Source organism: Billgrantia bachuensis (genome assembly GCF_011742165.1).
Lineage (GTDB): Bacteria > Pseudomonadota > Gammaproteobacteria > Pseudomonadales > Halomonadaceae > Halomonas > Halomonas bachuensis.
Window position 1 is genome coordinate 1 of sequence record NZ_JAAQTO010000033.1, and the last position, 54,921, is coordinate 54,921.

A 54,921-nucleotide genomic window follows, 5' to 3' on the forward strand; every position below is an offset into this window, starting at 1 on the left:
GCCACCGCGGCCGAGGATTTCCTGGCCGATCCCGAGCTGCAGGAGGAGGTGTTCGGCTCCACCTCGCTGGTGATCGAATGTCAGGACGAGCAGGAGATGCGTCGCGTAGCCGGCGAGCTCGAAGGCCAGCTCACCGCCACCCTGCAGATGGACGACGGCGACCTGGACGCCGCCAGACAGCTGCTGCCGATCCTCGAGCGCAAGGCGGGTCGCATTCTGGCCAACGGCTGGCCCACCGGGGTCGAGGTGTGCCACGCCATGGTTCACGGCGGCCCCTACCCGGCGACCTCCAACTCGCGCACCACCTCGGTGGGCAGCGCGGCGATCTTCCGCTTCCTGCGTCCGGTGTGCTACCAGGCGCTGCCGCAGGGGCTCTTGCCCGAGGCGCTGCGTGACGGCAACCCCTGGGGTGTGTCGCGGCTGGTCGACGGCAAGCGCGAGGTGTAGGAAACACTACACAAATGCCTACGCGAGCGAATCGCTGCGCTATAGCCGCCATCCCTGGCGGCTACCCTTCGGGCCAGCCTGAAGGCTGTTCAAATTCGTTCCAGACGAATTTGTGCGCGGTGCTGGTGCGCCAGCCCGGTCGGAATCCTCACATATACCCTATATGCTCCGGTTCTGTGCTCCGTGCGCCTTGCGCTTCATCTCGCTCGTCAATTTGTCCAGCGCTTCCCTCTGTCGCATTGACTCCCTGAAACCTTTGGCGGCCTTCGGGCCGCCTTTTCATTCCTTTTTTGCCATAATGGTTCCCCACCCATCGGCGGAGCTGTTCATGGCCTCTTCCCCTCACGACCGTCGCCAGGGCCGCCCGAACCCCTCCCGGCCCCCATCGGATCGCCAGCGCGAGCGACGGCCGCGCGCTCCCAAGGCCCGGGTGGGCGAGGTGGCTTACCTCGAAGTGGTCACGGTCAACGAGACCGGCGCCTTTCTCGACTGGGGCCATCCCAGCGACGTGCTGCTGCCCTTCGGCGAGCAGCGCTTCAGGCCCACCCCCGGCAAGCGGGTATTGGTGCGCCTCTACGAGGACCAGCAGGGGCGACCGGTGGCTTCGCAGAAGCTCGACCGCTTCGTCCAGGATGAGGCGATGGGGCTGGCGCCGGGCGACGAGGTGGAGCTGGTCATCGCCGACGCCACCGACCTCGGTTACAAGGCGGTGGTCGACCATCGCTTCTGGGGGCTGCTCTATCGCGACGACGTCACCCGGCCGCTGCGCCGCGGCCAGCGGGCCAAGGGCTACGTGAAGCGGGTACGCGACGACGGCCGGCTCGACCTCTCGCTGCTGCCGCCGGGGGCGGCGCGTCTCGACGTGGTGGGCGAGCAAGTGCTCAGGGCGCTGCGCGAGAGCGGCGGCTACCTGCCGCTCTCTGACAGCAGCGAGGCCAGCGCGATCAAGGCGCGGCTGGGAGTGAGCAAGAACGCCTTCAAGCAGGCCATCGGACGGCTCTACAAGCGCCGGCTGATCGTCATCGAGGCGCACGGAATCCGCCTGGTGCCCGGGGCCACGTCCGACCCGGCCTAGGCTCGCCGCTCCGTCGAGCGCCTTGAACTCCTCCTCGTGCAGCCAGGCGGCTGCTTGGGCGCCCGCTTGGTCTTCGACCACTCCTCGATCATGGCCGGTGCCACTGCCTTGAGCTGCTGCATCTATTCCGACGTACCCTGTCAAGCCGCCTTGGTGTTGCTCACGGCCCTGCGTCATACTGCGCTCATTTCCCCGTGCCACGATGGAAACGGTGCCGATGAGCCAACAGACGAGCGAACGACCCCTGCGGGTGGGTGTGGTGATGGACTCCATCGCCCACCTCACCTACAAGAAGGACACCACCCTGGCTATGCTGTGGGCGGCCCAGGAGCGTGGCTGGTCGCTGCACTACATGGAGCAGGAGGATCTGTTCCTGCGCGACGGACGCGCCCACGCCCGCATGCGCGTCCTCACCGCCTTTCGCAACCCCGACGACTGGTACGCGCTGGGCGCGCCGGAGCAGCGGCCGCTGGCCGAGCTCGACGTGATCCTGATGCGCAAGGACCCGCCGGTCGATGCGCACTTCCTCAATGCCGTGCATCTGCTGGGCTTCGCCGAACGCGAGGGCGTGCTGGTGGTCAACCCCACCCGGGCGCTGCTGGAGTGCAACGAGAAGCTCTTCGCCCAGCAGTTCCCGCAGTGCTGCGCGCCGACGGTGGTCTCCTGCAGCGAGGCGGTGCTGCGTGACTTCCACGCAGAGCACCGCGACGTGATTTTCAAGCCGCTGGACGGCATGGGCGGCAGCGGGATCTTCCACGTACAGCCTGAAGGCCGGAATCTGGGCGCCATCATCGAGACGCTGACCGAGCGCGGCCAGCGCCAGATCATGGCCCAGCGCTACATTCCCGAGATCAAGGATGGCGACACCCGCATCCTGCTGGTGGATGGCGAGCCGGTACCCTACGGCCTGGCACGGGTGCCCATGGCCGGCGAGACCCGCGGCAACCTGGCCGCCGGCGGCACCGGCACCAGCCGCGAGCTGACCGCCCGCGACCACTGGCTGATCGAGCAGGTCCAGCCGATGATCCGCGAGAAGGGGCTGATGTTCGTCGGGCTCGACGTGATCGGCGACTACATCACCGAGATCAACGTGACCAGCCCCACCTGCGTGCGCGAGATCGACGACCAGCGCGGCACCGACATCGCCGGCATGCTGATGGATGCCATCGAGCGGCGCCTGGCCCGGCGCGCCTAGGCATCGCGCAACCCGAGGAGGACGAGCCCGCTCATGGTGGCCTCTGACCTGATCCACTATGCCCCGGTCACGCGGCCCTACCGCCGCTGGCTGGCGCTGTCGGCCGCGCTGCTACTGCACCTTGCGCTGATCGGCGTGGTGGCGAGCTGGCAATTTTCCCCGGCGCCGGCCGAGCGCACGAGCCTGGACGTGGTGCTGGTGACCCGCCCGGCCGAGGCGCCGGATGATGCCGAAGCCATTGCCGAGGCGGATCAGCAGGCGGTCGGTGAGCAGGCCGAGGAGGCACCTGCCGAGCAGCGTGCCGCGCCGCTGGACGAGCTGCCGGTGCTCGAGGCGCCGGAGAGCACCGTGGACCCGGCCTCTTCCGCCGAGCCCGCGGAGCGCCCCGTCGCCGAGCCCGAGCCTGTCCCTGTCGAAGAAGCGCCTATCGAGGCCGAGCAGGACAGCGAAGCAACGCCGCCGGCCGAGCCGCGTGAAAGCGCCTCCCAGGCCTCCGAGTCGCCCTCCGCGCCGGCGGCAGCAGCGCCGTCGGCGTCGGGGCGCGACCTGCTGGCCCAGGCCACCAGCAGCATTCGCCAGCAGGGGCTCGACGCCAGCCTCGCCGGGCCGGATGACGACCAGCCTCGCACGGCGGCCAGCCGCGCCGCCGAGGCGCGCTATATCGACGACTGGACCCGCCACGTCGAGGACTACGGCAACCGCGTCCACCCCGCCCCGAGCCACCTGCACGGCCAGCTACGCATTCGCGTCGTGATCGGACGAGATGGTCAGCTTCGTCAGGCGGAGGTGGTACAATCGTCAGGACATACCGAACTCGATCAGGCGGCGTTGGAAACCGTGCACGGTGCCGGGCCCTACCGGCCCTTCGACAGCACCATGGGGGAACTGGACAGTCTCTCCATCACCCGCGTCTGGCGGTTCGGGGAAGGTAATCATTTTGGCGTGCGCTAGGGTCATTGGTTCGCCGCCCGGGAGTCCCATGCAATCCGTGCAAAACCTAGGCTTGAGACATCATTTTCTGCTGGCGATGCCGCATCTGGAAGATCCCAACTTTGCCGGCACCCTCAGCTATCTCTGCGACCATGACGAAAACGGCACCATGGGCGTGATCGTCAACCGGCCGCTGGAAATCACCTTGGATGCGTTGTTCGAACAGCTCGAACTCGACGGCGAGGAGAGCCCGCATCGCAGTGCGCCGGTCTACTACGGCGGCCCGACCCACAAGGATCGCGGCTTCATCTTGCATCGCGGCTCCAGCGAGCGCTGGGATTCGAGCATCCAGGTGGACGACGACATTGCCCTGACCACCTCCATGGACATCCTGCTGGCGCTGGCCGCCGGGAACGGGCCGGAGGAGTTCCTGGTATGCCTGGGCTGTGCCGGCTGGGAAGCGGGCCAGCTCGAACAGGAGCTCAAGGACAACGCCTGGCTCACCGTCGAGGCGCAGGGCGACATCCTGTTCAAGGTGCCGCCCGAGCAGCGCCTCGGCGCCGCCGCCGGCATCCTCGGTATCGACCTCAACCTGATGTCGCGGGAGGCCGGGCACAGCTGATGAGCAAGGCTGGGCAGCGTCTGGTATTGGCCTTCGATTTCGGTGTACGGCGCATTGGCGTGGCGGTGGGTAACGAGCTGCTCGCCAGCGCGCGCCAGCTCGAGCCATTGCCGGCCCGCGACGGCATTCCCGACTGGAGCCTCGTCACGCGGCTGGTGGAGGAGTGGCAGCCGGACCTGTTCGTGGTGGGGCTGCCGCTCAACATGGACGGCACCGAATCGGAGATGAGTACGCGGGCGCGCAAGTTCGGCAAGCGTCTTTACGGCCGCTATGGCAAGCCCTGCGAGATGGTCGACGAGCGCGGCTCCACCCGCGAGGCCAAGGCCATCGCCCGCGAGAAGGGCTTGCTGCGCCCCGACCGGAGCTACCGCGACGAGGGCGTCGACGGCATCGCGGCGGTGCTGATCCTGGAGAGCTGGTTCGCCCGCCGCGAGGGCTTGCCGTCGCGGTGATGACAAAGCCTGGTCTCATTCAGCAGGCATCGACTCTCCACGCACCAGCGCATGGAACTCGGCGATGGCAGCAGCGGCGAACTCTGGGTCGTTGATATGCCAGGGGCAGCGGATCAAACGCCGGTCAGAGGTTTGCCGTACCGTGGCTTCCAGCGCTGCGAATAGTGCGGCGTCGGCTTCTGGATCATGAAAGGGCTGGTCGGGGGCATCGAGGGCCGAGACCCCACCCTCGGGCAGCAGAAAGCGCAGCGGCCCTCGGCTGCGGTTGAGCTTCTCGCCGATCCAGCGGCCTAACTGGGTATTTTCGTCGGCAGTCGTGCGCATCAGCGTAATCTGGGGATTGTGCTCGTAGAGCAGACGTTGCCGATAGCGTTCAGGGAGCGTCTCGGGGCCGGCGAAGTTGACCATGTCGAGCGCCCCGCAGGAGCCCACGTAAGGCAAGTCGACCTGCGCCAACACGTCCAGCCGCGTTTCACCGGCGCTGAAGATGCCGCCCATCAGCAGGTCGCAGACCTCGGTGGTGGTGATGTCCAGCAGTCCCTTCAGCATGCCGCTCGCTGCCAGCTTCTCCATCGAGCGACCGCCGGTGCCGGTGGCATGGAAGACCAGGCTATCGTATTCCGGCGACAAAGCATCGGTGATCCGGTTTACACATTCCGTGGTGACGCCGAACATGCTCAGGCCGATTGCCGGCTTGTCCTCGGCGACCTCGGGTATCCTCCCCTTCAGCATGCCGAGCAGGGCATGGGCCGCATTGCCCAGGACCCGACGCGAGATTCGGTTGAGCCCAGCCACGTCAGTGACGGAGTAGATCATGGCGATATCGCTGGGCCCGACGTAGGGAGCGACGTTGCCCGAGGCGATAGTCGAGACCATCACCTTGGGCACGCCGATGTCCAGGTCGCGCATGGCCGGCGTGATCAGCGCGGTGCCACCGGAGCCACCGATACCGATGACGCCGGCCACGTCGTCGCGTTTCGCGAGTAGTCGGCGCAATGCCTCGGCCATCTGCGCCACCGCGCGGCCGCGGTCGTTGACGAAAACCGCCTCGGCCCCCAGAGGGTGGCAGGCGGCCACCTGGCTGGCGGGAATGTCGGCTTCGGTTGTCGCCTTGCCGCCAGTGCCGACGTCGACGATCAGTGCCTCGACCCCTGCGGCCCGCAGCAGGTCGCGCAGGTAGCACAGCTCCGCGGCCTTGGTGTCACAGGTGCCAATGACGAAGGCTTTGTGTTCCATGGTGCCTCCTGGCCGACATGCATCGCGCCGGCCTGATTGTTATCGGTCTGGGGTGTTAGCCTTGGCAGCGTTCGACAGCCCCTTCGAAGGCGAGCCGGAAGGTATCGGTGACGCGCTGCACCACGTCGTGGTGATCGCCATCGTCCACCACGAATTCCGCCCACCATTCGCCGAAGCATTGATCGGTGGTGGTGACGGGCTTGAGGCGCATCTCGGCCACGTAGTCCCGCACCGGAAGTGCCGGTGCCTCGAGAATGCGATAGCAGCAGCGGTGCTCGCGGTCCGAGAGCGTGAGCAGTTCCTCGCGGATGAAGTTGCCGTCGTGGTCGTGGAAGTGGCGCACGCAGCCGACCTGGTCGGAGAGTTTGCCCTCCTCGATTTCGCTCTTGGCGAAGAAGGGATGGTAGTTCGGCAAGCCGTTGAAATCGCGCAGCACGCCCCAGGCCTGCTCGAGGGTAGTGGGCATGACGGCGCTGACGTAGACCCTGGTCATGATGATGTCTCCTTGATGCTGTCAGGCAATGGCCTTGAAACGGCGAATCTGTTCGGTTAGCGCGATCTCCGTGGGCAGACGCTCCATGCTCGAGGCGCCATAAAAACCGTTGCAGTGCTCGCTTTGTTTCATGACATAAGTGGCGTCGTCGGGCGTGGCGATGGGGCCGCCATGGCAGAGGATGATCACGTCCCGGCGAACACGCCGGGCCGCCTCGGCCCAGTTGTCTATCAGGCGCACCGATTCGTCGAGCGTCTTGGCTGACTCGGCGCCGATGGTGCCGCCCACGGTGACGCCCATGTGCGCCACGATGATGTCGGCGCCCGCCTCTGCCATCGCCACGGCCTCGTCGGCGGAGAAGACGTAGGGCGTAGTGAGCATGTCCATCTCGTGAGCCTGGCGAATCATGTCCACTTCGCTGCCGTAGGTGATGCCGGTCTCCTCCAGGCTGGTGCGGAAAGTGCCGTCGATCAGGCCCACGGTGGGGAAGTTCTGCACCCCCGAGAAACCCAGGTCCCTCAGCTCGCGCAACAGCTTGGGCATGATCACGAAGGGATCCGTGCCGTTGACGCCGGCCAGCACCGGGGTGCGTTTGACCACCGGCAGCACCTCCAACGCCATCTCCTGCACGATCTGGTTGGCATTGCCGTAGGCCAGCAGACCGGCGGAGGACGCCCGTCCCGCCATGCGGTAGCGTCCCGAGTTGTAGATCACGATAAGGTCGATGCCGCCGGCTTCCTCGCACTTGGCCGAGATGCCGGTGCCGGCGCCTCCGCCGATGATCGGTTGGCCGCGAGCGACCATGTCTCGAAAGCGGGACATCAGTTCTTGTCTGTCGAAGGCAGGCATGGGGTGACTCCTAGTCTTTGTTGATGGAGGTAGTGACGTGACTCGATCTGGCTGCGTGAGTCGAGGAGCGTCGTGTACGAAGCGCTTGGCTGAGCTGCCCCACCACGCCCTGGCGGAAAGTGAGTACACAGGCCATGAAGATCAGGCCGGTGATCACCGTGACCCAGGCGCCGAAGGGGTCCAGGTAGTGGTTGAGCGTGGAGACGAGGGCGGCACCCACGGCGGGGCCGAAGACCGTGCCCATGCCGCCGAGCAGGGTCATCAGGATGACGTCGCCGGAGGTGTGCCAGTGAACATCGTTGAGGGCCGCCAACTGGAAGACGATCGCCTTGAGCGAGCCGGCGATACCCGACAGGCCGGCCGAGAGGGCAAACACCAGTATCTTGTAACGGGCCACGGGATAGCCCAGCGAGATGGCACGCGGCTCGTGTTCACGAATGGCGCGCAGTACGTGGCCGAAGGGGGAGTTGACGGTACGCCATACCAGCCACAGGCCGGCACCGACGATGCCCAGCACCACGTAGTAGAGCGCCGTGTTGCTGCGCAGATCGACAATCCCCAGGAAGGTGCCGCGGGGAATCCGCTGCAGGCCGTCCTCGGCCCCGGTAAAGGGTGCCTGGAGGAAGAAGAAATAAACCAGTTGTGACAGAGCCAGGGTGATCATGGCCAGGTAGATGCCGCTGCGGCGAATGGCCAAGGCGCCGACGATAGCACCCAGCACGGCTGCCCCAAGGCCACCGATGAGGATCCCCAACTCTGTGGGAACGCCGTAGGTCTTGACCAGCAGGCCAGTCGCATAGGCGCCGGTACCGAAGAAGGCGGCATGGCCGAAGGAGAGGGTTCCGGTGTGTCCCAGCAGCAGATTGAAGGCGCAGGCGAACAGCACGAAACACAGCGTCTCCATTACGAACACGGAATAGATCAGTTGCGGGAAGAAGGGAACCGCCAGCAGCGCCAGCAGACCCAGGGCGATCAGGGTGGAGGGCAAGGGTCGCATGGTCAGCCCTCCTCGCGGCCGAACAGCCCGGCCGGGCGCAGTAGCAGCACCAGGACCATGACCAGGAACACGATGGTCGACGAGAATTCGGAGTAGAACACCCGCGTGAAGCCTTCCACCACGCCGAGTCCCAGGCCGGTGACGATGGCGCCCATGATCGACCCCAGCCCGCCGATCACCACCACGGCAAAGATGATGATGACCAGGCTGGAGCCCATGGAGGGATTGACGTGGAAAATGGGGGCGGCAAGCACCCCGGCGAAGGCCGCCAGGCCAACGCCCACGCCATAGGTCAGCGTGATCAGGCGCGGTACGTTGATGCCGAAGGCCTGGGTCAGTTCGGCGCGTTCAGTGGCGGCACGCAGGCTGGCGCCCAGCGAGGTGCGCTCGATGATGAACCATGTCGCCAGGCACAGCAGCAGCGCCGAGACGATTACGAAGCCGCGATAGAGCGGCAGGACCATGAAGCCCAGGTTGAGCGTGCCGCGCAGCAGATCGGGGGTGGCGAAGGGCTGGCCGGAGGAGCCGAAGGCGATGCGAAAGCCTCCCTCCAGCACTAGTACCAGGCTGAAGGTTAGCAACAGGCCGTAGATCGGGTCGAGCCCGTACAAGCGCCGCAGGAACAGGAACTCGAATGCCATGCCGAACAGCGCCACGGCCAGCGGGGCGACGGCCAGGGTCACCCAGTAATTGGCGCCCATATACTGGGCCAGCAGGAAGGCGGTGAAGGCGCCCAGCATGAAGAAGGCACCATGGGCGAAATTGACGATCTTGAGCACGCCGAAGATGATCGCCAGGCCAAGGCTGAGCACGGCATAGAAGGAGCCGTTGACGATGCCCAGCATGAGTTGCCCCAGCAGGGCCTGGATGGGAATACCGAATATATCCATGGTCACTTGCTCGCGAAGCTAACGGTGAGAAAGGCCCGATGCCCGGCCGCAGCCGGGCACAGAAAGGGCATCAATCGTTGTCGAGCAGGTGGCAGGTACTCTCTTCCAGTGGCTGGAAGGCCTCTTCACCCGGAATGGTGTTCACCAGGCGGAGGAAATCGTAGTCATACTGCGATTCGTCGGGGGACTTTACTTCCCACAGGTACTGGTCGTGCACCATACGGCCGTTGGGCCGGATGTAACCGCCCGAGGCGAAGAAATCGTTGATCTCCAGCTCGCGCATCTTCTCGGAAACCGCAGCGGCATCGTCGGTACCCGCGGCCTCTATGGCGTTCAAGTAGTGCATGGTCGAGGAGTAGTTACCGGCTTGGGCCATGTTGGGCATGCGTCCGGTGCGCTCGTAGAAGCGCTGAGAGAACTCACGTGTCTCGTCGTTGGCATCCCAATAGAAGGCATTGGTCAGCATCAGGCCTTGGGCAGTCTCAAGCCCCAGGCTGACGATGTCGTCGTACCACAGCAACAGGGCGGCCGGCCGCTGGTTGGGTGTGACGCCGAACTCGGCCAGGGCGTTGATCGCGTTGATGGCGTCGGCGCCGGTGGAAGCGATGCCGATGATCTCCGCGCCGGAGGCCTGGGCCTGCAGGGCATAGGAGGAGAAGTCGGTGGTATTCAGCGGATGGCGAGCGGCCCCGACGACCTGCCCTCCGGCTTCACGCACCACTTCCGATACCTGCTCCTCGAGACCAATGCCGAAGGCGAAGTCCACGGTAAGGAAGAACCAGGTGTCGCCGCCATCTTCGACGATCGACTTGCCGGTACCGTGTGCCAGCGAATGGGCGTCGTAGGTGTAGTGAGTGACGTAGGGCGAGCAGTAGTCGTTGGTCAGCCCGATGTTGGATGACGAGTTGACGATTGCGTGGCGCTGCTGCTCGTCGGCCACGGCCGCAACGGCCAGGGCGACCCCGGAGTTGGACAGGTCGTTGATCATGTCCACGCCTTCGCTGTCGTACCACTCGCGGGCGCGGCTGGCGCCGGTGTCGGCGCGGTTGCGATGATCGCCATGGATGACCTCGATGGGTACGCCGTTGACCTCGCCGCCAAAATCCTCGACGGCCATCTGAACGGCAGTCACGGCCGCTTCGCCGGAGAGGTCGGTGTAGATGCCCGACATGTCGGTGAGCACGCCGATTCGCACTATGTCGTCGGTATGGCCTTCGCTTGCCATGGCGCTGGAGAGACCCCCCATGCTCAGTACGGCGGAAGACACCACCAGGGTTTTCAAGGAGGTTGTGGCTGGCATTGTTTTTTCTCCTGTTCTCTCGGGGAGCTATTGTTGTAATTTGCTCGGATTCGCACGGTGTCGTTTCCGATGCCTCTACCAGTTAGGGCCAACAGGGGCCGATGCGCCATGGCTGCAGTGCACGAACAGCTATCCGAAACCCACATCGTTGGCGACGACACCCAGCAATGGATCGTGCGCGCCGAGGATTGTGCCGCCCTCGAGCAGCGGCACATTTCCCATGTGGGTGTCGGTGATGCCGCGGTGCCCTATCGCATCGTGCGTACCCGCCTGAGCGGTGCCTACATTCATGGTTCGCTGGGTGGCGAAGGCCGTATGCTGCTCGATGGGCGCTGGTGCGCCATGCGCGGTGGCATGATGTCCTTCGCCCCGGCTCATGCGCTGCATGCCTTTCACGCCGTATCCGAGAAACGCTGGCAATACTGCTGGCTGCGCTATCTACCCAGCGCGCCGCGTTCGGTGGTGGGGACCATCGCGCCGATCATGCAGCACTTCGATCCCGAACCGATGAAATACGCCGTGCTGGGACTCTACAGCGAGGTGTTCCACGGCCAGGGAGACCCCGCCAGCTGTGTGATGTGGGTGGATACCATCGAGCGCTACATCTCGCGCTTCGCCGATCCCTGGCGGCGCGATGCGCGTATCGTGGCGGTCTTCGATGCGGTGATACCGACACTGGAGCGCCATTGGACCATTGAGGAAATGGCAGAAATCGCCCATGTCAGCACCGAACATTTGCGCCGCATCAGCCGCAAGGTCTTCGGGCGCAGCCCCATGCAACAGCTCACACAGCTGCGCATGCAGCATGCCACCCACCTGCTGGCCACCAGTGACCTGCCGGTGGAAGAGATCGCCGAACGGGTGGGCTATGGCAGCCCGTTTGCCTTCTCCAAGACCTTCAAGCGCATGAACGGCGTCTCTCCCTCGCGCTTTCGCCTGCACTCTCGTGACTGACCCTCGCGGCCGAGCGCGCCGCTAGACGCCCAGTCGTGCCAGCAAGGCGTCGACGTCCTGCTCGATGCCCTCGCGATCATAGTGCGCCACCACCTGGCCGTGGTCGATCAGATAGAACTGGTCGGCCACATCCATGGCGAAGCGCAGGTTCTGCTCCACCAGCAGGATGGTGTATCCCTGCTCCTTGAGGTGGCGAATAGTGCCGCCGATCTGTGCCACGATGCTGGGCGCCAGCCCTTCGGAGGGGCTCGTCGAGCAATAACAACCTGGCCCCGGTACGCAGGGTGCGACCGATGGCCAGCATCTGTTGCTCGCCGCCGGAAAGCTTGGTCCCGGGGCTGTTAAGCCTCTCGCGCAGGTGAGGAAACAGATCGAGCACCTGCTCGGTGCTCAGGCCGTGGTCGCCGACCCGTGTCGGCAGCTCGAGGTGCTCCTTGACGTCCAGGGTGGCGTAGATGCCACGATCCTCGGGGCAGAAGGCCACGCCGTGGCGGGCGATATGAAAAGGACGCAGGCCGATGGTCTCGGCTCCCCCCAGCCGGATGCTGCCACGGCGCCGCGGGACGATGCCCATGACCGACTTGAGCGTGGTCGACTTGCCGGCACCGTTGCGGCCTAGCAGAGTGACCACTTGGCCCTCCGGCACGTCCAGGCCGATGCCGTGCAGCACATGACTCTCGCCGTACCAGGCGTGAAGGTCGCGAATGGCAAGTATCGAATCGAGAATCGGGTCGAGGGCTGCATTAGTCATGGCGGGCTCCTCCGATATAGGATTCGATCACGCGCGGATCACGCGACACCGTGGCATAGTCGCCCTCCACCAGCACCTCGCCGCGGGCCAGCACGGTGATGCGGTCGCAGAGCTCGGCCACCACGCCGAGGTTGTGTTCCACCATCAGTACCGAGCGCCCTTCGGCCACGCGACGGATCAGCTCGGCGGTGCGGCCGACGTCTTCGGTGCCCATACCGGCCAATGGCTCGTCGAGCAGCATCACCTCGGGTTCGAGTGCCAGCGTGGTCGCAAGCTCCAGGGCGCGCTTGCGGCCATAGGGCAGTTCAGCGGCTGCGGTATCGGCCCACGGCTCCAGACCGACGTCGACCAGCAGTGCCATGGCGCGCTCGCGATGATGGTCGAGCCGGTGATGCGAGGCCCAGAAGTCATAGGACTCGCCGCGCTGACGTTGCAATGCCAGCTTGACGTTCTCCAGCGCACTGAGGTGGCCGAACACGGCGGATATCTGAAACGAACGGACCATTCCCAGCCTGGCCACCTGATCCGGCTTGAGGCGGGTGATGTCGCGCCCCTGATAGAGGATGCTGCCGGCGCTGGGTTCGAGGAACTTGGTCAGCAGATTGAAGCAGGTGGTCTTGCCTGCCCCGTTGGCGCCGATCAGGGCGTGGATGGTGCCGGACTCGATCCGGATGGAGATATTGTTGATCGCAGTGAAACCCCGAAAATTCTTGGTCAGCCCCCGGGTCTCGATGATTGCCTCAGGCATCGTGTACTCCGTCGTTATTATTGTGCGTAGCTCAAGTCTCGGCGCCGGAGCGCGCAAGTGTTGGCCAACGGTATCCGTCGGCTTCAGTGTTGACTCGGGCGGAAGGCAGCGCCATAGCTGCAGGGCACGTGTGGCTATCCGAAACGCACATGCGGGTGTGTTCATGCAGCGAGAGGGAGCGGTCGGCGGGAGAGGTGCCTGCCCAGCCGGGCCTCGGTCGGGCCGGCTGGGCAGTCAGGGGAGGGAGCAGTATTCGTGCGGGGTGCGACCGTACTCAGGTCGTCAGTACCCGATCCTCGGCATACTGTGCGGCAATATCGTTCACCGAGATGCAGGTGTACTTGATGACGAAGAAGGCCAGGGTGGCGGGACAGGTGAAGCTTTCCTCGAAGCGTTCCACCTCGGTGCCGCGTCCGCGGGTGACGCTGGCGCGATAGCTGTTGCCCGCCTTGGTCAGCCTGACCGTGGCCTGGCGGTCGGCCTCCTGTTTCTCCAGCACCAGTTCGCGCTGTTTTGCCAGCAGCTCGTCGAGCATCTTGCCGCCTTCCAGCTCCTCGGGTGTGGCCCACACCTCCTGGTCGCGCTTGCCGTACTGGAACAGCAGGATTGCCGGCATCACGGAGAAGATGGCGCCGGTCAGCAGCCAGGTCAGTTCGGCACCGGGGGGATGTAGCGCGAACACGGCGAAAATTTGTATCAGGAAGGCTGCCACCAGGATGCCCGCCAGCGGGCGCCACATGCGCGGGTTCATCACCGGCTTGCCCAGGGTGTGGCCCCACAAGCCGGCCGCTACTAGTGCACCCAGCACGACCGATGCCAGCCCCCAAAGAGGGCCGCCGCCCACCAGCAGGGCAATGACGCCGATCGCCACCAGGGCGCTATAGAACACCGCCAGCAGTATGTACGCTCGTTCCAGGGTCATGCGTCGCATCTCCTTTCTACCGGTTGCCTGGGCGGCAACGCCATTGTTATTCGCATTGGCTATTCGAGTTCGTCGTTTATCAGCCGACTCTATCGAGCCTTGTCGTCATGGTGGGCAGCCAATGGCTGCCACGACAGCTTCGCATATTCCTCGACCGTCATCAGCATAGCGATGCCGAGCGTTGGCTGCATCGTTACAAGGCGGGGTCGTCCACGCCGACCCGCTCGGGCACGAACCAGCGCACCGGACGCAGGTCCTTCTCGATCAGCTCTTCCACCTGCAGCAGGGTGGCGAAGATGGCCATGCGCACCGGGATGCCATTGTCGGTCTGGCGGAAGATCGCCAGGCGCGGATCGCCGTTGAGGTCGACGTCGAGGTCGTTGGCGTCCGGGCGACTGTCGCGCGGCAGCGGGTGCATGACGATCGTGTCGCGACCGCAGCGCTTGTCCATGAAGGCGCGGTCGACGGTGAAGTCGCGCGACAGGCTGAAGCCTTCGCTCATCTCCGCGGTGAAGCGCTCTTTCTGGATGCGGGTGGTGTAGACCACGTCGACGTCCGCGTAGTCGTCGGCCAGGCTGGCGCGTTCCTCGACGCGGTGGCCGCGGGAGGCGACCAGGTCGATCAGATGACTCGGCATCTCGAGCCCGGGCGGCGCCACCAGCGTGATGCGCATGGGGTCGTAGAGCGACAGCAGCTTGATCAGCGAGTGCACCGTGCGGCCGTACTTGAGGTCGCCGGTAAGCAGCACGTGCGCGCCGGCGAGCTTCTTGCCCAGCCGGGCGAACTCCTTGTCGATGGTGTAGAAGTCGAGCAGCGCCTGGCTGGGGTGTTCGCCGGGGCCGTCGCCGCCGTTGATCACCGGCACGTGGGTGGCGGCGGCGAACTCGGCCACCGAGCCCTGGTCGGGGTGGCGCATGACAATGGCATCGCAGTAGCCGCTCATCACTCGGCTGGTGTCGTAGAGCGACTCGCCCTTGGCCATCGAGGAGAAGGTGAAGCCGGTGGTGTCGCACACGCTGCCGCCCAGGCGGCAGAAGGCCGCATGGAAGCTGACTCGGGTGCGGGTACTGGCCTCGAAGAACAGGTTGCCGAGCACGGCCCCCTCCAGCACTCGTGTGACCTGACGACGTTGGGCGATGGGCTCCATGCGGGCGGCGACGCGCATCAGGTGGTCGACGCGTTCGCGTGACAGGGAATCGACGGAGAGCAGGTGGGGACTCATCGAAGGCCTCGAAGGTGGCAGCGAAGGGTGGCTCGTAGTGTAACGCTACCGGCCCGTCGCTTCACGAGGCGCGATGCCGCGCGCTCAACGGCCGACTAGCTCGGCCAGCCTGTGTGCGTAAGCCTTCACTTCGCGAATTGCCCGCTCGGTATCGAGGTCGTCCATTGCCACCACGCCCACGCAGGCCTCGACGCCGGAACGGAACTGCGGCGTGGCGACGGGGCTCGCCACCCCCACCGCGCCGCGCTGTAGCTGGCCACGGGTCAGGCTGTAGCCATCGGCGCGTGCCTGGCGCACCTCCTCACTGTCGTCGTTGCGCGGGGTGCGCCCGGCCAGTATGGCGATACCCGCCGCCCCCTGGGTCAACGGATGACGACTTCCGACCCGGTAGCTCACGCGTAGCAATCCCTCCTCCGGTTCCGCCACCAGCAGCACCACACACTCTTCGCCCTGGGCCACCGAGACGAAGGCGGTGGCTCGGGTCGCCTTGGCCAGCGCCTGCAGCAGTGGCTGCGCCACGGCACGCAGCTGCGGCTCGAAGCGTGAGGCCAGCAGTGAAATGCCCGCCCCTAGGCGCAGCGCGCCCTCGCTGGAGCGTGCCACCAGACCGTGTTGCTCGAGAGTGGTAACGATGCGATAGGCGATGGCGCGGTGCACGTCCAGACGCTCGGCGAGCTCGGCGACGCTGATGCCATCGGCGTGTTCGGCGATGAGTTCCAGCGCGTGCAGGCCGCGATCCAGTGTTTGCAGAGTAGTGGCCATTCGAACGTGAGCCCTCGAGTCGGTGGGTGGCGGAGCATGGTAGCGCAGTCGCTCGGGATTGACGTCTTCGGCGAAACTGCCTATGTTCTGCCATGTGTTCGCTGAACGATACCAAGTGTGCGATAAAAGTAAAACAAGGCGCCACCACGCATGACAGCCACGATTCCGGATGACAGCCCCGCGGGAGGCCCCATGACAAACGCCACTCATCGGACCCAGGCCGGCGCGGGCGGCTGCCCCTTCCACGCCGCTCAAGAGCCGCCCACGGCACCCAACGGCTGCCCCGTGTCGCCCCGGGCGGCGGCCTTCGATCCCTTCGACGGCCCCTATCAGCTCGACCCCGCCGAAGCACTGCGCTGGTCGCGGGAGCAGGAGCCGGTGTTCTACAGCCCCAAGCTCGGCTACTGGGTCGTGAGCCGCTACGACGATATCAAGGCGATCTTTCGCGACAACCTCACCTTTTCCCCGTCGATCGCGCTGGAGAAGATCACTCCGGCCAGCGACGCTGCCCTGGCGGTGCTTCAGCGCTACGACTACGGCATGAACCGCACCCTGGTGAACGAGGACGAACCGGCCCACATGGCGCGCCGCCGCGAGCTGCTCGAAGCGTTCACGCCCGAGGCGCTCGAGGCCCACGCGCCGATGGTGCGCCGCCTGGTACGCGAGAAGCTCGACGCCATCGTCGACCGTGGCCGTGCCGACCTGGTCGCCGAGCTGTTCTGGGAGGTGCCGCTCACCGTGGCGCTGCATTTCCTCGGCGTCCCCGAGGAGGACATGGAGCAGCTGCGCCGCTTCTCGGTGGCGCACACGCTCAACACCTGGGGGCGGCCCTCGCCGGAGCAACAGGTCGAGGTGGCCGAGGGCGTCGGCAGGTTCTGGCAGTACTCCGGCCAGGTACTCAAGAAGATGCAGGAACAGCCGCGTGGGCACGGCTGGATGTACGACATGATCGAGAAGAACCGGCAGAAGCCGGACGTGGTCACCGACAACTACCTGCACTCGATGATGATGGCGATCATCGTCGCCGCCCACGAGACCACCGCGCTGGCCACCGCCAACGCCTTTCGTCAGCTGCTATCGCGTCCCGCGGTGTGGGCCGAGCTGTGCGACAATCCGGCGCTGATCCCCGCCGCGGCCGAGGAGTGCCTGCGTCATTCCGGCTCGGTGGTGGCCTGGCGGCGCATCGCCACCCGCGACGTCGAGGTGGGCGGCGTGAGCATTCCCGAGGGCGGCAAGATCCTTATGGTCACGGCCTCGGCCAACTACGACCCGGCCCACTTCGAGAACCCCGACGAGCTCGACATCTACCGCGACAATGCCGTCGACCATCTCACCTTCGGCTACGGCAGCCACCAGTGCATGGGCAAGAACCTCGGCCGCATGGAGATGCGCATCTTCCTCGAGGAGTTCACCCGCCGCCTGCCGCATCTCGAACTCGAGGAACAGGAATTCACCTTCCTGCCCAACACCTCTTTCCGCGGCCCCGAGGCGCTGTGGGTGTGCTGGGATCCGGCGCAGAACCCCGAACGCCGCGACTCGGCGGTGCGCGATTCCCAGCGCGATTTTCCCGTTGGGGCGCCGTCGCGTCAGGATATCGCCCGGGAAATGGTCGTCGCCAAGGTACAGGCGGCGTCGCAGGGCGTGCTGCAGATCGCCCTGGAGGACCCGCGTGGGCGTCGCGTGCCCGAGTGGAGCCCCGGCTCCCACGTCGAGCTGGTCGTGGGAGACTACGTGCGCAAGTACTCGCTGTGCGGCGAGACGGACGATCCCTACTGGCTACAGATCGCCGTGCTGCGCGAGCCCGAGGGGCGAGGCGGCTCGGCCTGGATCCACGAGCACCTCGAGCCGGGCATGACCCTGCGCCTGCGCGGGCCCAAGAATCACTTTCGCCTCGATGAAACGGCCGAGCACTACCTGCTGATTGCCGGCGGCATCGGCATCACGCCGATCATCGCCATGGCCGACCGCTTGAAGCAGCTGGGCAGGTCCTATGAGCTGCACTATGCCGGCCGCTCGCGGTCCAGCATGGCTTTCATCGAGCGGCTCGCGCGCGATCACGGCGAGGCACTGCACCTCTACCGCAAGGACGAGGGCGAACGGCTCGATCTCGCCGACCTGCTCGCCGCACCGCGCGAGGACACGCTGCTCTACGCCTGCGGCCCCGAGCGGCTGCTCGCGGCGCTGGGGGCCGGCACCGGCCACTGGCCGGAGGGCAGCCTGCACGTGGAGCATTTCTCGGCGGAAGGCGCACTGCTGGACCCGGCCAAGGAGCACGCCTTCGAGGTCGAGCTTGCCGACTCCGAGCTGGTCGTCGAGGTGGCGCCGGACCGCACACTGCTGCAGGCGCTGCGCGCCGCCGGCGTCGACGTGCCCAGCGACTGCGAGGAGGGCCTTTGCGGCTCCTGCCAGGTCGACGTGGTCGAGGGCGAGATCGATCACCGCGACAAGGTGCTCACCGCCGCCGAGCGCGCCGGCCAGGATCGCCTGATGAGCTGTTGTTCGCGGGCCAAGGGCAAGAAACTGGTTCTGGCCCTCTAAAAATAGCTGCGCTCGCTTACGTTTCACCATGGCAACGATAAATGTACGCAACCCTGACAAACGGGACTCACGAGGAACGACAATGAAAAAACTCGCGACACTGACGGCACTCACCGCGCTCTCCCTGGGAGCTTTCCAGAGCGCCGCCGCCACCGAACTGACGGTGAGCACCTGGGCGGGCCCCAACCACGGCGTCAACACCATCGTCTGGCCGACCTGGGCCAACTGGGTGGAAGAAGCCACCGAAGGGCGCGTCACCGTCAATGTGGTCCACGACATGGGACCGCCGGGCGCACAGATGGAGCTGATTGCGGATGGCGTGGCTGACGTCACCTGGCTGTTCCACGGCCTGATGCCGGGGCGCTTCGAGCTGACCAAGCTGCCCGAACTGCCCACCTTCGAGGACTTCTCCTCCGAGGCCGCCTCGGTGGCCTACTGGCGTACCCATAACGAATACTTCGCCGAGGCCGGCGAGCATCGCGGCGTCGAGGTGATCGGCGTGGGCGTGCACGGCCCGGGCTCGCTGTTCCTGAACGAATCGATCGACAGTCTCGACGATCTCGACGGCAAACGCGTGCGTATCGGCGGCGGTGTGATGGGCGATATTTCCCAAGCGCTGGCGCTCACCGGCGTGGCATTGCCGCCGGCCAGCACCTACGAGGCCGCAACCCAGGGCGTCATCGACGGTGCCATGCTCACCCTGGAAGGCCTCAAGAGCTTCCGTCTGGCCGAGGTGTTGCCTTATACGGTACAAATGCCGGGTGGCTTCTATCGCGGCAGCTTCTCGCTGGTGATCAACCCCGACACCTGGGCCTCGCTCTCCGAGGAGGACCGTGCCGCGATCGAGGAGGTTTCAGGTGAGCGCCTCTCGAGGCTGTTCGGCTACATGATGGACGTGGTCGACGTGCGCGGCATCGAGTTTGCCGAAGAGCAGGGCAACACCTTCATCGATCTGCCGGCCGAGGAGATCGAGCGCTTCCAGCAGATGGCGGCCGATCTGCCCGGGGCCTGGATGGAAGCAGCCGGCGCCAAGGGCGTCGATGGCGAGGCCGCGCATGCCTACTTCTTCGAGCAGCTCGACGTCGCCGAGGGCGAAGAGGGGCTGTCCGGCGACGAGGTGATCGATCCCGAAGCCTGATCCGACACCCTTCAAGACAACCCTGCGAGCGCGGCCTGGCCGCGCTCGCTTGCGTTTGGCCAAGCAGGATATTCTGTTTCAGTTGAAACCAGTTTGATCCGAGTCAATATTCACCACTACCGGAGAGCCGATACTGTCGAAAACGCACTGGAAAGGAGAGGCAGCATGAACCAGGCATCCAAGAAGTCATGGTGGAATCGTCTCTGCGAGGGCAGCTATCGTGCCTCCACGCGGCGGCTGGTCCGCGAGATCGAGGCGGAAGCGCCGCAGGCCTACAGTGACATCGTCAACGATCTCGAGACGCCGCTGGAACCCGCCTTCGAACGCGAGATGGCGCGCCACCTCGACCGCGGCGGCTTCCGCGCCTTCGCCCCGGCCGAGACCCTGATGCCGGTCATGCTGAAGCGCTTCGGCCTCGAGCCGACCAGCGTCGCCGAGCATGCCAGCTACCCCAGCCTGCGCGGCAACTGCAACGCGTGCCCGGTGGCCGGTCACTGCTGGGGCGCCATGCGCCGCGATGCCGGAGTCGACGAGTGCCGCGCCTTCTGCCCCAACGCCGCGGACTTCGAGCGGCTGGCCGAGACGGCCTGAGGCGCCAGAGGTCGTCAGCCTTGGCGTCGACACAGCGCCACCAGCCGCGCCTTGGAGGGCACGCCGAGCTTGGCGTAGGCACGCTTGCGGTAGGTCTCGGCGGTGGAGAGGGCGATATCGAGTTCGGCCGCGGCGGTCTTGAGGGTATGGCCGCGCAGCAGGTAGAGGCAGAGTTGACGTTCGCGCTCCGACAACGGGGAGAGAATGGCGGCTTCCTCGGCGCTGGGGCGCTGCGGCGAATCGGGCCTGGCCTGGTCGTAATGGCGACGGGTCAGGCTCGCCAGCAGCGGGGCCAGGGCGTCGAGCCGTGCCAGATCTTGGTGCTCGAAGGGGCCGGCCGCGCTGCCGCGGTAGAGGTTGAGGTAGTAGACACTCTGCTCGCCGGGCAGAGTGAGCGCCACCTTGTCGATCAGATCGGGAAAGGCGAACAGGTGGCTGCGGTAGGCTTCCGGCATTGCCCCGGCCTGCATCGGGGTGACTTCGGCGGCTGTATCTTCGCTGTCCCTATCCATCAGCTGGCGCAAACGTTGATAGTTGGGGTCCTGGCGGAACAGGCCGCCGGTGTAGAGTTCGGCCAAGCGGCCGGCCACCTGCGGTGCTCGCTGGTTATCGGCCAGCAGGCAGTCGACCTCGTCGCGGCCATCGAAGGCGAACACCATGCACTGCTCGATGCCCACCGCCCGACGCAGCAGGGTCAGCAGCGCCTCGTCGAAGCCCGCCTCGCCCAGCCGAGCCACGCACTCCGCCACGGCCGGCATCAGGCTCGGCCAGTCGGCGCTCTGCTCATCGCTCACTGCGGCCATTTCATCCTCCACCTGCAAGCGCCTTGTCCCCGCTTTTGCGGGACAGTCGTCATGTCGTCTTCGCGATAGTCTGTCAGTAGACAACACTGCTGACAGGAGCCGCCCATGCGACCCGCCGGATGCGCCGAGACCGACTCGCTCTACTTCGATTATCCCCACTTTCCCTTCGTTCGTCCCCCCGAGCTGGGTGGCAAGTCTATACGCCATCGCGTAGCCATCGTCGGCGCCGGCCCGGTGGGCGTTACCGCGGCGCTGGAGCTGGCGCGCCATGGCATCGAGAGCGTAATACTCGACGACAAGTTCACCGTCAACGACGGCTCGCGGGCGATCTGCGTCTCCCGCCACAGTCTCGAGATCCTGCAGCAGCTCGGTGTTGACGCACCTTTCTTGGCCAAGGGGCTGGGTTGGACCCGGGGGCGTACCTACTTCCGCGACCGTGAAATCTTTCGCTTCGAGATGCCGCATTCCGAGCAGGAGCGCTTCCCGCCGATGATCAATCTGCAGCAGCAGTACATCGAGCAGTTCCTGATCGACAAGGCCGCAGAGAGCGGGCTTATCGAGCTGCGCTGGCAGAGCGCAGTGACCGGCGTGAGCCAGGACGCAAGCGGCGTCACCCTCGACGTGACCACCCCGGAGGGCGACTACCGCCTCGAATGCGATTACCTGTTGGCCGCCGATGGCGCCCGCAGCGTGGTGCGCAAGGCGCTGGGTCTGGCGCTGCACGGCGAGGCCTACGAGGGGCGCTACGTGATCGCCGACATTCGCCTGCGCTCCGATTTCCCCACCGAGCGGCGGGCCTTCTTCCACTCCCGCGCCCTGCCCGACACCACCATCCTGGTGCACAAGCAGCCCGACGACATCTGGCGCATCGACTACCAGCTGGGTCCCGATGAGGATCCTGAAGCGGCGGTCGAAGAGCACAACATTCGCGCCAGGGTCGACCTGATCGTGCGCGACGTGCTGGGTGAAAGCGAGGCTTGGGAACTGGAGTGGTGGAGCCTCTACAAGGCCCATACCCTGGCGCTGGACGACTATCGCCATGGCCGGGTGCTGTTCATCGGTGACAGCGCCCACCTGGTGCCGATCTTCGGCGTGCGCGGTCTCAACAACGGTCTGGCCGACGCAGCCAATGCAGGCTGGAAGCTGGCCTGGGTGCTCCAGGGCCGGGCGCCCGGGCGGCTGCTCGACAGCTACAGCCCCGAGCGACGCGGCGCCACGCTCGACGTCTTCGCCAACGCCGGCAAGAGCACCCGCTTCATGACCCCGCCGAGCCGCGGCTACCGGCTGATGCGCGATGCTGCTCTGACGCTGGCGCTTGCCAACGACTACGCCAGTGGCTTCGCCAACCCGCGCCAGGTTACGCCCTACACCTACGCCGAGAGCCCGCTGACGCTGGCCGATGATGCCGGCTTCAACGCCGGACCGATGCCCGGTGCGCCGCTGATCAACCGCCGGCTGGGCGAGGACGACTTCCTGCTCGATCATCTGGGCAGCGGCTTCACCCTGCTTCACTTCAGCACGGACGGTCGCCTCGATGCCGAACTGGCCGATGGCGTGGCCGCGCTAGAGGTGCGCGGCCACGCCATCGACCTGCTGCACGTGGCACGTGAGTCGAAGGCCGGAGGCGCACTAAAGGACGCCGACGGCAGTGTATCTGCCGCTTACGACGCCGCGCCGGGCAGCGCCTATCTGGTGCGTCCCGACCGCCACGTGGCGGCGCGCTGGAAACGCCTCGCTCCCGGCGACCTCGACGCCGCCCTCACGACTGCCTTGGGAGAAAAATGAGATGACCGATGCGACACTGCCCTTCGCCGACCTGGAAAGGGTCTACGAGCATCTGGCCGAGACCCTGGACGAGCTGCCCGAGGAACAGGAGCGGCTGTTCCTGGCCCAACTGGCGCTGGCGCTGGCCCACCGCTTAGGCGACGTGGAACGGGTGATAGCGGCCATCGAAGAGGCGCGGCGTGGCGTGGAAGATACGTCTACGTGATACAACCGATCAGGTCGAGGCACTTTTGAGCCGCCGCAATAGGTCATCGATCATGCCGATCTTGGTCTCGGTCTCGCGGATCTGGGTGCGAAACGCCTCGCGCTTGTCCAGCAGCCGGGCTTCCAGTTGGTCGCAGAATGGTGGCTCGGGGCGGAAGCGCGGCATTGCCTCGCGGATCTCGTCGAGGCTGAACTCCAGCTCGCGGGCTCGTCGCACGAAGCGCAGCTCCGCCAGGGTCAGCTCGGTGTAGTCGCGATAGCCGTTATCGCGCCGCAGCGGCGGCGTGATCAGGCCGCGCTTCTCGTAGAAGCGAATGGTATCGCGGCCGAGCCCGCTGGCCCTTTCCAGTTCGCTGATCAGCATGAGAAAAACTCCTTGACTGTGGAGTCGGCTCTACACCTTACCATGGTTTGGCAAGCCCGCTCGGCGGTAGCCCCGACATGGCGAGGAGTCATCGAGATGGAACCCAGGATCGAGGAACGACAGGTGCAGGCCAGTGACGGCGTGGCCATTGCCGCACGTTTCGTCACGCCGACAAAGCCCACGGCCGCGGTGCTGATTGCCCCGGCCATGGGCGTGCCCCAGCGCTTCTATGCCCCCCTGGCGCAGTGGCTGGCGGGACAGGGGATGGCCGTGGCCACCTTCGACTACCGCGGCATGGGGGCGTCGCGCCCAACGCGGCTGAGCGGCTTTTCGACCACCATCATGGATTGGGCGCGCTATGACGCCGCAGCGATGCTCGAGGCGCTGGAGCGCCACGCGCCGGGAGTGCCGCTTCATTGGGTGGGCCACAGCCTAGGCGGGCAGATTCCGCCGCTGGTACCGGGGCACGAGCGACTCGAGCGCATCGTTACCGTGGCCTGTGGCAGCGGCTACTGGCGCGAGAACGCACCGGCGCTCAAACGGAGGGTGTGGCTGTTCTGGTTCGGCGCCGTGCCGCTGCTCACACCGCTGCTGGGCTATTTTCCCGGCAAACGGCTCAATATGGTCGGCGATCTGCCCCGCGGCGTGGTCGAGCAGTGGCGGCGCTGGTGCCTCGACCCGGAATACATGGTAGGAGCGGAGCCCGGCGTGCGTGAGCGTTTCGCTGCAGTGCGCTCGCACGTTGTATCGCTCTCCTTCAGCGACGATGACTTCATGTCGGCGCGCAACACCGAGTCGCTGCACGGCTTCTATGCCAACGCGCCGTGCACGCTACTACGCATTCGGCCGGAGGAGGCGGGTCTGGCTCGCATCGGTCACTTCGGTTTCTTTCGCGCCGAGCATGAGCAGGCGCTGTGGCAGCGCTACCTGCTGCCCGCGCTGCAAGATGCCGAGCCGGAAACTGCTGCAACGATGGAGGCACGAACGGCGACGAGACCGTGAGTCAGGCCGGCACTTCCTGTTCCAACAGCGCCGTTACCGCTTCGCCGACATGCCTGACCCCGGCTTCGACGGCGGGCGTCATCGCCGCGGCATAGTTCAGGCGCAGGCAGTGGCGGTACTTGCCCGAGGCCGAGAACAGCGAACCCGGGGTGACATGCAGCCCTTCGCCGACCAGTTGCTCCTTGAGGCGCACGCAATCGATATTTCCCGGCAGCTCCAGCCATAGCAGGAAGCCACCCTGTGGATAGCTGACCCCGGTACCGGCCGGGAAGTAGCGCATCACCCAATCGATCATGATGTCGCGATGCTGTCGGTACTGACGGATCATCTCGCGCAGGTGGCGCTCGTAATGGCCGTGCTGGACGAACTCCGCCACCGCCAACTGCGGCAGCGTGGCCGAGGCGCCGGTGGAGACGTACTTCATGTGCAGCACCTGGTCGCGATAACGCCCCGGCGCCATCCAGCCGACCCGAAGCCCAGGCACCAGCGTCTTGGAGAAGGCGCTGCACAGCAGCACCCGGCCATCGTCGTCGAAGCTCTTGAGGGTGCGCGGCCTGGGCGTGTCGAAGGAGAGGTCACCGTAGATGTCGTCCTCGACGATGGCCACGTCGAAGCGCTGGGCCAGCGCGACCAGGGCGCGCTTGCGCGCCTCGGGCATGGTATAGCCGAGCGGGTTGTTGCAGGTCGGCGTGACCTGGATCGCCTTGATCGGCCACTGTTCCAGTGCCAGCTCCAGCGCCTCCAGGCTGATGCCGCTGCGTGGGTCGGTGGGGATCTCCAGTGCCTTGAGCTTCTGCGCCTTGAGGATCTGCATGGTGCCGTAGAAACTCGGCGAGTCCACCGCCACCACGTCGCCGGGTTCGGTCAGGGTGCGCAGGGCGAGCGAGAGTGCCTCCTGGCAGCCGGTGGTGATCAGCACGTCGTCGGGATGCAGCAGGCAGCCCGACTTGTCGGCCTGTCGCACCACCTGCCGGCGCAGCTCGAGGCTGCCCTGCAGGCTGTCGTAGTTGAGCCCGTGGGCCGCCACGTGCCGATGTAGAGTACTCAGCTGGCGGTGCAAGGGGCGCAGGCTGGCGGCAGTGAGGTCGGGAATGCCGCGCCCCAGCATCAGCAGGCGGTCGTTCACCGGAGAGGAGGCGACCAGTTCCAGTACCTGATCCCACTGGGACACGTCCAGTGGACGTTGGGCGGGGCGCGATATCTTCGGTAGTACGCCCGGGGTTGGCCGGGGCAGCACATAGTAGCCCGAGCGCGGGCGCGCTTCTGCAAGGCCGGACTCCTCGAGCCGCCGATACGCCTCCTGAGCGGTGGAGACGCTGACGCCCAACTCGCGGCATAGCGCACGCACGGAGGGCAACCGATCGCCGATACGATATTGGCCCTGCTCGATGCGTTGGGTCAGGGTCTGCGCTACTTGGTCGTAACGCTTCATGACAGTTTCATCGATCTGTTTCCTTCTTCGATACAGAAGGCGCGGAGGTGAGCGATACAGTAGCAGGATAGTCTCATCTGTATCGTAAAACTAATTTTATTCTGAATCTGTATGGATTTTTCGCATGGCCATAGCCTGTCAGAACCCACCGACAGGAGATGCCGCCATGATTTTCAAACGCCTTTTCCGTCTGCCCCGCTTGATCAGGGAGCAGCAGCAGCGCCATCGTACCCGCTGCGATCTGCGCCATCTGGACGACCGTCTGCTGGCCGACATCGGGCTGGATCGGGACACCGTCAAGCGTGAGGTGAGCAAACCGTTCTGGCGATAATAGCCGGCACGACGCGGGAACCCGGGGCGGCGCGAGAAACCTAAGAGTAAGCAGACGAGCGACCCGGCAGCCAAGGAGGAGTCAGCCATGATCGAGATTCTGCCTGCCCCCGAGTATGTGGCGGCGTTCCGTATAACCGGCACGCTGCACAGTGCGGACTACGACGTATTGATCCCTGCCATCGAGTCGAAGCTCGAGTACAACGAGCATATCGGCGTGCTGGCGGACATGACCGACTTCGACCACATGACGGCCGGTGCCCTGCTGCGTGACCTGGCCTACGCCATGAGCAAGCTGGGCGAGTACCACCGCTTCAAGCGTGCCGCAGTGATTGCCGACAAGCGCTGGATCGAGACCACCACCAAGTTGGCCGGCAAACTGTTTCCCAATACCGAAGCGCGTCTCTTCCATTCAGGTGAGCTGGAGGAGGCCATGCGCTGGGTCGCCGGCTTTCGCAGCGACCTGATCAACGGTGGGCTATGACAACGCTGTGGCCGCCTCCTGCTCACTGTGCCACTGGCGCAGCAGCCAGGCGAAGACCAGCCCCAGGGCGAGCAGCCACAGCCCGGCGGCGATCAGCAGCCACGCGCTGCCGGCCAAGCGCAGCACCAGCCCGCCGAGGCTGACCCCCACCGACTGGCCGAGGAACAGGCAGCCCGCGAACACCGCCATGGCGGTACCACGCATGGCGGGCGCCATCTGGGTGGCGTTGATCTGCAGCGTGCTGTGCATCATGTAGAAGCCGAGGCCGGCGCAGAAAGCGCCGGCAGCGGCCAGGGCAGGCTGCGGCGCCAGCGCCAGCCCGATGAAGCCGAGCCCCATCAGCATGCCGCCGCCCGCGGCCAGGCCCGGCTCACCCAATCGAGCCACCAGCGTTCGCGCCAGGGCCGCGAAGATCAGCCCGCCCACGCCGAACAGCGCGACCATCAACCCGGCCTGGGTCAGCGAGACTTCCAGCCGGGTATAGAGGTGGCTGGCGACGAACGCCAGGGCACCGAAGGCGGCGATACCTTCGAGAAATACCAGTGCCAGGATACGCCGGGCACGGGCTATCAGCACCACTTCCCGAATCCGCGAGAAGAAGGCGATGCGCCCAGGAGCCCCCTTGGCCGGCGACAGCTCGGGACGTTGGCGGAGCGTCGCCAGCAGCAGCCCGCCCGCGGCGAGGAACAACAGCATCAGCAGGCCGAACGCCGTTTGCCAGCCCAGCGTATCGGCCAGGAAGCCACCCGCGACCTGGCCGCTGATCAGCCCCAGCACAGCGCCTGAGAGCATGTGCGCCAGCGTCACCTGGCGCTGCTCGTAGGAGACGTTGTCGCCGACCCAGGCCATGGAGAGCGGGATGATCGCCGCGGCAGTGGCACCATTGAGCGTGCGGAAGGCCAGCAGCAAAGGCAGTGACTCGGCCAGCGCCGAGCCCAGCGCGCCCAGGGCACAGGCCAGGGTGGCCAGGCCGATCACCCGCAGGGTGCCGAAGCGATCGCCCATCGGGCCGTAGGCGAGCTGCATCAAGCCGTAGGCGATGGCGAACAGGGTGATATTCTGCGCCACCTCGGCCACCGGCCGCTCGAAGGCTTGTGACAGCGCCGGCAGCATGGCATCGGTGACGCGCATCGAGGCCATGCTGGCGAAACCGGCCAGGGCCAGCAGCAGGATGACGAGGCGGGGAGGGGCGGTGTCGCTCATCGCTAGGAGCGTGCCTGGCTGGCGGCGGCTGCCTGGCTGGCCGGACGTACCAGCAACAGGTAAGCCACCAGGGAGAGCACGCCACCGAGGCCGATGGAGAGGGCCATGGTCAGCGAGGTGCCGTCATGAAACCGGCCGACCAGCGCCCCGCCAAGGGCGGCGATGGTCATCTGCAGGAAGCCGAACAGCGAGGAGGCCGAACCGGCACACTGCGGGTTGGGCGCCAGCGCCCCGGACATGCTCTGAGGCATCACGATACCGAAGCCGACCAGGAACAGGATATGCGGACCGATCACTGCCCACGGCGTGTAGACACCTGCCGTCGCGAGACCCGCCATGATCGTACCGGCCAGGGCGCAGATCGCCGTAGCCAGCAGCAGCAGACGATCGCGCCCCAGGCGATGACTGTAACGGCCGCTGACCAGAGTGCCGCTGAAGAAGCCGGCGACGATCAGGGTGAAGCCGATCCCGTAGCCGAAGGGCGACATGCCCATGAATTCGATCAGCACGAAGGATGAACCGGAGAGAAACGCGAACAGGCCGGCGAAGCCGCTGGCGTTGACCAGCGTATAGCCCATGAAGGCGCGCTGGCCGAGCAGCATGCGGTAGTTGCGTAGGATGGTGGCAGGATGCACCGACTGGCGATTCTCCTGCGCCAGCGGCTCCGGCATGAGAAAGGCGAGGACCAGTAGCATTGTCGCAGCGTAAACCGTCAGCAGCAGGAAGATCGATTCCCAGCCGAAAAACAGCAGCAGCCCCGCGCCGACGATGGGTGCCAGCGCCGGTGCCAGCGCCGTGACGCTGGCCATATAGGAGAGCATACGCCCGGCCTCGATGGGGCCGTAGATGTCGCGCACCGCGGCGCGCCCCAGCACAGGGCCGGCGGCACCGCCCAGCGCTTGAAGGAAACGCCCGGCCAATAACCACTCGATGCTGGGAGCGAAGGCGCACAGCAGGCTTGCCAGCAGGAACAGGCCGAAGCCGGCGATCATGACCGGCTTGCGGCCGAAGCGATCGGAAATCGGGCCGCAGAACAGCTGGGCCACGGCGAAGCCAGCCATGTACAGGCTCAGTGTCAGCTGAATCTGATCGGGGCCGGTGTCGAGCGCCTCGGCCATTGCCGGCATGGCGGGGAGGTACATGTCGGTCGCCAGCGGGCCCAGCGCGGTCAGCGCCGCGAGGGTAATCACCGTAGCGGGGGACTTCAGCCTCAGCACATCGATGTCTCCAGGAGAAAGGCATTCAACAACCGTCAGGCGCATTTCCCACCGTTCACGACTGGAAGTGGCACTATTCGTTAGCCTGCTTATTGTAGCTGAAATGATTCGCGGTTGCTCTGCTCTCTCGCAAATGATTTCAATTGAAACCATAACACAGGTCGTGCGCGGCTCATGATGGGAAACGGCAGGAAGGGGAAATTAGCGCCACACGATGAGATAAGCGTGCCGCAGGGGGCGCGGATGCCAAGAGGAGCGAACCCGCTCCCCTTGGCTTTCCAGCGTTTTTACCGTTAGTTCGATTCGCTATCCGTCGCGTCTTCATCCTCCTGGCTGTCGAGCGCCGAGCTATTCGAGTCGGCGCTTTCGGTGCTTCCGGTGCCTTCGGAATCGGTCGCGTCCCGATTATTCCTCTGCGTGCTGGCCGGGCCCTGCGAGTTGGCCCCTTGGCTCTGGTTCGAGGAGTCCTGACGGTTGCCACCCGAGAAGCCGCCTTGGTCGCTCTGCTCGTTCTGGCCCTCTTTGAGCCCTTCTACGAAGCCTTGGCGATAGCCTCTGATGGCGCCTTCCTGGAGGCCTTCCATTTTGCCTTCCATATAGCCCTGCATGAAGAGATGGTGGGCTTGCTGGTCATCCTGCTGGCCACGATTGTCGGAACCACGTTGTTGCCGGTCATCCCATGGTGGGCTTTGCCGGTCGCGCTCATCTCCGAAACGTTCGCCCTGGTACTGCTGGCGGGTGCGATCGTCCCAGTGGCCACCCTGATCTCGACCGTAGTTGCTATCGTCGCGGTAGTTTTGGCGATCCCGATCGTCCCGCATCCGGCTGTCGCCCCGGTACTGCTGACGCTCGCGGTCGTCCCAGGTCGAGCCTTGCTGCCTGTCGTAACCGCGGTCATTCCTGCCTTGTTGGCCGCTCCGGTCGTCCCACTGCTGGCTGCTCTGGTAGGACTGCCGGTCATCGTAGCCGTAGCCGCCTTGGCCCTCCATTGGCTGTGCCCAGGCCATGTTCGATGCGAGGGCGGTGGAGACCGCAGCGGTAAGAAGCATCCTTTTAAACATGTTTCCTCCGATGAATTCGTATGTGCAAAGGTCGCCATGGTGGCAGCACAGCCCAAATCCATCATGAACTGTGCCGCCTGTTCAGCTGCCGATTTCAATTGGAGCGATAGCGATCCTGGCCGCGCCAGCCATCATCCTGCCGGCCCTGGTTGAACTGGCCCTGGTTGCGGTCGTCCCAGCGATCATCCTGCCGGCCCTGGTTGAACTGGCCCTGGTTGCGGTCGTCCCAGCGGTCGTCCTGGCGGCCCTGGTTGTACTGGCTGCGGTCGTCCCAGCGGTCGTCCTGGCGGCCCTGGTTGAACTGGCCCTGGTTGCGGTCGTCCCAGCGGTCGTCCTGACGGCCCTGGTTGTACTGGCCCTGGTTGCGGTCGTCCCAGCGGTCGTCCTGACGGCCCTGGTTGTACTGGCTGCGGTCGTCCCAGCGATCATCCTGGCGGCCCTGGTTGTACTGGCCTTGGTTGCGGTCATCCCAGCGATCGTCCTGACGGCCCTGGTTGTACTGGCCTTGGTTGCGGTCATCCCAGCGATCGTCCTGACGGCCCTGGTTGTACTGGTTGCGATCGTCCCAGCGATCATCCTGGTAACGCTGGCTCTGGTCGTACGGGTTGCGGTCGTCCCAGCGATTGTCTTGGCCCTGCTGCTGGTAGCGTTGGGTTTCATTCCACTGATTGCCTTGGTTCGATTGCTGCGCCAAGGCGGCGCCACTCGTCGCCAGCGCAGCCGATACGGCAGTTGTAATTAGCAGCTTTTTAAACATTTCTAACTCCTTTAGAAGTTGTTTAATGAAAGCGCGTTGGTTTTCAGGCATGCCAAGTCGGTGTGGGTAAACAAGGCATGCAACAGTTAAGCTAGCCGCCAACTTCGTAAGGGAGAAAAAATGAAAAGTGTTTATTTGTGGTCTTTTGTTTGGTTTTGATGGGTTACTAGATCCCTACACCACATAAGTGCGAGCTTTTTAATGAAAGTAATTAAAAAGCGCTCGGTCCTGAAAACCAAACCGCCCCCAACCATCTCCGAACGGTTGGGGGCGGTTCGTCACCGCATGCTAGATTATCGCTGGGATCAGCCCGCGTCCGGCTGCTCGCCCGGAGCGGCCTTGGCAAAGGCTTCCAGCTCGCGGCAGCGTCCCGTGATACGTTGCAGAGTTGGATACGGCGAGAGATCACATTCGAATCGCTCGGCGTTGAATACCTGCGGTACCAGGCAGATGTCGGCCAGAGTCGGGCTGTCGCCGTGGCAGAACGTGCCGGTGCCGGCCTCGTTCGCCAACCGCGCCTCCAGGGCGGAGAAACCCTCGGCGATCCAGTGGCGGTACCAGGCCACTTTGGCCTCGTCGTCCAGCTTCAGCTCGTGTACCAGGTACTTGAGTACCTTGAGGTTGTTGAGCGGGTGAATCTCGCAGGCGACGAGCTGGGCCAGCGAGCGCACCCGCGCGCGACCCTCGGCATCGGCCGGCAGCAGCGCCGGCTCGGGGTGGCATTCGTCGAGGTACTCGCAGATCGCCAGCGACTGGGTCAGCTGCGTGCCGTCGTCGGTCTCGAGTATCGGTACCAGCCCCTGGGGATTGCGGGCGAGGTTGTCCTCGCCGCGCTGCTCGCCCTTGACCAGATTGACCGGGACCTGGTCGTACGACAGGCCCTTGAGGTTGAGCGCGATGCGCACCCGATACGCCGCCGAGGAGCGGAAGTAACCGTACAGTGTGGTCATGCTTGCCTCTCCCTGGCCGTCACTTGGGCTGGTATTTCACCACCTGCTGATCGATGGCACCGAAGATGCTGTTGCCCTGACGGTCGAACATCTCGATGCGTACCCGATCGCCGAAGCGCATGAAGGGTGTCTTCGCCGCGCCGTGCAGGATCTGCTCCACCATACGCACCTCGGCCAGGCAGCTGTAGCCCACGCCACCGTCGGCGACCGGCTTTCCGGGGCCACCATCGGGATCGGGATTGGAGACGGTGCCCGAACCGACCACGGCACCGGCGCCCAGGTAGCGGGTGCGCGCAGCATGGGCGACCAGCTGCGGGAAGCTGAAGATCATGTCCGGCCCGGCTTCCGGCTCGCCGAATTTCTCGCCGTTGAGGTGTACGGTGAGCGGCAGGTGGACCTTGCCCTCCTGCCAGGCGTCGCCCAACTCGTCCGGCGTGACGCAGACCGGCGAGAAGGCGGAGGCCGGCTTGGCCTGGAAGAAACCGAAGCCCTTGGCCAGCTCACCGGGGATCAGGCCGCGCAGGCTGACGTCGTTGACCAGCATGATCAGCTTGATGTGGCCGGCGGCCTGCTCGGGTGTCACCGCCATGGGCACGTCGTCGGTGATAACCGCGATCTCGCCTTCGAAATCGATGCCGTGCTCCTCGCTGACCGCCTCGATGTCCTCGGTGGGGGCCAGGAACTTGTCGCCGCCGCCCTGGTACATCAGCGGGTCGGTCCAGAAGGTCTCGGGCATCTCGGCGTTGCGCGCCTGGCGTACCAGCTTGACGTGGTTGAGGTAGGCGGAGCCGTCGGCCCAGTGGTAACTGCGCGGCAGCGGCGAGTGCAGCTGGTTCTGGTCGAGCGTGAAGGCGCCCGCGGCGCTGCCGTCGTTGAGTTCGGCATAGCGCGCTTCGAGCTTTGGGCTCACGGCATCCCAGTTCTCGATGGCCTGCTGCAGGGTGACAGCGATGTCGGCGGCGGAGACGGCCTGGCTCAGGTCGCGCGAAACCACCAGCAGTTCGCCATCGCGGCCGTTCTTGAGGGTAGCGAGTTTCATCGTCGTAGAATCCTTTTCGTCAGCAGTTTATTGAGCTCAAGGCTGTTTCGGATCGAAGTGCGAGCGCAGCGTCGACCACACGTCGACGTAGTCGCGCTGGCGAATATCCGCGTTCAGCGCTGCCTCGGTGGGATGGTAGACGTAGCGGCTCTCGAACATGAAGGCCAGGGTCGCATCCAGGCGCTGCGGTGTCAGCTCGGCGTTCGAGGCCTTCTCGAAGGTGTCGGCGTCGGGGCCGTGAGGCGACATGCAGTTGTGCAGGCTGGCCCCGCCGGGCAGGAAGCCCTCGGCCTTGGCGTCGTACTCGCCGTGGATCAGGCCCATGAATTCGCTCATTAGGTTGCGGTGGAAGTAGGGCGGGCGGAAGGTGTTCTCGGCCACCATCCAGCGCGGCGGGAAGATCACGAAGTCGATGTTGGCCATGCCCGGCGTGTCGGAGCCCGAGGTCAGCACGGTGAAAATCGAGGGGTCGGGATGGTCGAAGCTCACCGTGTTGATGGTATTGAAGCGCGCCAGGTCGTACTTGTAGGGCGCATAGTTGCCGTGCCAGGCCACCACGTCGAGCGGCGAGTGGCCGAGCCTGGTCGCCCAGAAGCGGCCGGAGAACTTGGCCACCAGCTCGAAATCGCCCTCGAGGTCTTCGAAGGCCGCCATCGGGCTTTCGAAGTCGCGCGGGTTGGCCAGGCCGTTGGCGCCGATCGGGCCGAGGCCGGGGAGTTCCAGCGGGCTGCCGTAGTTCTCGCAGATGTAGCCGCGGGCGGCATCGCTGCCTTGGGCCAGGCGCACCTGGAACTTCATGCCCCGGGGGATGACGGCGATCTCGCCGCCTTTGACCTCGAGCTCGCCGAGCTCGGTGCGCAGGCGCAGACTGCCCTGCTGCGGCACGATCAGCAGCTCACCGTCGGCGTTGTAGAAGAAGCGCTCGGTCATGTCGCGGTTGAAGGCATAGACGTGCACGCCGCAGCCGGCCTGGGTGCCCGCATCGCCGTTGACCGCGATGGTCAATAGGCCGTCGACGAAGTCGGTGGGCTCGGCGGGCATCGGCAGCGGGTCCCAGCGCATCTGGTTGGGATCGGCGGCAGGCTTGGCCAACGGCGCGGTGGCCACGCGATTCTCGCCCAGCGGGCGGTACTCGCTCTGCACCACCGAAGGCCGGATGCGGTAGAGCCAGCTGCGCAGGTTTGCGTGTCGCGGCGCGGTGAAGGCCGAGCCGGTGAGCTGCTCGGCGTAGAGGCCATAGGCGCACTTCTGCGGTGAGTTCTGTCCTACCGGCAGGGCGCCGGGCAGCGCCTCGCTAGCGAAGTGGTTGCGAAAGCCGCTCTGGTATTCGAGTGTCTCGTTCGTCATGGAAGATCCCTCTTGTTACTTGCCTGTTTGCCTGTCTGGGGATGCCGTGCCGGCGATGGCCAGGGCCTCTTCGAGGACCTGCTGGTCGCCGATATGGTTGGCCAGCAGCAGGATCAGCCGGGCGTTGATGCGTTCGCTCTCTTCTTCGCTGCATTCGCGATGCAGATCGGTCAGCGCAGCGTAGAAGGCATCCGGGTCGGTGAAGTTGGGGTTGAGCTCAAGCTGGGGCATGGCGACTCTCCTCGGCATCTAGGTGGCGGCCCAGGGCACGCGCCAGCGCTGCTTCGACGGCAGCGGCCGAAACCTCCTTCCAACGTGCAGTGACGTGCTGGTCGGGACGGATCAGGTAACCGATGCCGCCGGTCAGACCGTAGCGCTCACCCACCAGCGCCTCGGCGTCCTCGATCAGTGTGCTGCGCGACAGCGCGGCGAGCGCGTGGGGCGCCGGCCCGACGATCAGTACCTCGAAATCGGCATGGCGTTCGAACAGTGGCTCGAGCTCGGCCTTGAGCACCTCGGCCCGAGCGCTGTCGACGCGGCCGTCGAGCAGCAGCACGAAGCGATCACCCAACTGGTTGAGCAACCAGGCAGGCTTGCCTGCCAGCCGCACCGGGGCATCCTTGGCCGGGCTGCCGGGGCGTAGCTCGAGCGGCAGGCCCTCGGTCTCGTGACCGTTGAGCGGCGAGCCGTCGTAGCGGCACGGCATCGACAGTCGGCCGCTGTTGACCAGGCGGCGGGCAAAGGGGTAGTGCTCCGCCAGTTCCAGGGTGGTGTCACGAAACAGCCGGCTGACGCGGCTCTTGGGCGTGATGAAATCGGTGGCGCGGGTCGAGTTGAGGATGTTCTCGGCGGCACCGTGTTGGCGCTCGTCGTTGTAGGTGGCGAGCAGCGCCTGGGGGGCCTGTCCCTTGAGCACCCGGGCCAGCTTCCACGCCAGGTTTTCGGTGCTCTGCAGCGCGCCGTTGGCGCCGCGGGCGCCGAAGGGCGAGACCTGATGGGCGGCGTCGCCCATGAAGAACACGCGCTGATGGATATAGTCGTCCATCTTGCGGCAGCGGAAGGTGTAGACGCTGGCCCACTCTAGCTCGAACTCGACGTCCTCGCCGAGCATCGCCTGCACCCGTGGGCGAATGTTCTCCTCCTTCTTCTCCTCCTCCGGGTCGGCATCCCAACCCAGCTGAAAGTCGATGCGCCAGACGTTGTCCGGCTGGCGATGCAGCAGCACCGACTGGTTGGGGTGGAAGGGCGGATCGAACCAGAACCAGCGCTCGGTGGGGAAATCCGCCTTCATGATCACGTCGGCGATCAGGAAGTGGTCCTGGAATATCTGGCCGCGGCTCTCCAGGCCGAGCATGTCGCGGATCTTGCTGTTGGCGCCGTCGGCCACCAGCAGGTAGTCGCAGCTCAGGCGGTAATTGCCATCTTCGGTGGTGACCAGCACGGCACTCTGCTCGGGGCGGCTGTCGACCTCGATCACCTTGTGTTTCCAGCGCAGGTCGATCAGTTCACCGAGCGCGTCGGCGCGGTCGACCAGGTACTCCTCGAAATAGTACTGCTGCAGGTTGATGAAGGCCGGCATGCGGTGGCCCTCCTCCGGCAACAGGTCGAAGTCGTAGACCTCGCGCTCCTGGAAGAACACGCGTCCACGCTGCCAGGTCACGCCCTTGTCGACCATCGGCTGGGCGCAGCCCAGGCGATCGAGGATCTCCAGCGTACGCTTGGCGAAGCAGATCGCCCGCGAGCCGACGCTGACGGTGTTATTGTCATCGAGCACCACGCTCTCGACGCCCTGCTGGGCCAGGTCGATGGCCATGGCCAGGCCGGTGGGGCCGGCACCGACGATCACCACCGGGCAGTGGCGGACGTCGCCGCGGTCGAGCTCCGACGGGCGTCGATACGGGTAGACGGGATTGTTGTAGGTAGTCGGCATGCTTCCTCCGGCCGGGGCAGGCCGACCCTCGGTGTCGACCTGCGCCGGCGCCGCTCGCCAAGTACGGCGTCGGCAAGGTTGTCGTAGCGTTACTGGTTCTCGACGGCTTCCTGCAGCGAGTGCCACATCTCGGTGTCGCGCTCGGCGGTCCAGATGCGTGGGTCGGGGTATTCCCCGCCGGCTTCGTCATAGCAGCGGGTGATGTCGAACGGCAGGCAGTGATCGAAGATTACCCAGTGGCCGTATTTGGGCTTGAGCTTGGCATAGGTCTCGGAGTAGCACTCGGAGAGCGACTTGCCGGCGGCCTTGCCCGCCTTGACGCTTTCGTACATGTCGGCGAGGAAGTCGCGGGTGCCCTGGATCGCTTCCTGGCACTGCTCGGGGGTCTGCAGCGCCTCGCCGCGGCCCGGTACCAGCTTCTGCGGGGCCATCGCCTGCAGGCGGTCGAGGGTGGCGGGCCAATATTCGTGATAGGCGTCGCCGGTGTAGGGGGTGGCGCCGTACTCGACCAGGTCGCCGGAGAACATCACCTTCTCCTCAGGCAGCCAGACAATGGTGTCGCCCTTGGTGTGGCCGCGGCCGAGGTGGATGATGCGCACCTCGCGCTTGCCCATGTACACCGTCAGCTCCTGCTGGAACACGATGTTGGGCCAGGTCAGGCCGGGCACCGAGTCGACGCCCTGGAACAGGCGCGGAAAGCGACCGACCTCGGATTCGTAGTCCTGCTGGCCGCGCTCGACGATCAGGTCATAGGTATGCTGGCTGGCGTAGATGTTCTCGGCATCGTAGGCCGAGGCGCCGAGCACGCGCACGGCATGGTAGTGGGTCAGCACGACGTGCTTGATCGGCAGGTCGGTCACTTCGCGGATGCGGCGAATCACGTCCTGGGCCATGATCGGTGTGGCCTGGGTGTCGATCACCATCACGCTGTCGTCGCCGATGACGATGCCTGTATTGGGATCGCCCTCGGCGGTGTAGGCGTACAGACCTTCCGCCAGCTTGGTGAAGCTGATCTGCTTCTCTTCGGTATCGGCGTGGGAAGCGAATTTCTTGCTCATGGTTCCTCCGGGGTCGTCAGGGCGCGTCACACTGAGGACGCACTGGCCAGATTACGGTCCGTGGTAGATCGGGAATGGCTGCAGCATAGTTGTAATTGAAACTATAAGTCCAGCAATCCACGGACCAATCGGTGAGGCAAGAGCGGCCGAACTGGCCAAAACTTGTCTGAGATCAAAGATTTCAGGAGGAAATTATACCTAAGTCTAGTGCCAGTTAGCGCCAAATTAGTTGCAGGGGAGATTAACTGACGGCATGGTGAACAGCGTGAAACGACAGGCTGCCGCGCTCTTGCTTCCACTCCGGCGAGCGCTCAGCCGCGATACAACAATGCAGGTACACAACGTGGCGCGAGCACGCCTCCCGTGACGACCCAGGAGCACGCAATGAAGAATACCAATCGCCTCATGATCGGCGCCGTGGCGGCGCTAAGCCTTGGCTTCGGCACGTCGGCCATGGCCGAGACCACTATCAACGTCAGCAGCTGGGGTGGGCCCAACCATGGCATCAACACCATCGTCTGGCCCACCTGGAAGGCATGGATCGAGGAAGCCACCGAGGGTCGGGTGACGCTGCAGGTCACCGAGGATCTCGGCCCGCCCAATGCGCAGATGGCGCTGGTGGCCGATGGGGTGGCGGATGCCAGCTGGATCTTCCACGGTCACATGCCGGGCCGCTTCGAGCTGACCAAGCTGCCGGAATTCCCCACTTTTAAGGAGTTCTCTTCCGAAGCCGCCTCGTCCGCCTACTGGACTACCTTCCAGGAGCATCTCGCCCAGGGCGAAGAGCACCGCGGCCTGGAGGTGATGGCCGTCGGGGTGCACGGCCCGGGTCAGATCTTCTCTGCCGACCAGGTGGAAACCTTTGACCAGCTCGAGGGCAAGCGATTGCGCACCGGGGGCGGCCTGATGAGCGACCTGGCGGATGCCATCGGCGTGACCGGCGTGGCGCTGCCGCCCACCGGCGTCTACGAGGCCGCCTCCCAGGGCGTCATCGACGGCGCCATGCTGACCCTCGAGGGGCTGCGCAGTTTCCGCGTCGCCGAGGTGCTGCCGAACACCCTGACGGTGGACGGCGGTTTCTATCGCGGCAGCTTCGCCATCATCATGAATCCCATGATCTGGGATGAAGTCTCGGCGGAAGATCGCGAGGCCATCGAGAGCGTATCGGGCGAGCAGCTTTCCCGCCTGTTCGGCTATATGATGGATGTCTCCGACGAGCGGGGCGTCGAGTTTGCCGAGGAGCTGGGCAATACCTTCACCCAGGCCTCCGAAGAGGACATTGCCATGCTCCGCGAGGTGAGTGACGAGCTGATCGAAACGTGGGCCGACAAGGTCAGCCGCGGCGAGGTCGACGCCCGTGAGGCGCTGAGCTTCTTCCGCGACCAGCTCGACGTGGCGGCCGAGGAAGAGAGCATCGCGTCTCGCGTGGTGCAGCAGTAATCCAGCAGGAGCCCGTCATGACCAGCCTGTCGACCCGTTGGCAACGTGTTGGCCGTGTCATGCAGTTGACGCTGGAGGGGGTGGCCGGTGCCACCCTCTTCGCCATGATGCTGCTGACCACGGCGGACGTCGCCGGCCGTTTCTTCTTCAATTCGCCGATTCTCGGCACCGTCGAGCTGACCCAGCTGATGCTGGCGGCGCTGGTGTTCCTGTCGCTGCCGGTGGTGTGCTGGCGCGAGGAGCACGTCAGCGTCGACCTGCTCGATACGATCTTTCCCGCGCGCCTGATCTGGATTCGCCAGGTGCTGGTCAATCTGGTGGTCACCGCCGCGCTGTGGGTCATGGCCAGCCGCGTCTGGGCCCTGGGGGGGCGCGCCTTCGCGTGGGGTGACGTGACCGAGTTCCTGCGCATCCCGATCGGCTACCTGATCTACCTGATGGCAGTGATGCTGGCCGTTTCCGCTCTGCTGACCCTGCTGCGTGCGGTGCGCTATCTGCTCGAGGGCGTCGGTGTGGTCGAACGGGGCGGCCCACTCAGCCCCGAGAAAAACCCGGGAGGTGACCAGTGATCGAAGCACTCTACGGGTTCGCCGCCCTGCTGATCCTGGCCTTCCTGCGCGTGCCGCTGGCCTTCGCCATGGGTATCGTCGGTTTCGTCGGCTTTTATTATCTCACCGGCAACTGGAGCGCCGCCGAATCGATGGCCGCACGGCGGGTGATCGACACCGCCATGGACTACGGCCTGTCGGTGATCCCGCTGTTCATCCTGATGGGCAACCTGGTCTCCCACGCCGGTCTCTCGGATGCACTGTTTCGCGCCTCCAACGGCTTCCTCGGCCATCGCAAGGGCGGCCAGGCTATGGCCACCATCGTCGCCTGCGGCGGCTTCAGCGCCATCTGCGGCTCGAGCCTGGCCACCTGCGCGACCATGGGGCGGGTGGCCATGCCGCAGATGCGCAAGTACGGCTACAAGGACACCCTGGCCTCGGCCTCCATCGCCGCCGGCGGCACGCTCGGCATCCTGATCCCGCCCAGCGTAATGCTGGTGATCTACGGCATCCTCACCGAGACCAGCATCCGCGAACTGTTCGCCGCCGGCTTCATTCCCGGCATCCTGGGCATCGTGCTCTACCTGGGCTCGGTGAAATGGGTGATGTGGCGCGACCCCGACGCCGGTCCGGCCGGGGAAAGGATCGAGTGGCCCGAACGCCTCAAGGCGCTGAAGAGCGTGGGCGACACCCTGGCGCTGTTCGTGCTGGTGATCGGCGGCATCTACCTCGGCGTGTTTACCCCCACCGAAGCGGCCGGCATCGGCGCCATGGGCGCCTTCCTCATCGCCCTGTGGCGCCGTGCGCTGACGCCGCAGGTGCTGATGAACGTGCTGATGGACACCGTGCGCACCACCGCCATGCTGTTCGCCGTGGTGCTCACCGCGCTGATCTTCGCCAACTTCATCAACCGCGCCGGGCTGCCCAGCGACCTGCTGGCCTTCGTCAACGGGCTCGACATCGCGCCGTTCCTGGTGATCCTGGTAATACTGGCCATCTACGTATTGCTCGGCTGCGTGTTCGAAAGCATGTCGATGCTGCTGCTCACCGTGCCGGTGTTCTTCCCGGTGGTGGCGGGGCTCGGCTTCGACCTGGTGTGGTTCGGCATCCTGGTGGTGATCGTGATCGAAATCAGCCTGATCACGCCGCCGGTGGGGATGAACGTGTTCGTGCTGCGGGCGGTGCTGCCAGACGTGAGCACGGGCACGATCTTTCGCGGTGTGACACCGTTCTGGGTGGCGGGCATGGCGCGTGCATTGCTGGTACTGGTGTTCCCGGGTATCGTGCTGTTCCTGCCGCAACTGCTCTATTGAACGCTGCCAAGCGTAGGTGAGGAGTCTCGAGAGATGAACACGGAAGAACGCCAGGCCAGCCTCGCCAGGGAGGGCGACGAGAGCCTGGCCGAACCACCGACCAAGCAGGAGCTGGATCTCAACCAGTTCCTGCCCTACCGGCTCAACAGCCTGGCCGATCGCATCAGCCAGGCGCTGGCCGAGCTCTACGAGGAGCGCTACCAGCTCAATATCGCGCAGTGGCGGGTGCTGGCCTGGCTCAGCCACTGCGACGAGCTGACGGCGAAGAAAGTCTGCACGTATACCAACATGGACAAGGCCCGCGTCTCGCGGGCGATCCAGGCACTGGAGGAGCGGGGGCTGATCCGACGTACGCCGGCCCCCGAGGATCAGCGCCAGCAGGATCTCCATCTGACCGCTGCCGGCCGGGCGCTGCTGGCCAAGCTGATCCCCGAGGCCCAGGCCTGGGAGGCAGAGCTGGTGGCGACCCTCACCGCCGGCGAGTATCGCGACCTGCTCAACGTGATGCGCAAGCTGGAGCGGCAGCTGGAGCGGATTGGCTGAGGGCAACGAGAAAGAGCGCGAGGACGGCAAGCGAGGCGCAGTTCACGCTTCCGCAGCCTGCTGCTGGGCGCTAGGAACATGGCCACCAAGGCGGGCGGTGATCTCGGCGGCGGTCTCGCGCACCAGCTCACCCAGTTCGAGCAGTCGCGCTTCGGGAATACGCGCTACCGGCCCCGACACCGAGATTGCCGCCAACGGGGTGCCGTGCTGATCATGCACGCAAGCAGCTACGCAGTGCAGGCCGATGGCATGCTCCTCGCGGTCGCAGGCGAAGCCTTGTTGACGCACCTCGGCAAGGTTGGCGCGCAGCGTCTCCGGGGTGTGCAGGGTATTCTCGGTGACCCGCTCGAGACCGCGTTCGGCCAGTACCCGTTCGAACTCGTCGTCGGGCAGCCAGGCCATCAGCGCCTTGCCCACACCCGAGGCATGCAGCGGTGCGCGTGAACCGAGCCGGGTAATCATGCGCATCATCTGCGGCGATTCGCTCTGGGCCAGGAACACGGCCCTGGCGCCGTCGCGAATGCCCAGGTTGGCGGTCTCGCCGGTCTGGGCAGTCAAGCGGCGCAGGAAGGGCCGGCTGGTGGCGACGAAGTCGCGCGCCTCGAGGAAGCTGTTGCCGATGCGGAAGGTCTTGACGTCGATCTTCCACACGCCGAGTTCGCCGTCCTGGGTGACGAAGCCTTGGCCCTGCAGCGCCTGCAACAGGCGGTGAGTGGTAGAGGGCGCCAGATCGACCATCTCGGCCAGTTCGGACAGCGCCAGACCGCCCGGGGTGGCCGCCAGCCGCTCGAGCAGATTGAGCCCGCGCACCAGCGACTGGCTGTGACCGCTGGCGCTCTTGCCGGGGCCGGGTGGGCGCCCCGCCGTTCTACGTTTGACTTCACTCACCTGCGTATTCCTCTACGAATGGTCTGGCGGACCTTTCTGCGAAGGTCAGCGACAGGATACCGCCTCGCTGCCGGCTTGTCTCGATTGCGGAAATGCCTTCCACACTTCTTGTGCGCAGCTCACTTACCTCTTACCGGGAACGCTGGACAAATTCGCGAGCGTTTCGCTCGCGCAGGCATTTGCTGTGTTCCCTCAGCGATGGCGCCACTGGGGTGGCCGCTTGCCGACAAAGGCATCGATGCCTTCGGCCACGTCCTCGGCGAGCATGTTGCAGGCCATGGTTTCGCCGGCGAAGGCGTAGGCTTCGTTCAGCGGCATCTGCAGTTGGCGCTGGAACAACGCCTTGCCGGTACGCAGCGCCACGCGGCTCTTGGCGCAGAGGCTGGCGGTAAGTTCGGCGAGCGCCTCGTCCAGTGTCGCGTCGTCGGCCACGCGATTGATCAGCCCCCATTCGAGTGCCTGGTCGGCGTCGATGAACTCGCCGGTGAACAGCATTTCCATGGCGCGTTTGCGGCCGATGCTTCGCGACAGCGCCACTGCAGGCGTCGAGCAGAACAGCCCAACGTTGATGCCCGACACCGCGAAGCGAGCCGACCTGGCTGCAACCGCCAGGTCACAGCTGGCCACCAGCTGGCAGCCGGCGGCGGTGGCCAGCCCCTGGACCCGGGCGATTACCGGCACCGGCAGGTGGACGATGCGCTGCATGATCTCGCCGCAGCGAGCAAACAGCTCCTGGTAATAGGCCTTGTCGGGGTTGGCGCGCATCTCCTTGAGGTCGTGCCCGGCGCAGAAGGCGCGCCCCTCGGCGGCGATGACCACGCAGTGTATCGAGTCATCGTTGGCCAGGCGGGCAAGCTCGCCGCCCAGTGCCTTGAGCACCTCTTCCGATAGCGCGTTGAACTGGCGCGGGCGATTCAGCGTGAGGGTGGCAACGCCGCGTTGATCGCGACGAATCACCGGACGCTCATCGACGGTTGTGGTCATTGTCGTATCCTGTAGAAACGTGCCCGTCACCAGCCTAGCCTGTCGTGCACGTTTTTCGTCGGCCCTGCGACCAAAGACGGTGTGGCCCGCTCCTGAAGCCCACCCAGCGAGAGCGAAGCATGAGCGATTCGATTCCTGACCATGAAGAACTGCACAAGGGCATGCCGCAGTCGGGCAACCGACTGCTGGCCGACGTCAGCCTGCCTGCCGCGGTGATCCACGAGCCGGCGCTGGCCTATAACCTGGCCTGGATGCAGCGTTTCTGCGAAGCCCATGGAGCGCGCCTGGCGCCTCACGGCAAGACCACCATGTGCCCCGAGCTGTTCCAGCGCCAGCTCGCCGCGGGCGCCTGGGGCATCACCCTGGCCACCGCTCCTCAGTGCCGTGCGGCTTTCCGCCATGGCGTCCATCGCATGTTGATGGCCAACCAGCTCGTCGGCGAGGCCAACATGGCGATTGTCGCCGGGCTGATCGAAGCCGGAGCCGATTTCTACTGTGTGGTTGACAGCATCGCCAACGTCGAGCAACTGTCACACTATTTCACCGCTCGCGGCCTGCGCCTCAAGGTATTGATAGAGCTAGGGATGCCCGGCGGACGCTGCGGCTGTCGCGATACCGACGAGGTGATGGCGCTGGCCGAGCGCATCGACAGCGAGCAGGCATTGGTGCTGTCCGGACTGGAGGGCTACGAAGGCGTGGTGCATGGCAACGAGCCCGAGCGAGCCGTGCGCGCCTATGCCTGGCAACTGGTCGAGGCGGCCCAGGCGCTGGAGCGCGATGCCCTGATCGAGACGCCGCAGCCGCTTATCACGGCGTCCGGCTCGGCCTGGTACGACATGATAGCCGGGGTATTCCACGAAGCACGGCTGAGTGCACAGTTCGTGCCGGTGCTGCGCCCCGGCTGCTACGTGGTGCACGACCACGGCATCTATCGCCAGGCCCAGCGCGAGCTTCTTGGACGACAGCCGCAGATCGAGCGCGGGTTGAAGCCGGCACTCGAGATCTTCGCCCAGGTGATATCGCTGCCCGAGCCGGGGCTTGCCATTATAGGCATGGGCAAGCGCGACATCGGCCATGACCAGTTGCCCGAGCCGCTGCGGCGCTACCGGGAGGGCGACGAGCGGGGCCGTTCGCTGCCGGTGGAGGGTTGGCGCTTGACCAAGCTGATGGACCAGCACGCCTTCGTCCAGCTGCCTGCGGACGAGGATGAGCCCGGCGCCGGTAACGGCAGGGTGCGGGTGGGAGACATCATCGCCTTCGGCGTTTCCCACCCCTGCCTGACCTTCGACAAATGGCGACGGATTTGTCGCGTCGACGAGCGGCTCGAGGTGGTCGAGGTGATGCAGACCTGCTTCTAGTCCAGGGGGAAGTGCTCGGGTTCGGCCATGCGCTCGCGGGCGGCCTTGAGCCGCGCCAGCCTGTCGCCGAACAGGTAGGCACCGAGCGCCACCAGGATCAGCGCCGCACCGACCAGCATCGAGGAAGAGGGCTGCTCCTGGTTGAGCGTCATGCCGAGACCCAGCGCCAGTATCGGAGTGATCAGCGTGACCAGTGCCACGGTGGCGGCGGTAAGCCGCGAAAGGATCAGGAAATAGCAGAGGAAGCCGAGCAGCGATCCGAACAGCGCCAGGTAGAGAACCGCCCATAGCCCGCGTACGCTGAGCGGGACCGCCAAGGGTTCGCCGCTGGCCAGCCACAGGATGAAGAAGCACGGCAGGCTCAAGCCCAGCGCCCCCAGGGTCTGCTCCAGCGGACCGAGGCCCGCAGCCACGCGTTGCACGGTAATGCCGCTGCCGCTGAACAAGGTCACGGCCAGGAGCATCATCAGCAGGGCCGGCAGCTGCTCACTGCCCAGCACCAGGCTGTCGGCAAATACCACGGCCAGGCCCGCTACGCCGAGCGTACAGCCGAACCAGTGCCAGCGGCGCAGCTTCACGGCGCCGGGCATGAGTTGCAGGATCAGCCCCGAGATCAGTGGCGCCATGCCGAAGATCACCGACATCATGCCGGATGGCAGCGACATCGAGGCGTGATAGCTAAGCGCCATGGCACCGAAAACTCCGGGTACCGCGGCCGCGTAGCTTTTCATTGCGCGCATGTCCCTGCGCAGGCCTCGACGCATCAGCAGCAGTACCGCCAGCCCTACCAGGAAGGCGATCAGCATGCGCAGCATCACGCTGCCGACCGGCGCGCCCGCCTCGGCGCTCCACTTGATGGCCAGTGGCGTGGTGGCCCATACCAGCACTACGATCAGGTAGGCGGCGGCAGTTGGCATGCGGGGTCTTCCCTGAGATCGATGTGAGATGCTTCGGAAAGTAATCATTAGCATAACAAGAACTGCTGCGTCGAATCGTCGAGGCTTGCCGCCAGACTTCGATGACCATTTCAGCCATACGAGCCATGAGGCATTGGCCGACGAGAGGTACCGATGCAAAACGCACAGTGTCTGGGTATCCTGCTGCCTGAGGATGGCCCTCCCGATTATGAATGGTACGGACTGAGCGAGCGCCCCGGCACCGGCGAGGCGCTGCCCGCCATCAAGGTGGGCAAGATCGTCAGCGACGGCCACCATGAGCACACTGCCCTGATGGCCTTGGGCGCTACCGATCGCCTGGCTGCGGTAGGTGAGAAGCTGGTCAGGGACATGGGCGTCCAGGCCGTGGTATGGGCCTGTACCAGCGGCAGTTTCATCGGCGGGCTGGAGTGGTCTCTCGCCCAGTCTCGTGAGCTTTCGCAGTGGTTGGGGGTTCCCGCCACCAGCACCGCGCTGGCGTTTCGAGATGCCCTGGCTGCTCTCGGTCAGCGTCGGGTCGACCTGCTCAGTCCCTATCCGCCGGAAGTCACTGAACAGTTGATTCAATTTCTGCGCGACAGCGACGTGACAGCGGAAAACGTGCGGGTGCTGGACTGCCCCTATGCGGCGGATTCTCACCGGCTCGATATCGTCGCGACCGTGCGTGATTTTGCCATGGCGCACGAATCGAACAATCCGATCCTGGTTCCCGATACGGCGATCAATACTCTCGAGCTGGTAGACGCGATGAACCGAGAGGCCGGACGCTCGGTGTTAACGGCCAATCAGGTAAGTCTATGGGCGGGGCTGAGGCTGTTGCAGCGCAGAGGCGGCCCGGCTCGCTACCTGCAGGAATTGAGCGAAGTGGCATAACCTGGGTTAAGCAATATAAACGAGGAGTTTTGCTATGTTCCGAACGGAGTGGAAAACCTTGTCACTGGAGGGCGAATGAGCGACGAACTGAGTGAGTTCGAGCAGAGTGTCAGACGTGAGATCGATGCCTTTCTGAAACCCGGCCACGAGCCCTCGCCAAGACCCGATCTGCCCGGCGAAAAAAGCCCCGGGAAGAAGCGTACGAAGCCGGCCGACGGTCATGAGTCCGCCAAGTCTTACAAGACCGGACATCTGGTCCGGCTCGCAGTGAGAACGCGCAAACTGGAAACCGACACCGTCTTTGAACATCGCTCTACCAGCATCTCCAAGCTGGAAGCCCAGTTGGAGGCCGAAAAAGCCGCGAAGAAAGCCGGATATCCGATCATCGGCTACGTAATCGACATTCAGAGTCTTTAGGAAACTCTGAACGAGTGCCCGCGCGACTGAATCTTTGCCAAACGAAAACCGCCGCGCTGGTTGGCGCGACGGCTCGAGGCGTAGCGAAGCGCTTACCCTTCGAAATTGGTCTCGGAGTAGAGCACCCTCACGCGCAGGGTGTGCTCGACCTTGCGCAGTGCCTCGAGGGCCTGCTCACCGTAGGCCTTGTCCACATCGATGACCACGTAACCGACTTTCTCGTTGGTCTGCAGGTACTGGCCGGAAATGTTGATCCCGCTCTCGGAGAGCACACGGTTGATCTCGGAGAGCACGCCCGGGACGTTGTCGTGGATGTGCAATACGCGATGCTTGTCCGGGTGGGCCGGCAGTGCCACCTCGGGGAAGTTGACCGCGGTGACGGTGGTACCGTTGTCGGAGTAGGTGACCATCTTCTCGGAAACCTCGATGCCGATGTTCTCCTGGGCCTCGAGAGTGGAACCGCCGATATGCGGAGTGAGGATAACGTTGGGCAGGCCACGCAACGGGCTGACGAACTCCTCGTCGTTGCCCTTGGGCTCCACCGGGAAAACGTCGATGGCGGCACCGTAGAGGCGACCGGCCGCGAGTGCCTCGGCCAGGTCCTCGATCACCACCACGCTACCGCGGGAAGCGTTGATCAGGATGCCGCTGGGCTTCATCAGCGCGAGCTGGTCCTTGGCGATCATCCACTTGGTGGAGGGCAGTTCCGGCACGTGCAGGCTGACCACGTCGGCCCGGGCCAGGAGTTCCTCGAGGCTCGCCACCTGGTTGGCGTTGCCCATGCCGAGTTTGGTCACCACGTCATAGAAAATGACGTTGAAGCCGAGCGACTCGGCCAGCACGGAGAGTTGGGCGCCGATGTTACCGTAGCCGACGATGCCCAGCGTCTTGCCGCGGGCTTCATGGGAGGCCTTGGCGCTCTTGAGCCAGCCGCCCTGGTGGGCGCGGGCGTTCTTCTCGGGAATGCCACGCAGCAGCATGATCGCCTCGGCCAGTACCAGCTCTGCCACCGAGCGAGTATTGGAGTAGGGCGCGTTGAACACCGGGATGCCGCGCGAAAGCGCCGCATTGAGGTCGACCTGGTTGGTACCGATGCAGAAGCAGCCCACGGCGTTGAGCTTCTCGGCGGCAGCGAAGACCCGCTCGTTGAGCTGGGTGCGCGAGCGGATGCCGAGGAAGTGCACGTCACGGATCTTGTCGACCAGCGAGGCTTCGTCGAGCGAGGTGGTCAGATGCTCGATGTTGGTGTAACCGGCATTCAGGAAATTGTCCACCGCGCTCTGGTGGACGCCCTCGAGCAGCAGGATCTTGATCTTGCTCTTGTCCAGGGACGTTTTGGCCATGGTCGAATCAACCCCTTCTTGGTGCGCCGCGTGCTGGAAACAGGGCGCTCATGTTAACACAATCGCTACCAACTAAGATGAAAATGCTGCGTCGCGAAGATGAGAGCGCTGCACGTTGCACGGCGCAGGCAGACGACCCCCGGGGCAGTGCGTGTATACTGTGGCTCCTGAGAAAACAGCGGCGACGAGCTAGAGGTGTCATGGCCGAACGTGACAAGCAAGCGGCGGGTGAGATGGCGGCGAGCGAGGACGCCGAAGTCGATTTCGCGGCGACCGTGGAGAGACTGGAACGGCTGGTAGAGCAGCTGGAGTCCGGCGAGCTGTCGCTGGAAGGTTCGCTTGCCGCCTTCGAGCAAGGCGTGCGCCTGACCCGTGATGCCCAGCGTCGCCTGGACGAGGCCGAGTTGCGGGTGCGTACCCTGATCGAGCGTCCCGACGGCAGCATCGACTTCGCCCCCTTTGATGCCCCCGCAGCGGAGGATGACAGTGAACGCTGACTCGCTCGCGGTTCTCCTGGCCGCCGACCGGGCGCGCGTCGATGCTTTCCTGGCCCGGGTTTTCGAGCGGCGCCGGCCTGCGGCACCGCGGCTGGAGGAGGCCATGCGCCATGGCCTGCTGGTGGGCGGGAAGCGTCTGCGCCCGCTACTGGTCTACCTGGCCGGGCGAGCACTGGGCGCCTCCGATGAGACGCTCGACGCGCCGGCTGCCGCGGTCGAGCTGATCCATGCCTACTCGCTGGTGCACGACGACCTGCCGGCCATGGACGACGACGACCTGCGCCGCGGCCAGCCCACGGTCCACCGCGCCTTCGACGAGGCCACGGCGATACTCGCCGGCGACGCGTTGCAGACGCTGGCCTTCGAAGTGCTCGCCTGTGCCGCCCATCCGCGCCTGCCCGCACTGATCCTCACACTGGCCACGGCCGCCGGCCGCGACGGCATGGTCGGCGGCCAGGCACTGGACCTGGCGGCCGTTGGCGGCCACCCTGACGTCGAGGCCCTGGCCACCATGCATGCCCATAAGACCGGTGCGCTGATTCGCGCCGCGGTACGCATGGGCGCGCTGACGGCGGTGGAGGAACAAGACCCCCGCGTCGCGGCGCTGGATGATTACGCCGAGGCGCTCGGCCTGGCCTTCCAGATTCACGACGACATCCTCGACGTCACCGGCGATACCCAGACCCTGGGCAAGGCGTCGGGTGCCGATGCCGCGCGCGAAAAGCCCACCTATCCCGCTCTGCTGGGGCTGGAAGGCGCCCGGCGCAGGGCCGGCGAGTTGACCGAGGAGGCGCTGGTGGCGCTGGCGCCGCTGGGCGAGGCGGGCGACCCGCTTGCGCAGCTGGCTCGCTACATGATCGAGCGCGACCATTAGCCATATGGCATGACAGCCAGGACGACCGAATCGCACATGAAGCTCTACGACGTAATACCAGTCGAGCGCCCGGTGACACCGCTGCTCGATTCGCTGGACACGCCGGCGTCACTGCGCGCCATGACCGGTGCCCAACTGCTGCAGGTAGCCGACGAACTGCGTGCCTACCTGCTCTACAGCGTGGGGCGCAGCGGCGGCCACTTCGGCGCCGGCCTGGGCGTGGTGGAACTCACCGTGGCGCTGCACCACGCGCTGGAGACGCCCCACGACCGCCTGGTGTGGGACGTCGGCCACCAGGCTTACCCGCACAAGATCCTCACCGGCCGCCGTGAGGCGATGCCCAGCATTCGCCAGTATGGTGGGCTGGCGGCCTTCCCGCGCCGCGCCGAATCGCCTTTCGACACCTTCGGCGTGGGTCACTCCAGTACCTCGATCTCGGCAGCCCTGGGCATGGCACTGGCAAGCGCCACCCGCGGCGACAGGCGGCGGGTCTGCGCGGTAATCGGCGATGGTGCCTTGACCGCCGGCATGGCCTTCGAAGCATTGGCGCATACCGGCCACCTGGATGCCAACCTGCTGGTGGTGCTCAACGATAACGAGATGTCGATCTCCGAGAACGTCGGCGGCATCGCCAGCTACTTGGCGGGCATCCTCTCCAGCAAGCCCTACCTGACCTTCCGCGAGGAGGGCAAGCGCGTTCTCTCTCGCCTTCCCGGCGCACTGGAACTCGCCCGTCGCACCGAGGAGCACATGAAGGGCATGGTCAGCCCGGCCACGCTGTTCGAGGAGATGGGCTTCAACTACATCGGCCCGCTCGACGGTCACGACCTGCCCACCCTGATCCAGACCCTGCGCAACATTCGCGACCTGGACGGGCCACAGTTCCTGCACGTGAAAACCCGCAAGGGGCGTGGCTTCCTGCCCGCCGAGGCCGACCCCATCGGCTACCATGCCATCACGAAGCTGGAAAAGAATGGCGAAGCGCCAATCAGCAAGCCCGCCGCACCGGTCAAAAAGAAATTGAAGTACTGCAACGTCTTCGGCGAGTGGCTGTGCGACATGGCGGCGGTCGACGAGCGGCTGATCGGCATCACCCCGGCGATGCGCGAAGGCTCCGACCTGATCCGCTTTTCCAAGGAGTACCCCGAGCGCTACTACGACGTGGCCATCGCCGAGCAGCATGCGGTAACGCTGGCCGCCGGCATAGCCTGCGAAGCGATGAAGCCGGTGGTAGCGATATACTCCACCTTCCTGCAGCGCGGCTACGACCAGTTGATCCACGACGTGGCGGTGCAGGGGCTCGACGTCACCTTCGCCATCGATCGCGCCGGCCTGGTGGGCGAGGATGGCCCCACCCACCACGGCAGCATGGACCTCTCCTTTCTGCGCTGCATCCCCGGCATGGTAGTGCTGGCGCCGGCCGACGAGGCCGAGTGCCGCGCCATGCTCAGCGCCGCCTACCACTACCCCGGGCCCGCCGCGGTACGCTACCCGCGCGGCACTGGCCCGGGAGTGGCGATCCCCACGCACCTCGAGCCGCTGGAGCTCGGCAAGGCCGAACGGCGCCGCGAGAGCGGCGCCGAGGCGGGCAAGCGCATTGCCCTGCTTGCGTTCGGCAGCCTAAACGGCCCGGCGGCCGAGGTAGCCGAGGCCCTCGACGCCACCCATCTCAACATGCGCTCGGTCAAACCACTCGACCGCGAGTCGATCATTGCAGCGGCGGCTGAGCATGAGCTGCTGGTCACCCTCGAGGAGAACGTGGTGGCCGGCGGCGCCGGCAGCGGCGTGAACGAGCTGCTCGCCGCCGAAGGCGTACAGGTCGGACTGCTCAACCTGGGCCTGCCCGATGCCTTCGTCGAGCACGGCAAGCCTGCCGAACTGTTGGCCGAATGCGGCCTGGACGCCGCCGGTATCGAAGCGTCAATACGCGCCCGCCTCGGCTGAAACTCACCTCGCTTGTTGTCTCTTCTTCGGCCGGGCACCTGCTCGGCCGTGTTTTCTCAGCCTCCCTCTATCACTTTTCTCATCTCCTCAACGCCTGCGGCATGGTGTCGGGCCGAGGTGATTGACGCATCGTTTTGCCCTATATCTCTTATATTGTTGTAGCTAATTTCCTACACGAGTTGTAAGCCATCGCCGCTTCGTCGTGTCGTCCTCTGCCAGTATGGCGCTCTCGACCCGCATCGCTTCGCAGCTGGCAGCGGAATCGTGTAAGCCAGTACGACATCGCGTTATGCCTTTGTAACCGTCATGGGTGCAATGTGCCATTTGGCACATTCAAGCTGCCTGTTTACCCTCACGCCTCACGAGCAAGGGTGCAACGATTCTCACTTGACCACTGCCGCATCTGCCTGCATGTCGCTGGGCCGATGCGAACGGCTCGTGGGGCGTTGCCAACTCTGCAATGCGATTCAAAACAAGGCGGCTCACCAGGGAGCTTCAGCATGGCGAAGGAAGGAACCGTTGCGCCGAAAGAGCGCATCAACATCAAGTACGTGCCGGCCACCGGCGATCAGCAGGCAGAAACCGAACTGCCGCTCAAGCTGCTTGTGGTAGGTGACTTCAAGGGCGGCGCCGAGGCCACGCCAATCGAGGCGCGTGAAAAGGTCTCGGTAGACAAGAACAACTTCCAGTCGGTGATGCGCGAAGCCGGCCTCGGGCTGACGGCCAGCGTACCCAATCGTCTGGAAGAGGGCGAGGAAGCCGGCGACCTGGCGGTCAACCTCCAGTTCAAGTCACTCGAGGACTTCACGCCCGACAGCGTGGCGCGCCAAGTGCCGGAGCTGCGCAAGCTGGTCGAGCTGCGCGAGGCGCTGGTCGCGCTCAAGGGGCCGCTGGGGAATGTACCGAACTTCCGCGATCGCCTGCAGAAGCTGATGGAGAGTGAAGAGGCGCGCGCCCAGCTGCTCTCAGAGCTCGAGCTGCTGGATTCACGGGATGATTCCCGCGACTGACGCATCCATCGACAACGCACACGGAGGCGCCGAGCCATAGCGAGGCGCACGCCAGGCAGGCACAGGATTCGAGGCACGTACAATGAGCGAAATGGCACAAACGCAGGGGCAGGCCGCCGAGGCCCAGGCCGAGGGATCGCTTCTCGATCAAGTGATGGCGCAGACCCGCATGGCGCCGAGCGAGGAAGGCTACGACATCGCCAAGCAGGGCGTGGCCGCCTTCATCGCCGAGCTGTTGCAGAGCAAGGACGACACCCCGCAGGTCAACAAGGCGGTGGTCGATCGCATGATCGTCGAGCTCGACCGCAAGATCGGCAGTCAGGTCGATGAGATCCTTCACGACCGGGGCTTCCAGCAGATCGAGTCGGCCTGGCGCGGCCTCAAGCTGCTGGTCGATCGCACCGACTTCCGCCAGAACATCAAGCTCGACCTGCTCCACGCCACCAAGGAGGAGCTGCTCGAGGACTTCGAGTTCGCCCCTGAGCTCAGCCAGAGCGGGCTCTACCAGCACGTCTACGCGACCGAGTACGGCCAGTTCGGCGGTGAGCCGGTGGGTGCCATCATCGGCAACTACGACTTCTCGCCCTCGACGCCCGACATCAAGTTGCTGCAGTTCACCGCCGCGGTGGGTGCCATGGCCCATGCGCCGTTCCTCTCCTCGGTGGCGCCGAGCTTCTTCGGCATCGACAGCTTCCAGGAGCTGCCCAACATCAAGGACTTCAAGGCGATCTTCGAAGGACCGAAGTACGCCCGCTGGCGCAGCCTGCGCGAGTCCGAGGACGCCCGCTACCTGGGGCTGACGGCGCCGCGCTTCCTGCTGCGCATGCCCTACGACCCGGTGGAGAACCCGGTCAAGACCTTCCACTATCGCGAAACGGTCAACGAGAACCACGAGCACTACCTGTGGGGCAATACTGCCTACCTGCTCGCCGAGCGTCTCACCGACAGCTTCGCCAAGTACCGCTGGTGCCCCAACATCATCGGGCCGCAGAGCGGCGGTGCGGTTGAGAACCTGCCGGTGCACACCTACGAGGCGCTCGGCCAGCTGCAGGCCAAGATCCCCACCGAGGTGCTGGTCACCGACCGTCGCGAGTTCGAGATGTCCGAAGAGGGTTTCATCTCGCTGACCATGCGCAAGGGTAGCGACAACGCCGCCTTCTTCTCCGCCAACTCGGTGCAGAAGCCCAAGGTCTTCCCCAACACGCCCGAGGGCAAGGCCGCCGAGACCAACTACAAGCTCGGCACCCAGCTGCCCTACATGTTCATCGTCAACCGCCTGGCTCACTACATCAAGGTACTGCAGCGCGAGCAGATCGGCTCCTGGAAGGAGCGCCAGGATCTCGAACGCGAGCTCAACGTGTGGATCCGTCAGTACGTCGCCGACCAGGAGAATCCGCCTGCCGAGGTGCGCAGCCGCCGTCCGCTGCGGGCCGCCTCGATCCAGGTCTCCGACGTCGAGGGCGACCCGGGCTGGTACCAGGTGTCCTTGGCCGTGCGTCCGCACTTCAAGTACATGGGCGCCAACTTCGAGCTGTCGCTGGTGGGTCGCCTGGACAAGGAGTAAGGGGAGGACGCGGCCATGACGCTTCACCGTGGCGGCGTACTCGGCAACCGGCTGTTCGAGCGCCTGGCGGCGCCCGGGCGGTCGGAAGAAGTCGCTGCCGAGTCCAGCCTTGCCGGGATCGTCGAGTCCATCAAGCGTCACCTGGTCGACCTGCTCAACAGCCACCCGGGGCACAGCGAATGCGCCCCGGAGCTGGGACTGCTCGACTTCAACGACGCGACCATCGGCGTGCTCGATCTGGAGCGCAACATTCAGCGCGCCATTCGCCAGTGCATCGAACGCTTCGAGCCGCGGGTGCGGCAGGTGGAAGTGGAGTCGCTGCCGCGTGGCAGCGACCCGCTACAGCTGCGTTTTCAGGTGCATGCCACGGTGGAGCTCGGTCGCGACCAGGGCCAGGCCACCATCGATCTGCTGCTCAACGACAAACGCTACCAGTGCTTGAACTGAGCACCTAGGCATCCAAGCACTCAGGGAGTGAGAAGCGCATGCTCAATCGTTATTACCGGGATGAGCTCGACTACCTGAAGCTGCAGGGGCGGGAGTTCGCCGAGGCCAACCCCGGGCTCAGCCGCTTCCTCTCCGAGCGCAGCACCGATCCCGACGTCGAGCGCCTGCTGGAGGGCTTCGCCTTTCTCACCGGTCGCATGCGCGAGAAGGTCGAGGACGAATTCCCCGAGCTGACCCACTCGCTGATCGCCATGCTGTGGCCCAACTACCTGCGCCCGGTGCCGAGCATGACGATCATGCAGTTCACGCCCAAGCAGGGCGCGCTGAGCGGCCGCCAGGACGTGGCCGTCGGCACCACACTGGCATCGCGGCCGATCGACGGAACCGCCTGCCGCTTCCGCACCTGCCACGACGTGGCGCTCTACCCGCTGCTGCATGGCGGCGTCGAGGCGCGCCATTCGCGGGAGTCCTCGATCGTCGAACTCGCCCTCGACGTGGACGGCGACCAGCCGCTCGATGCCCTGGGCATCGACCACCTGCGCCTGCACCTGGGCGGTGGCGGCTATACCGCACGCAGCCTCTACCTGTCGCGCCTGGAGCTGGAGATCGACGGCGTCGTCATGCCGCTGCCCCGCGACATGCTGGTACCGGTGGGCTTCGAGTCGGGGCATGCGCTGCTGCCCTATCCGCGCAACGTGCACCAGGGCTACCGCATCCTGCAGGAGTACCTCTGCTTCCCCGAGGCCTTCCACTTCGTCGATCTGGTCGGGCTGGGGCGTCAGCTGCCGGCGCGGCAGGCCTCGCGGATCGTGCTGCGCTTCGTCTTCTCGCGCACGCTGCCGGCCGACGCCAAGGTGCGCGACGA

The 54,921-nt window shown here is 65.3% G+C and carries 56 protein-coding genes and 1 pseudogene (1 of these 57 only partly in view); 29 read left to right on the plus strand and 28 right to left on the minus strand.

Annotation, left to right across the window (positions count from 1 at the left end):
- The 6 genes and pseudogenes from HBJ55_RS12955 to ruvX all read left to right on the plus strand — a co-directional run.
- Positions 1-447 (plus strand): annotated as a pseudogene (locus tag HBJ55_RS12955) (aldehyde dehydrogenase (NADP(+))); the annotation flags it as partial.
- Between the two features lie 328 nt (positions 448-775).
- On the plus strand, positions 776-1,522 hold the full coding sequence (locus HBJ55_RS12960) for a CvfB family protein (protein WP_167115408.1): 747 nt from the start codon (positions 776-778) through the stop codon (positions 1,520-1,522).
- A gap of 217 nt (positions 1,523-1,739) precedes the next feature.
- Positions 1,740-2,717, plus strand: coding sequence for a glutathione synthase (gene gshB, locus HBJ55_RS12970; RefSeq protein ID WP_167115411.1), 978 nt, complete (start codon positions 1,740-1,742; stop codon positions 2,715-2,717).
- A 33-nt stretch (positions 2,718-2,750) separates the two neighbouring features.
- Entirely contained in the window at positions 2,751-3,668 is a 918-nt protein-coding gene (locus HBJ55_RS12975) for an energy transducer TonB (RefSeq protein ID WP_167115413.1), read from the plus strand.
- A 28-nt stretch (positions 3,669-3,696) separates the two neighbouring features.
- Entirely contained in the window at positions 3,697-4,269 is a 573-nt protein-coding gene (locus tag HBJ55_RS12980; RefSeq protein ID WP_167115416.1) for a YqgE/AlgH family protein, read from the plus strand.
- Positions 4,269-4,721: a Holliday junction resolvase RuvX gene (ruvX, locus tag HBJ55_RS12985; RefSeq protein ID WP_167115419.1), complete on the plus strand. Its 453-nt coding sequence runs from the start codon at positions 4,269-4,271 to the stop codon at positions 4,719-4,721. Before HBJ55_RS12980 ends, ruvX begins: the two co-directional genes overlap by 1 nt.
- Before the next feature lie 15 nt (positions 4,722-4,736).
- Here the strand turns inward: ruvX and HBJ55_RS12990 are convergent, their stop codons facing one another.
- The 6 genes from HBJ55_RS12990 to HBJ55_RS13015 form a co-directional block, all read right to left on the minus strand.
- Positions 4,737-5,957 (minus strand): Tm-1-like ATP-binding domain-containing protein, encoded by a 1,221-nt coding sequence (locus HBJ55_RS12990; RefSeq protein WP_167115422.1) that lies wholly within the window; start codon positions 5,955-5,957, stop codon positions 4,737-4,739.
- A 55-nt stretch (positions 5,958-6,012) separates the two neighbouring features.
- Positions 6,013-6,450, minus strand: a complete 438-nt coding sequence (locus HBJ55_RS12995; protein WP_167115426.1) for an SRPBCC family protein — start codon at positions 6,448-6,450, stop codon at positions 6,013-6,015.
- Between the two features lie 21 nt (positions 6,451-6,471).
- A complete protein-coding gene (locus HBJ55_RS13000; protein WP_167115429.1) occupies positions 6,472-7,299 on the minus strand; it encodes a phosphoenolpyruvate hydrolase family protein in 828 nt (275 codons plus the stop codon).
- Between the two features lie 10 nt (positions 7,300-7,309).
- Positions 7,310-8,296, minus strand: coding sequence for a branched-chain amino acid ABC transporter permease (locus tag HBJ55_RS13005; RefSeq protein WP_167115432.1), 987 nt, complete (start codon positions 8,294-8,296; stop codon positions 7,310-7,312).
- Positions 8,297-8,298: 2 nt separating this feature from the next.
- Positions 8,299-9,186 (minus strand): branched-chain amino acid ABC transporter permease, encoded by an 888-nt coding sequence (locus tag HBJ55_RS13010; RefSeq protein ID WP_167115436.1) that lies wholly within the window; start codon positions 9,184-9,186, stop codon positions 8,299-8,301.
- Positions 9,187-9,256: 70 nt separating this feature from the next.
- Positions 9,257-10,486: an ABC transporter substrate-binding protein gene (locus tag HBJ55_RS13015; RefSeq protein WP_167115440.1), complete on the minus strand. Its 1,230-nt coding sequence runs from the start codon at positions 10,484-10,486 to the stop codon at positions 9,257-9,259.
- A gap of 108 nt (positions 10,487-10,594) precedes the next feature.
- Here HBJ55_RS13015 and HBJ55_RS13020 point away from each other — a divergent pair, with 108 nt between their 5' ends.
- Positions 10,595-11,440 carry a helix-turn-helix transcriptional regulator gene (locus HBJ55_RS13020; RefSeq protein WP_240936100.1) on the plus strand — a complete coding sequence of 282 codons (846 nt, stop codon included), beginning with the start codon at positions 10,595-10,597 and terminating at the stop codon, positions 11,438-11,440.
- A 76-nt stretch (positions 11,441-11,516) separates the two neighbouring features.
- Here HBJ55_RS13020 and HBJ55_RS13025 read toward each other — a convergent pair whose 3' ends face one another.
- From HBJ55_RS13025 to HBJ55_RS13045, 5 genes are all read right to left on the minus strand, one after another.
- Positions 11,517-12,191, minus strand: a complete 675-nt coding sequence (locus tag HBJ55_RS13025; protein WP_240936101.1) for an ABC transporter ATP-binding protein — start codon at positions 12,189-12,191, stop codon at positions 11,517-11,519.
- Positions 12,184-12,939 carry an ABC transporter ATP-binding protein gene (locus tag HBJ55_RS13030; protein ID WP_167115443.1) on the minus strand — a complete coding sequence of 252 codons (756 nt, stop codon included), beginning with the start codon at positions 12,937-12,939 and terminating at the stop codon, positions 12,184-12,186. The genes HBJ55_RS13025 and HBJ55_RS13030 overlap by 8 nt, the downstream gene beginning before the upstream one ends.
- A gap of 274 nt (positions 12,940-13,213) precedes the next feature.
- Complete coding sequence (locus tag HBJ55_RS13035) at positions 13,214-13,861, minus strand: hypothetical protein (RefSeq protein WP_167115446.1); 648 nt, start codon at positions 13,859-13,861, stop codon at positions 13,214-13,216.
- 193 nt (positions 13,862-14,054) lie between these two features.
- The gene (locus HBJ55_RS13040; RefSeq protein ID WP_167115449.1) at positions 14,055-15,083 is read right to left on the minus strand and encodes an aspartate carbamoyltransferase; all 1,029 of its coding nucleotides are present in this window, start codon (positions 15,081-15,083) and stop codon (positions 14,055-14,057) included.
- Positions 15,084-15,167: 84 nt separating this feature from the next.
- Positions 15,168-15,845: an IclR family transcriptional regulator gene (locus tag HBJ55_RS13045; RefSeq protein WP_167115452.1), complete on the minus strand. Its 678-nt coding sequence runs from the start codon at positions 15,843-15,845 to the stop codon at positions 15,168-15,170.
- A 192-nt stretch (positions 15,846-16,037) separates the two neighbouring features.
- Between HBJ55_RS13045 and HBJ55_RS13050 the strand changes: the two genes are divergently transcribed.
- From HBJ55_RS13050 to HBJ55_RS13060, 3 genes are all read left to right on the plus strand, one after another.
- Positions 16,038-18,383, plus strand: a complete 2,346-nt coding sequence (locus HBJ55_RS13050; protein WP_167115455.1) for a cytochrome P450/oxidoreductase — start codon at positions 16,038-16,040, stop codon at positions 18,381-18,383.
- An 82-nt stretch (positions 18,384-18,465) separates the two neighbouring features.
- Positions 18,466-19,521 carry a TRAP transporter substrate-binding protein gene (locus HBJ55_RS13055; protein WP_167115457.1) on the plus strand — a complete coding sequence of 352 codons (1,056 nt, stop codon included), beginning with the start codon at positions 18,466-18,468 and terminating at the stop codon, positions 19,519-19,521.
- A gap of 165 nt (positions 19,522-19,686) precedes the next feature.
- On the plus strand, positions 19,687-20,112 hold the full coding sequence (locus tag HBJ55_RS13060) for a hypothetical protein (protein WP_167115460.1): 426 nt from the start codon (positions 19,687-19,689) through the stop codon (positions 20,110-20,112).
- 14 nt (positions 20,113-20,126) lie between these two features.
- Here the strand turns inward: HBJ55_RS13060 and HBJ55_RS13065 are convergent, their stop codons facing one another.
- On the minus strand, positions 20,127-20,915 hold the full coding sequence (locus tag HBJ55_RS13065; RefSeq protein WP_167115463.1) for a helix-turn-helix transcriptional regulator: 789 nt from the start codon (positions 20,913-20,915) through the stop codon (positions 20,127-20,129).
- Between the two features lie 105 nt (positions 20,916-21,020).
- On the opposite strand from HBJ55_RS13065, the gene HBJ55_RS13070 reads away from it, so the two are divergent.
- Positions 21,021-22,700, plus strand: a complete 1,680-nt coding sequence (locus tag HBJ55_RS13070) for an FAD-dependent monooxygenase (RefSeq protein ID WP_167115466.1) — start codon at positions 21,021-21,023, stop codon at positions 22,698-22,700.
- Between the two features lies 1 nt (position 22,701).
- A complete protein-coding gene (locus tag HBJ55_RS13075) occupies positions 22,702-22,905 on the plus strand; it encodes a DUF2783 domain-containing protein (protein ID WP_167115469.1) in 204 nt (67 codons plus the stop codon).
- A 9-nt stretch (positions 22,906-22,914) separates the two neighbouring features.
- On the opposite strand, the gene HBJ55_RS13080 is transcribed toward HBJ55_RS13075, so the two are convergent.
- The gene (locus tag HBJ55_RS13080) at positions 22,915-23,268 is read right to left on the minus strand and encodes a MerR family transcriptional regulator (RefSeq protein WP_167115472.1); all 354 of its coding nucleotides are present in this window, start codon (positions 23,266-23,268) and stop codon (positions 22,915-22,917) included.
- Between the two features lie 96 nt (positions 23,269-23,364).
- Here HBJ55_RS13080 and HBJ55_RS13085 point away from each other — a divergent pair, with 96 nt between their 5' ends.
- A complete protein-coding gene (locus tag HBJ55_RS13085) occupies positions 23,365-24,270 on the plus strand; it encodes an alpha/beta hydrolase family protein (RefSeq protein WP_167115475.1) in 906 nt (301 codons plus the stop codon).
- A 1-nt stretch (position 24,271) separates the two neighbouring features.
- Here the strand turns inward: HBJ55_RS13085 and HBJ55_RS13090 are convergent, their stop codons facing one another.
- Complete coding sequence (locus HBJ55_RS13090) at positions 24,272-25,702, minus strand: aminotransferase-like domain-containing protein (RefSeq protein WP_167115478.1); 1,431 nt, start codon at positions 25,700-25,702, stop codon at positions 24,272-24,274.
- Positions 25,703-25,868: 166 nt separating this feature from the next.
- Here HBJ55_RS13090 and HBJ55_RS13095 point away from each other — a divergent pair, with 166 nt between their 5' ends.
- Both HBJ55_RS13095 and HBJ55_RS13100 read left to right on the plus strand, forming a co-directional pair.
- Positions 25,869-26,033: a DUF1127 domain-containing protein gene (locus HBJ55_RS13095; protein WP_167115481.1), complete on the plus strand. Its 165-nt coding sequence runs from the start codon at positions 25,869-25,871 to the stop codon at positions 26,031-26,033.
- Positions 26,034-26,120: 87 nt separating this feature from the next.
- A complete protein-coding gene (locus HBJ55_RS13100; RefSeq protein WP_167115484.1) occupies positions 26,121-26,516 on the plus strand; it encodes a SpoIIAA family protein in 396 nt (131 codons plus the stop codon).
- On the opposite strand, the gene HBJ55_RS13105 is transcribed toward HBJ55_RS13100, so the two are convergent.
- The 10 genes from HBJ55_RS13105 to HBJ55_RS13150 all read right to left on the minus strand — a co-directional run bounded on the left by HBJ55_RS13105 (position 26,511) and on the right by HBJ55_RS13150 (position 37,078).
- A complete protein-coding gene (locus HBJ55_RS13105; protein WP_167115486.1) occupies positions 26,511-27,719 on the minus strand; it encodes an MFS transporter in 1,209 nt (402 codons plus the stop codon). The genes HBJ55_RS13100 and HBJ55_RS13105 overlap by 6 nt on opposite strands.
- 2 nt (positions 27,720-27,721) lie before the next feature.
- Entirely contained in the window at positions 27,722-28,936 is a 1,215-nt protein-coding gene (locus HBJ55_RS13110) for a Bcr/CflA family efflux MFS transporter (protein ID WP_167115489.1), read from the minus strand.
- 293 nt (positions 28,937-29,229) lie between these two features.
- On the minus strand, positions 29,230-29,997 hold the full coding sequence (locus HBJ55_RS13115; RefSeq protein ID WP_167115492.1) for a hypothetical protein: 768 nt from the start codon (positions 29,995-29,997) through the stop codon (positions 29,230-29,232).
- Between the two features lie 94 nt (positions 29,998-30,091).
- Positions 30,092-30,754, minus strand: a complete 663-nt coding sequence (locus HBJ55_RS22285; protein ID WP_206022598.1) for a hypothetical protein — start codon at positions 30,752-30,754, stop codon at positions 30,092-30,094.
- 305 nt (positions 30,755-31,059) lie between these two features.
- Positions 31,060-31,704 (minus strand): maleylacetoacetate isomerase, encoded by a 645-nt coding sequence (gene maiA / locus HBJ55_RS13125; protein WP_167115495.1) that lies wholly within the window; start codon positions 31,702-31,704, stop codon positions 31,060-31,062.
- Positions 31,705-31,723: 19 nt separating this feature from the next.
- Positions 31,724-32,743 carry a fumarylacetoacetate hydrolase family protein gene (locus tag HBJ55_RS13130; RefSeq protein ID WP_167115498.1) on the minus strand — a complete coding sequence of 340 codons (1,020 nt, stop codon included), beginning with the start codon at positions 32,741-32,743 and terminating at the stop codon, positions 31,724-31,726.
- Positions 32,744-32,779: 36 nt separating this feature from the next.
- The gene (gene hmgA / locus HBJ55_RS13135; RefSeq protein WP_167115502.1) at positions 32,780-34,090 is read right to left on the minus strand and encodes a homogentisate 1,2-dioxygenase; all 1,311 of its coding nucleotides are present in this window, start codon (positions 34,088-34,090) and stop codon (positions 32,780-32,782) included.
- Positions 34,091-34,105: 15 nt separating this feature from the next.
- Entirely contained in the window at positions 34,106-34,321 is a 216-nt protein-coding gene (locus HBJ55_RS13140; RefSeq protein WP_167115505.1) for a DUF2783 domain-containing protein, read from the minus strand.
- Entirely contained in the window at positions 34,308-36,020 is a 1,713-nt protein-coding gene (locus tag HBJ55_RS13145) for an FAD-dependent oxidoreductase (protein ID WP_167115508.1), read from the minus strand. The genes HBJ55_RS13140 and HBJ55_RS13145 overlap by 14 nt, the downstream gene beginning before the upstream one ends.
- Positions 36,021-36,109: 89 nt before the next feature.
- A complete protein-coding gene (locus HBJ55_RS13150) occupies positions 36,110-37,078 on the minus strand; it encodes an MBL fold metallo-hydrolase (RefSeq protein WP_167115511.1) in 969 nt (322 codons plus the stop codon).
- A gap of 384 nt (positions 37,079-37,462) precedes the next feature.
- On the opposite strand from HBJ55_RS13150, the gene HBJ55_RS13155 reads away from it, so the two are divergent.
- Genes HBJ55_RS13155 through HBJ55_RS13170 form a run of 4 tightly spaced genes read left to right on the plus strand, consistent with a single transcriptional unit; the run spans position 37,463 to position 40,922 of the window.
- Positions 37,463-38,518: a TRAP transporter substrate-binding protein gene (locus HBJ55_RS13155; RefSeq protein ID WP_167115515.1), complete on the plus strand. Its 1,056-nt coding sequence runs from the start codon at positions 37,463-37,465 to the stop codon at positions 38,516-38,518.
- Positions 38,519-38,535: 17 nt separating this feature from the next.
- Complete coding sequence (locus tag HBJ55_RS13160; RefSeq protein WP_167115518.1) at positions 38,536-39,087, plus strand: TRAP transporter small permease; 552 nt, start codon at positions 38,536-38,538, stop codon at positions 39,085-39,087.
- Positions 39,084-40,379 (plus strand): TRAP transporter large permease subunit, encoded by a 1,296-nt coding sequence (locus tag HBJ55_RS13165; RefSeq protein WP_167115521.1) that lies wholly within the window; start codon positions 39,084-39,086, stop codon positions 40,377-40,379. Before HBJ55_RS13160 ends, HBJ55_RS13165 begins: the two co-directional genes overlap by 4 nt.
- Before the next feature lie 33 nt (positions 40,380-40,412).
- A complete protein-coding gene (locus tag HBJ55_RS13170; protein WP_240936102.1) occupies positions 40,413-40,922 on the plus strand; it encodes a MarR family winged helix-turn-helix transcriptional regulator in 510 nt (169 codons plus the stop codon).
- A gap of 42 nt (positions 40,923-40,964) precedes the next feature.
- On the opposite strand, the gene HBJ55_RS13175 is transcribed toward HBJ55_RS13170, so the two are convergent.
- Positions 40,965-41,810, minus strand: coding sequence for an IclR family transcriptional regulator domain-containing protein (locus HBJ55_RS13175; RefSeq protein WP_167115524.1), 846 nt, complete (start codon positions 41,808-41,810; stop codon positions 40,965-40,967).
- A gap of 192 nt (positions 41,811-42,002) precedes the next feature.
- On the minus strand, positions 42,003-42,794 hold the full coding sequence (locus tag HBJ55_RS13180) for an enoyl-CoA hydratase (protein ID WP_167115527.1): 792 nt from the start codon (positions 42,792-42,794) through the stop codon (positions 42,003-42,005).
- Positions 42,795-42,913: 119 nt separating this feature from the next.
- On the opposite strand from HBJ55_RS13180, the gene HBJ55_RS13185 reads away from it, so the two are divergent.
- Positions 42,914-44,152 (plus strand): amino acid deaminase, encoded by a 1,239-nt coding sequence (locus tag HBJ55_RS13185; protein WP_167115530.1) that lies wholly within the window; start codon positions 42,914-42,916, stop codon positions 44,150-44,152.
- Here HBJ55_RS13185 and HBJ55_RS13190 read toward each other — a convergent pair.
- On the minus strand, positions 44,149-45,069 hold the full coding sequence (locus tag HBJ55_RS13190) for a DMT family transporter (RefSeq protein WP_167115533.1): 921 nt from the start codon (positions 45,067-45,069) through the stop codon (positions 44,149-44,151). The genes HBJ55_RS13185 and HBJ55_RS13190 overlap by 4 nt on opposite strands.
- Before the next feature lie 153 nt (positions 45,070-45,222).
- Here HBJ55_RS13190 and HBJ55_RS13195 point away from each other — a divergent pair, with 153 nt between their 5' ends.
- Positions 45,223-45,960 (plus strand): maleate cis-trans isomerase family protein, encoded by a 738-nt coding sequence (locus tag HBJ55_RS13195; RefSeq protein WP_167115536.1) that lies wholly within the window; start codon positions 45,223-45,225, stop codon positions 45,958-45,960.
- A gap of 75 nt (positions 45,961-46,035) precedes the next feature.
- Positions 46,036-46,377, plus strand: coding sequence for a hypothetical protein (locus tag HBJ55_RS13200; RefSeq protein WP_167115538.1), 342 nt, complete (start codon positions 46,036-46,038; stop codon positions 46,375-46,377).
- 92 nt (positions 46,378-46,469) lie between these two features.
- Here HBJ55_RS13200 and serA read toward each other — a convergent pair whose 3' ends face one another.
- Positions 46,470-47,720, minus strand: coding sequence for a phosphoglycerate dehydrogenase (gene serA, locus HBJ55_RS13205; protein ID WP_167115541.1), 1,251 nt, complete (start codon positions 47,718-47,720; stop codon positions 46,470-46,472).
- Between the two features lie 200 nt (positions 47,721-47,920).
- Between serA and HBJ55_RS13210 the strand changes: the two genes are divergently transcribed.
- The 7 genes from HBJ55_RS13210 to tssF form a co-directional block, all read left to right on the plus strand.
- A complete protein-coding gene (locus tag HBJ55_RS13210; RefSeq protein ID WP_167115545.1) occupies positions 47,921-48,217 on the plus strand; it encodes an exodeoxyribonuclease VII small subunit in 297 nt (98 codons plus the stop codon).
- Complete coding sequence (gene ispA, locus HBJ55_RS13215) at positions 48,201-49,091, plus strand: (2E,6E)-farnesyl diphosphate synthase (RefSeq protein WP_167115548.1); 891 nt, start codon at positions 48,201-48,203, stop codon at positions 49,089-49,091. Before HBJ55_RS13210 ends, ispA begins: the two co-directional genes overlap by 17 nt.
- 36 nt (positions 49,092-49,127) lie before the next feature.
- On the plus strand, positions 49,128-51,035 hold the full coding sequence (gene dxs, locus HBJ55_RS13220; protein WP_167115551.1) for a 1-deoxy-D-xylulose-5-phosphate synthase: 1,908 nt from the start codon (positions 49,128-49,130) through the stop codon (positions 51,033-51,035).
- A gap of 500 nt (positions 51,036-51,535) precedes the next feature.
- Positions 51,536-52,045 (plus strand): type VI secretion system contractile sheath small subunit, encoded by a 510-nt coding sequence (gene tssB / locus HBJ55_RS13225; RefSeq protein WP_167115554.1) that lies wholly within the window; start codon positions 51,536-51,538, stop codon positions 52,043-52,045.
- A gap of 82 nt (positions 52,046-52,127) precedes the next feature.
- Complete coding sequence (gene tssC, locus HBJ55_RS13230; protein WP_167115557.1) at positions 52,128-53,609, plus strand: type VI secretion system contractile sheath large subunit; 1,482 nt, start codon at positions 52,128-52,130, stop codon at positions 53,607-53,609.
- A gap of 15 nt (positions 53,610-53,624) precedes the next feature.
- Complete coding sequence (gene tssE / locus HBJ55_RS13235; RefSeq protein WP_167115559.1) at positions 53,625-54,056, plus strand: type VI secretion system baseplate subunit TssE; 432 nt, start codon at positions 53,625-53,627, stop codon at positions 54,054-54,056.
- Positions 54,057-54,094: 38 nt separating this feature from the next.
- Positions 54,095-54,921, plus strand: part of the annotated coding region (gene tssF, locus HBJ55_RS13240; protein WP_167115564.1) for a type VI secretion system baseplate subunit TssF (this coding region is incomplete at its 3' end). 544 nt of the annotated region lie beyond the right edge of the window; 827 of its 1,371 annotated nt are in view.

What these genes read in the sequence shown, in the direction of transcription:
- HBJ55_RS12960 (WP_167115408.1), top strand. Translation starts at nt 776, where the DNA reads ATGGCCTCTTCCCCTCACGACCGTCGCCAGGGCCGCCCGAACCCCTCC.
- gshB (WP_167115411.1), top strand. Translation starts at nt 1,740, where the DNA reads ATGAGCCAACAGACGAGCGAACGACCCCTGCGGGTGGGTGTGGTGATG.
- HBJ55_RS12975 (WP_167115413.1), top strand. Translation starts at nt 2,751, where the DNA reads ATGGTGGCCTCTGACCTGATCCACTATGCCCCGGTCACGCGGCCCTAC.
- HBJ55_RS12980 (WP_167115416.1), top strand. Translation starts at nt 3,697, where the DNA reads ATGCAATCCGTGCAAAACCTAGGCTTGAGACATCATTTTCTGCTGGCG.
- ruvX (WP_167115419.1), top strand. Translation starts at nt 4,269, where the DNA reads ATGAGCAAGGCTGGGCAGCGTCTGGTATTGGCCTTCGATTTCGGTGTA.
- HBJ55_RS12990 (WP_167115422.1), bottom strand. Translation starts at nt 5,957, where the DNA reads ATGGAACACAAAGCCTTCGTCATTGGCACCTGTGACACCAAGGCCGCG.
- HBJ55_RS12995 (WP_167115426.1), bottom strand. Translation starts at nt 6,450, where the DNA reads ATGACCAGGGTCTACGTCAGCGCCGTCATGCCCACTACCCTCGAGCAG.
- HBJ55_RS13000 (WP_167115429.1), bottom strand. Translation starts at nt 7,299, where the DNA reads ATGCCTGCCTTCGACAGACAAGAACTGATGTCCCGCTTTCGAGACATG.
- HBJ55_RS13005 (WP_167115432.1), bottom strand. Translation starts at nt 8,296, where the DNA reads ATGCGACCCTTGCCCTCCACCCTGATCGCCCTGGGTCTGCTGGCGCTG.
- HBJ55_RS13010 (WP_167115436.1), bottom strand. Translation starts at nt 9,186, where the DNA reads ATGGATATATTCGGTATTCCCATCCAGGCCCTGCTGGGGCAACTCATG.
- HBJ55_RS13015 (WP_167115440.1), bottom strand. Translation starts at nt 10,486, where the DNA reads ATGCCAGCCACAACCTCCTTGAAAACCCTGGTGGTGTCTTCCGCCGTA.
- HBJ55_RS13020 (WP_240936100.1), top strand. Translation starts at nt 10,595, where the DNA reads ATGGCTGCAGTGCACGAACAGCTATCCGAAACCCACATCGTTGGCGAC.
- HBJ55_RS13025 (WP_240936101.1), bottom strand. Translation starts at nt 12,191, where the DNA reads ATGACTAATGCAGCCCTCGACCCGATTCTCGATTCGATACTTGCCATT.
- HBJ55_RS13030 (WP_167115443.1), bottom strand. Translation starts at nt 12,939, where the DNA reads ATGCCTGAGGCAATCATCGAGACCCGGGGGCTGACCAAGAATTTTCGG.
- HBJ55_RS13035 (WP_167115446.1), bottom strand. Translation starts at nt 13,861, where the DNA reads ATGACCCTGGAACGAGCGTACATACTGCTGGCGGTGTTCTATAGCGCC.
- HBJ55_RS13040 (WP_167115449.1), bottom strand. Translation starts at nt 15,083, where the DNA reads ATGAGTCCCCACCTGCTCTCCGTCGATTCCCTGTCACGCGAACGCGTC.
- HBJ55_RS13045 (WP_167115452.1), bottom strand. Translation starts at nt 15,845, where the DNA reads ATGGCCACTACTCTGCAAACACTGGATCGCGGCCTGCACGCGCTGGAA.
- HBJ55_RS13050 (WP_167115455.1), top strand. Translation starts at nt 16,038, where the DNA reads ATGACAAACGCCACTCATCGGACCCAGGCCGGCGCGGGCGGCTGCCCC.
- HBJ55_RS13055 (WP_167115457.1), top strand. Translation starts at nt 18,466, where the DNA reads ATGAAAAAACTCGCGACACTGACGGCACTCACCGCGCTCTCCCTGGGA.
- HBJ55_RS13060 (WP_167115460.1), top strand. Translation starts at nt 19,687, where the DNA reads ATGAACCAGGCATCCAAGAAGTCATGGTGGAATCGTCTCTGCGAGGGC.
- HBJ55_RS13065 (WP_167115463.1), bottom strand. Translation starts at nt 20,915, where the DNA reads ATGGCCGCAGTGAGCGATGAGCAGAGCGCCGACTGGCCGAGCCTGATG.
- HBJ55_RS13070 (WP_167115466.1), top strand. Translation starts at nt 21,021, where the DNA reads ATGCGACCCGCCGGATGCGCCGAGACCGACTCGCTCTACTTCGATTAT.
- HBJ55_RS13075 (WP_167115469.1), top strand. Translation starts at nt 22,702, where the DNA reads ATGACCGATGCGACACTGCCCTTCGCCGACCTGGAAAGGGTCTACGAG.
- HBJ55_RS13080 (WP_167115472.1), bottom strand. Translation starts at nt 23,268, where the DNA reads ATGCTGATCAGCGAACTGGAAAGGGCCAGCGGGCTCGGCCGCGATACC.
- HBJ55_RS13085 (WP_167115475.1), top strand. Translation starts at nt 23,365, where the DNA reads ATGGAACCCAGGATCGAGGAACGACAGGTGCAGGCCAGTGACGGCGTG.
- HBJ55_RS13090 (WP_167115478.1), bottom strand. Translation starts at nt 25,702, where the DNA reads ATGAAGCGTTACGACCAAGTAGCGCAGACCCTGACCCAACGCATCGAG.
- HBJ55_RS13095 (WP_167115481.1), top strand. Translation starts at nt 25,869, where the DNA reads ATGATTTTCAAACGCCTTTTCCGTCTGCCCCGCTTGATCAGGGAGCAG.
- HBJ55_RS13100 (WP_167115484.1), top strand. Translation starts at nt 26,121, where the DNA reads ATGATCGAGATTCTGCCTGCCCCCGAGTATGTGGCGGCGTTCCGTATA.
- HBJ55_RS13105 (WP_167115486.1), bottom strand. Translation starts at nt 27,719, where the DNA reads ATGAGCGACACCGCCCCTCCCCGCCTCGTCATCCTGCTGCTGGCCCTG.
- HBJ55_RS13115 (WP_167115492.1), bottom strand. Translation starts at nt 29,997, where the DNA reads ATGTTTAAAAGGATGCTTCTTACCGCTGCGGTCTCCACCGCCCTCGCA.
- HBJ55_RS22285 (WP_206022598.1), bottom strand. Translation starts at nt 30,754, where the DNA reads ATGTTTAAAAAGCTGCTAATTACAACTGCCGTATCGGCTGCGCTGGCG.
- maiA (WP_167115495.1), bottom strand. Translation starts at nt 31,704, where the DNA reads ATGACCACACTGTACGGTTACTTCCGCTCCTCGGCGGCGTATCGGGTG.
- HBJ55_RS13130 (WP_167115498.1), bottom strand. Translation starts at nt 32,743, where the DNA reads ATGAAACTCGCTACCCTCAAGAACGGCCGCGATGGCGAACTGCTGGTG.
- hmgA (WP_167115502.1), bottom strand. Translation starts at nt 34,090, where the DNA reads ATGACGAACGAGACACTCGAATACCAGAGCGGCTTTCGCAACCACTTC.
- HBJ55_RS13140 (WP_167115505.1), bottom strand. Translation starts at nt 34,321, where the DNA reads ATGCCCCAGCTTGAGCTCAACCCCAACTTCACCGACCCGGATGCCTTC.
- HBJ55_RS13145 (WP_167115508.1), bottom strand. Translation starts at nt 36,020, where the DNA reads ATGCCGACTACCTACAACAATCCCGTCTACCCGTATCGACGCCCGTCG.
- HBJ55_RS13150 (WP_167115511.1), bottom strand. Translation starts at nt 37,078, where the DNA reads ATGAGCAAGAAATTCGCTTCCCACGCCGATACCGAAGAGAAGCAGATC.
- HBJ55_RS13155 (WP_167115515.1), top strand. Translation starts at nt 37,463, where the DNA reads ATGAAGAATACCAATCGCCTCATGATCGGCGCCGTGGCGGCGCTAAGC.
- HBJ55_RS13160 (WP_167115518.1), top strand. Translation starts at nt 38,536, where the DNA reads ATGACCAGCCTGTCGACCCGTTGGCAACGTGTTGGCCGTGTCATGCAG.
- HBJ55_RS13170 (WP_240936102.1), top strand. Translation starts at nt 40,413, where the DNA reads ATGAACACGGAAGAACGCCAGGCCAGCCTCGCCAGGGAGGGCGACGAG.
- HBJ55_RS13180 (WP_167115527.1), bottom strand. Translation starts at nt 42,794, where the DNA reads ATGACCACAACCGTCGATGAGCGTCCGGTGATTCGTCGCGATCAACGC.
- HBJ55_RS13185 (WP_167115530.1), top strand. Translation starts at nt 42,914, where the DNA reads ATGAGCGATTCGATTCCTGACCATGAAGAACTGCACAAGGGCATGCCG.
- HBJ55_RS13190 (WP_167115533.1), bottom strand. Translation starts at nt 45,069, where the DNA reads ATGCCAACTGCCGCCGCCTACCTGATCGTAGTGCTGGTATGGGCCACC.
- HBJ55_RS13195 (WP_167115536.1), top strand. Translation starts at nt 45,223, where the DNA reads ATGCAAAACGCACAGTGTCTGGGTATCCTGCTGCCTGAGGATGGCCCT.
- HBJ55_RS13200 (WP_167115538.1), top strand. Translation starts at nt 46,036, where the DNA reads ATGAGCGACGAACTGAGTGAGTTCGAGCAGAGTGTCAGACGTGAGATC.
- serA (WP_167115541.1), bottom strand. Translation starts at nt 47,720, where the DNA reads ATGGCCAAAACGTCCCTGGACAAGAGCAAGATCAAGATCCTGCTGCTC.
- HBJ55_RS13210 (WP_167115545.1), top strand. Translation starts at nt 47,921, where the DNA reads ATGGCCGAACGTGACAAGCAAGCGGCGGGTGAGATGGCGGCGAGCGAG.
- ispA (WP_167115548.1), top strand. Translation starts at nt 48,201, where the DNA reads ATGACAGTGAACGCTGACTCGCTCGCGGTTCTCCTGGCCGCCGACCGG.
- dxs (WP_167115551.1), top strand. Translation starts at nt 49,128, where the DNA reads ATGAAGCTCTACGACGTAATACCAGTCGAGCGCCCGGTGACACCGCTG.
- tssB (WP_167115554.1), top strand. Translation starts at nt 51,536, where the DNA reads ATGGCGAAGGAAGGAACCGTTGCGCCGAAAGAGCGCATCAACATCAAG.
- tssC (WP_167115557.1), top strand. Translation starts at nt 52,128, where the DNA reads ATGAGCGAAATGGCACAAACGCAGGGGCAGGCCGCCGAGGCCCAGGCC.
- tssE (WP_167115559.1), top strand. Translation starts at nt 53,625, where the DNA reads ATGACGCTTCACCGTGGCGGCGTACTCGGCAACCGGCTGTTCGAGCGC.